The sequence below is a fragment of the Photobacterium sp. 2_MG-2023 genome, assembly GCF_030547675.1.
Taxonomy (GTDB): Bacteria; Pseudomonadota; Gammaproteobacteria; order Enterobacterales; family Vibrionaceae; genus Photobacterium; species Photobacterium arenosum.
The window spans coordinates 1-40,944 of sequence record NZ_JAUOQQ010000034.1 but is presented as its reverse complement, the minus strand read 5'-3'; the positions used below and the strand labels follow the sequence as shown (position 1 = coordinate 40,944).

Annotated in this window: 30 protein-coding genes; 16 read left to right on the top strand and 14 right to left on the bottom strand. The window is 48.1% G+C overall.

Annotation, left to right across the window (positions count from 1 at the left end; translation table 11 throughout):
• Positions 1-267 precede the first annotated feature (267 nt).
• The 7 genes from Q4491_RS20115 (at position 268) to Q4491_RS20085 (ending at position 10,988) form a co-directional block, all read left to right on the top strand.
• Complete coding sequence (locus Q4491_RS20115) at positions 268-600, top strand: hypothetical protein (protein ID WP_303460357.1); 333 nt, start codon at positions 268-270, stop codon at positions 598-600.
• Positions 601-608: 8 nt separating this feature from the next.
• A complete protein-coding gene (locus tag Q4491_RS20110) occupies positions 609-977 on the top strand; it encodes a hypothetical protein (protein ID WP_218384062.1) in 369 nt (122 codons plus the stop codon).
• Between the two features lie 553 nt (positions 978-1,530).
• On the top strand, positions 1,531-2,151 hold the full coding sequence (locus tag Q4491_RS20105; RefSeq protein WP_255557887.1) for a DUF1449 domain-containing protein: 621 nt from the start codon (positions 1,531-1,533) through the stop codon (positions 2,149-2,151).
• Between the two features lie 16 nt (positions 2,152-2,167).
• On the top strand, positions 2,168-4,255 hold the full coding sequence (locus Q4491_RS20100; protein WP_192014901.1) for a peptidase: 2,088 nt from the start codon (positions 2,168-2,170) through the stop codon (positions 4,253-4,255).
• Positions 4,256-4,315: 60 nt separating this feature from the next.
• Positions 4,316-9,187, top strand: a complete 4,872-nt coding sequence (locus Q4491_RS20095; protein ID WP_303460351.1) for a DNA repair ATPase — start codon at positions 4,316-4,318, stop codon at positions 9,185-9,187.
• A complete protein-coding gene (locus Q4491_RS20090; RefSeq protein WP_303460347.1) occupies positions 9,184-9,888 on the top strand; it encodes a phospholipase D-like domain-containing protein in 705 nt (234 codons plus the stop codon). The genes Q4491_RS20095 and Q4491_RS20090 overlap by 4 nt, the downstream gene beginning before the upstream one ends.
• Before the next feature lie 11 nt (positions 9,889-9,899).
• On the top strand, positions 9,900-10,988 hold the full coding sequence (locus Q4491_RS20085) for a toxic anion resistance protein (protein ID WP_303460344.1): 1,089 nt from the start codon (positions 9,900-9,902) through the stop codon (positions 10,986-10,988).
• Between the two features lie 60 nt (positions 10,989-11,048).
• On the opposite strand, the gene Q4491_RS20080 is transcribed toward Q4491_RS20085, so the two are convergent.
• Positions 11,049-11,462 (bottom strand): hypothetical protein, encoded by a 414-nt coding sequence (locus Q4491_RS20080; protein ID WP_303460342.1) that lies wholly within the window; start codon positions 11,460-11,462, stop codon positions 11,049-11,051.
• A gap of 461 nt (positions 11,463-11,923) precedes the next feature.
• Here Q4491_RS20080 and Q4491_RS20075 point away from each other — a divergent pair, with 461 nt between their 5' ends.
• Both Q4491_RS20075 and Q4491_RS20070 read left to right on the top strand, forming a co-directional pair.
• Positions 11,924-13,183 (top strand): SGNH/GDSL hydrolase family protein, encoded by a 1,260-nt coding sequence (locus Q4491_RS20075; protein ID WP_303460339.1) that lies wholly within the window; start codon positions 11,924-11,926, stop codon positions 13,181-13,183.
• Between the two features lie 459 nt (positions 13,184-13,642).
• The gene (locus Q4491_RS20070; protein WP_303460336.1) at positions 13,643-14,365 is read left to right on the top strand and encodes a hypothetical protein; all 723 of its coding nucleotides are present in this window, start codon (positions 13,643-13,645) and stop codon (positions 14,363-14,365) included.
• A gap of 291 nt (positions 14,366-14,656) precedes the next feature.
• On the opposite strand, the gene Q4491_RS20065 is transcribed toward Q4491_RS20070, so the two are convergent.
• The 5 genes from Q4491_RS20065 to dctP form a co-directional block, all read right to left on the bottom strand.
• Positions 14,657-15,670, bottom strand: coding sequence for a LacI family DNA-binding transcriptional regulator (locus Q4491_RS20065; protein WP_303460333.1), 1,014 nt, complete (start codon positions 15,668-15,670; stop codon positions 14,657-14,659).
• Positions 15,671-15,766: 96 nt separating this feature from the next.
• Complete coding sequence (locus Q4491_RS20060; protein WP_303460329.1) at positions 15,767-17,203, bottom strand: 6-phospho-beta-glucosidase; 1,437 nt, start codon at positions 17,201-17,203, stop codon at positions 15,767-15,769.
• Between the two features lie 353 nt (positions 17,204-17,556).
• Entirely contained in the window at positions 17,557-18,843 is a 1,287-nt protein-coding gene (locus Q4491_RS20055) for a TRAP transporter large permease (protein ID WP_192014911.1), read from the bottom strand.
• A 26-nt stretch (positions 18,844-18,869) separates the two neighbouring features.
• Complete coding sequence (locus Q4491_RS20050; protein WP_303460324.1) at positions 18,870-19,445, bottom strand: TRAP transporter small permease; 576 nt, start codon at positions 19,443-19,445, stop codon at positions 18,870-18,872.
• A 57-nt stretch (positions 19,446-19,502) separates the two neighbouring features.
• On the bottom strand, positions 19,503-20,525 hold the full coding sequence (gene dctP, locus Q4491_RS20045) for a TRAP transporter substrate-binding protein DctP (RefSeq protein ID WP_192014913.1): 1,023 nt from the start codon (positions 20,523-20,525) through the stop codon (positions 19,503-19,505).
• 921 nt (positions 20,526-21,446) lie between these two features.
• On the opposite strand from dctP, the gene yghU reads away from it, so the two are divergent.
• Positions 21,447-22,304, top strand: coding sequence for a glutathione-dependent disulfide-bond oxidoreductase (gene yghU, locus Q4491_RS20040; protein ID WP_192014914.1), 858 nt, complete (start codon positions 21,447-21,449; stop codon positions 22,302-22,304).
• 175 nt (positions 22,305-22,479) lie between these two features.
• Here yghU and Q4491_RS20035 read toward each other — a convergent pair whose 3' ends face one another.
• Positions 22,480-23,409 carry an AraC family transcriptional regulator gene (locus tag Q4491_RS20035; protein ID WP_218384045.1) on the bottom strand — a complete coding sequence of 310 codons (930 nt, stop codon included), beginning with the start codon at positions 23,407-23,409 and terminating at the stop codon, positions 22,480-22,482.
• 353 nt (positions 23,410-23,762) lie between these two features.
• Between Q4491_RS20035 and Q4491_RS20030 the strand changes: the two genes are divergently transcribed.
• Genes Q4491_RS20030 through Q4491_RS20020 form a run of 3 tightly spaced genes read left to right on the top strand, consistent with a single transcriptional unit; the run spans position 23,763 to position 28,489 of the window.
• Complete coding sequence (locus Q4491_RS20030) at positions 23,763-25,019, top strand: efflux RND transporter periplasmic adaptor subunit (RefSeq protein WP_303460320.1); 1,257 nt, start codon at positions 23,763-23,765, stop codon at positions 25,017-25,019.
• Between the two features lie 12 nt (positions 25,020-25,031).
• A complete protein-coding gene (locus tag Q4491_RS20025) occupies positions 25,032-28,211 on the top strand; it encodes an efflux RND transporter permease subunit (RefSeq protein ID WP_303460317.1) in 3,180 nt (1,059 codons plus the stop codon).
• Entirely contained in the window at positions 28,208-28,489 is a 282-nt protein-coding gene (locus tag Q4491_RS20020; RefSeq protein ID WP_237794257.1) for a hypothetical protein, read from the top strand. Before Q4491_RS20025 ends, Q4491_RS20020 begins: the two co-directional genes overlap by 4 nt.
• A 15-nt stretch (positions 28,490-28,504) precedes the next feature.
• Here Q4491_RS20020 and Q4491_RS20015 read toward each other — a convergent pair whose 3' ends face one another.
• Entirely contained in the window at positions 28,505-28,897 is a 393-nt protein-coding gene (locus Q4491_RS20015; RefSeq protein WP_368393636.1) for a helix-turn-helix domain-containing protein, read from the bottom strand.
• A gap of 183 nt (positions 28,898-29,080) precedes the next feature.
• Positions 29,081-29,977, bottom strand: a complete 897-nt coding sequence (locus tag Q4491_RS20010) for a LysR family transcriptional regulator (protein WP_303460313.1) — start codon at positions 29,975-29,977, stop codon at positions 29,081-29,083.
• Positions 29,978-30,070: 93 nt separating this feature from the next.
• Between Q4491_RS20010 and Q4491_RS20005 the strand changes: the two genes are divergently transcribed.
• A complete protein-coding gene (locus Q4491_RS20005; RefSeq protein ID WP_303460309.1) occupies positions 30,071-30,991 on the top strand; it encodes a DMT family transporter in 921 nt (306 codons plus the stop codon).
• A gap of 48 nt (positions 30,992-31,039) precedes the next feature.
• On the opposite strand, the gene Q4491_RS20000 is transcribed toward Q4491_RS20005, so the two are convergent.
• The 5 genes from Q4491_RS20000 to Q4491_RS19980 form a co-directional block, all read right to left on the bottom strand.
• A complete protein-coding gene (locus Q4491_RS20000) occupies positions 31,040-32,023 on the bottom strand; it encodes an LLM class flavin-dependent oxidoreductase (RefSeq protein WP_237794253.1) in 984 nt (327 codons plus the stop codon).
• 180 nt (positions 32,024-32,203) lie between these two features.
• A complete protein-coding gene (locus tag Q4491_RS19995) occupies positions 32,204-33,361 on the bottom strand; it encodes an MFS transporter (RefSeq protein ID WP_303460305.1) in 1,158 nt (385 codons plus the stop codon).
• 55 nt (positions 33,362-33,416) lie between these two features.
• Complete coding sequence (locus Q4491_RS19990) at positions 33,417-36,242, bottom strand: aldehyde dehydrogenase family protein (protein ID WP_303460302.1); 2,826 nt, start codon at positions 36,240-36,242, stop codon at positions 33,417-33,419.
• A 598-nt stretch (positions 36,243-36,840) separates the two neighbouring features.
• Positions 36,841-38,721 carry a monovalent cation:proton antiporter-2 (CPA2) family protein gene (locus tag Q4491_RS19985; RefSeq protein WP_303460299.1) on the bottom strand — a complete coding sequence of 627 codons (1,881 nt, stop codon included), beginning with the start codon at positions 38,719-38,721 and terminating at the stop codon, positions 36,841-36,843.
• A 337-nt stretch (positions 38,722-39,058) separates the two neighbouring features.
• Positions 39,059-39,733, bottom strand: a complete 675-nt coding sequence (locus tag Q4491_RS19980) for a phage integrase N-terminal SAM-like domain-containing protein (RefSeq protein WP_303460297.1) — start codon at positions 39,731-39,733, stop codon at positions 39,059-39,061.
• A gap of 327 nt (positions 39,734-40,060) precedes the next feature.
• Here Q4491_RS19980 and Q4491_RS19975 point away from each other — a divergent pair, with 327 nt between their 5' ends.
• Together Q4491_RS19975 and Q4491_RS19970 are read left to right on the top strand one after the other, a co-directional pair.
• A complete protein-coding gene (locus tag Q4491_RS19975; RefSeq protein WP_303460294.1) occupies positions 40,061-40,363 on the top strand; it encodes a hypothetical protein in 303 nt (100 codons plus the stop codon).
• Positions 40,364-40,535: 172 nt separating this feature from the next.
• The gene (locus Q4491_RS19970; RefSeq protein WP_303460292.1) at positions 40,536-40,865 is read left to right on the top strand and encodes a hypothetical protein; all 330 of its coding nucleotides are present in this window, start codon (positions 40,536-40,538) and stop codon (positions 40,863-40,865) included.
• The last annotated feature ends 79 nt before the right edge of the window (positions 40,866-40,944 follow it).

The window sequence follows — 40,944 nt, the reverse complement described above, 5'->3', positions numbered from 1 at the left end:
TTTCTTGTCCATATTGTCTATCCTTAAGCCTTTAAGGCTGAAGCTTAGACAATTACACAGAATTCAGGACAGTCTCAATTTATTGCTCACGATCAATTGATGTAATAATATATACGATATTATTTATTTTTAACTCGAAATAGCCTTAAATCACTTGGTGCAAAAAATCATTAGCCCCCTAAAGTTTCTCCATATCTTACTAATCAGCTATGTTTGACTCCTGTTACCGAAACCCCGATGTTAATTCTTGATAAGTGATTGGCTATTATGATTAAAGTGTCACTAAACCCTTTACTGATAGCCTTGCGCCTCAAGCAAATCGAGAATTTGGTAAGAAAGAACGGCAGAAACGATGCGTCGGATGCATTCAGACATTGCTTCTGGTCTGCCCTTATGGCTCGCGATCTGGGATATATGAATGCGCAGCGATTCACAAATGCTCATGAATCCAGCCCGGATAACCCCTTTATGGAGAAGAAAATGGATCTTCATAACAACGATGTCGGGCTGCGTATCGGAGCAAGAGGTGGAAGTGATAGCTATCTTTCCAATGCATGTATGGCTGCTCTTCAAGGTGGCGAACTGATGATTATTCAATAGGTAGTTATATGTGGAAAAAAATTTACCTTCTAACGGCAGCACTGGTTCTTTCAGCATGCTCTGAGCAGCAAAGTAATGACGCATTTTTAACCTTAGGTGATCAAGCGTTCAGCCAGAGTGCCTGGAGCGAAGCAGATGAATCAACCAGAGGGACGATGGTTTATTCTTTTCTCAAAGAATATAGCGTTACCGGAATGAAAAGCGAAACCTTGATTGATTTGCTTGGTGAGCCAACCGGGTATCATGAGTACGATCATGATCTGGCTTATTTCATTGGCGGAAATGTTCACAGCCAGTATGGTGAAGGATACTTACTCGTATTTTTCATCAAAAATGGTCTAGTTGATGAGTATCGAACCTTTCCTACGATTGACTAGTGTGCTGACTTCAGCCTTCGATTTTTGCTGAAATGACCGCCTTTTCGCCCTGTTGCTATAATCCTGGTCCGACATAACATAGAGCGGTGCACTAAGAAAATAACAAATTTATCAGTTTCATGATTTTCATATATACCCCTCAGTTTTAAATTACACCTCCAGTTGCAGCGCAGTTTTACAGCAACGAGATTTGAGGAAAGATATTTTTTCTGACGGAAAAGTGAATTTCATATTCGGGTTCAAACAGGGAAAGTTTGATACGGATCTGAAGGAATAACAAGCCTGTCAGAATCACAGTTTAGAACGTGAAATTCACAGCCAAAAAAGTGAGAAATAAGCCTGTTTTCTGACAATGCCCGATGGCGTTGTGAATTATTCATATTCACGACTTCATGTTTCAATTTATCCTTTTTGGGAAAACTCGTTGTCGGCAAAGAAAGGGGATGATAAATTCCAGAAACCTTGTTTAACGTTTCCTTATATACGGTCGCAAGATGTGACTGGTTTCCTGAAATAAATTTAAATTGATAACTCTATAAATTAGTTGGTATGCATGACCATTCAAGAAATGATCTCGATATTGCTCTCTTTTCCAACGAATGTCTTTTTCGTTCCTTTTGTCATCTTTTTGGTCATCATGCTGGTGGATCTGGTATTCAACATTGTTGAAAGTGTCGCACCGGATGTTGATCTGTTTGATGCAGAGAATATTCCGGGTGCGGGTTTGATTCTGCCGCCGATTCTGTCGAAAGTGCCATTAATGGTGGCCTTGTGTGTCAGTTTCTTTGTCGGAACCATTGTCTCTTTTTATCTGGTGCAAGCGCTGAATGCAGTCTCAGAAGCCGGTTGGATGATGGTTGTCGAAGTCGTGTCAATTCCATTTACGGCTTATCTGGCTCTTTTCATTGCCGCCTGGTTGCTCAAACCTTTGGCACCATTGTTTGATAAAAAGAAAAGCTTTGCCAAGGTTGATTTTATTGGCCTGAAAGGCCGGGTTCACAGCAGTTTGGTGAACCAGAACCGGGGTGAAGTTGTCGTGCAGCATAACGGCAGTGAATTCTTACTTGATGTCCGGGTGATCGAGCCGGAGATATCAATGGAATATGGCGATGAAGTGATCATCGTTTCTCAAGATAAAACAACAAATCATTATATAGTAGCGAAAAATAGCTAAGCATAAGGAGTTGGCTATGCAAATCTCTCCAAGCGTTATCTTTATTAGTGCTGGAGTCGGTATATTTTTACTGATTTTAATTTTTCTCACATCCAGATATAAAAAGGTTCGAGGGGAAGGTGATGCACTGATCGTCAATGGTCTGCATGCCACCCGTGCTTCTCTGACCGGTACCTTTGTCTGGCCGGTCATTAACCAGCACGAATATATGGATATCACGCGTAAGAAGATTTCTGTGATTCGCAGCGGTCGTAAAGATCAGGAAGGCGAAGAGTACGAAGGTCTGCACTGCCGCGATAATATCCGTGCCGACCTGAAAGTGGATTTCTATATCGGTGTTAACCACGAAGAAGAAGATATCGTTCGTGTTGCGAAACTGTTTACTGCTCATGAAGCATCGAATATTGAACGTCTGAAAGAACATTTCCAGCCCAAGTTTTCTGAAGCATTGAAAACGGCCGTCAAACAGTTTGAATTTGAAGAACTGCTGACTAATCGCCGTACTTTCCGTGATGCTGTGGTTGAAGTGATCGGCAGCGAAATGGATGGCTTTAAAATCTATGACGTTGTAATTGATAAAATTGACCAGACGTCTTTGGACGCGCACAGCCCGGACAACATCCTGGACGTTGAAGGTATTCGCAAGATTTCCATGATCACCGCGCATAAGAATACCGAAACCAATGCGATTCGTCAGGACGAGCGCACAACCATCAAGAAGAAAAATGTTGAAGCGGAAGCCAACCGTTTGCAACTGGATAAGCAGGAGCAGGAAAGCATTGCTCGTGCGAAACGTGAAATTGATATTATCAAAGCGCAGGAAGAAGCTTTGTCTTCCGAGAAGCGTGAAGAATATGAACGCGTGACGCAACTGGCGAAACTGGAAACTGAAGAAGAAGTTGCCAAGAAACGCGAAAGTGTTCAGATGGAAGTCGAAATGACGCGCATTACCAATCAGCGTCAGGTGGCAATCCAGCAGGAAGAGCTGAACCGTTCCGTTGAAACCGAGAAAGTCCGTACTGCAACGGAAGTGGCAGAGAAAGAAATGCACAAAGAGACCACAGTGGAAGAATCGCTCAAAGCTGTGGCGGAAATGCGTTCTCAACGTGTTGAAATTGAACGTAAGATTGCTCGCGAAGAGGAAGAAACGGAGAACCTGCGTGTTCACGAACAAGTGAACCGTCAGAAACGTGTCACTCTGACGGAAGCTGAAGCGATTGCAGAAGCGAAACAGCTGGAGCTGCTGGTTGCTGCCCGTGCGGAGAAAGACGCTGCCCGCGAGAAAGCGGAACGTCTGCTGATTGAAAATGACGCTGCGCTGAAGGTTAAGACTCGTGATGCTGAAAACGCACTGGCTGTGAAGACTCGTGAAGCAGAAGCTGACCAGATCGTAGCGACCAAGCGTGCTGAAGCTGAATTTATCGCGAAAGAGCGTGAAGCCGCAGCGAAAGAGCGTATGGCTAAAGCTGAGAAAGAAGTGATCAGCTCAACGGGTCTGGCCGAAATTGAAGTGGAACGCGAGCGTGCGCTGGCGATTCGTGAAGTGGGTGAAGCGGAAGCTTTCGCACTGCAGAGTGCGGGTGAAGCGGAAGCGCAGGCACTGCGTGCGAAAGGTCTGGCGGAAGCCGAAGCGCAGACTGCTCGTTTCGAAGCGGCTCAACAGTACGATGAGCACACACGTGAGCATGATAAGTGGGTGATGAAGCTGCAACAGGATAAAGAGCTGGAAATCGCCCGTATCGACGCGCAGAAATCTGTGGTGGGCGAGAACGCGAAAGCGCTGGCCCAGGCTCTGTCTCAGGCGGACATCAAGCTGTTCGGTGGCGAAGGCATGGAGCAAATCCGTCGTACCATTATGGATGCCGCTTCAATGGATGCGAAGTTTGCCGAGTCTAAAGTACTGAATCCACTGGTTTCTGAATATGTTGAAGGTCTGCGCAGCATGCCTCAGGACATCAAAGACATCCTGGAAAACACAGATCTGAAAAGCAGTGATCTGAGTAACGTGGCGCTGGCCGGTCTGCTGAATTCACAGGGCGGTGCGTCAGAATTACTGAAGAAAATTCAAAGTACACTGAGCTCTCACTCAGAAGACAAACTGTAATTTACGTCAATCATCCCACGCTTCCCGCCTCTTAGGAGGCGGGATTTATTAGGTAATTGCATGTCCGAAACAACTCAACAAGCGGTGAGCGAGGGTGGGGCGTACGAAATACTGAAATCCCGTCTATTTCAGCAAGGTAAACAGCTCAAGTCCCTGTCTCAAGCCTTTAATCAGAATCGTCAGACAATCTTTGGCGGTAGCGAAAGTCAACTGGTCGGTAAAGCCAATGTCCAGACACAAGCCCGCTCCATTCCCATCGATATGGCGCAGGTCAATCAGCAACTTCTCTTCGGTTATCAGGTACATGTCGGCCTGAAATCCTCTCCGTCCCTGGAGGATGTCTTTGGTTTATATCAATTACACGAGCAGGACGGCACGTTCCGCATCGAACCTTTGCCGCTGGAAAACAGTTTTCTGACGGATGCCCGTTTTCTGCACGAATTTACCGAACTTTTTACTTACTACAGCGATGCCCGCCTGACACAGATTTCTCGTCAGGAAAGCATTCTGTACATTGCCTTCCAGATCGGGATGCGTCCTGAAGACCGCAAAGTCTTCCGTTTCCAGCTCAATGCAAACTCTGTTGAATATATTGATTCGCTGGGTAACAAACAGCTGGAAAACGTTCAGCAGCATGACTTTGAGTGGATTGCCACAACCCGTGACGATCAGGTTGCCGGAGCTCATCCGCATGTGTCGATCCGCGACAAATTGTTTGTCGAATGCATTGGCGGCGATCTGACCATCAAGGTGGAAGACAACACGGATGACGGTAAAGGGATCTACAGCGAATCGGTGGACGATCCGCACCAGAGTGTTGCCGATGCTTTCATTGAATATGCCTTTATTGGTGAGCTGATCGCGTTAAAAATCAAACCGTACCGTGAAAAGCACTCGCGCTATTTTATTTATAACCCGATCAACCAGTCAGTTGCCCGGGCTGATGCGTTAGGGCTGAGTGCCAAAGCACTGCCGGAAGATCATGGTGTGCTTTATTCTCACGGCTTTGTGCTGGCAAACGGCGAAAGCAAGCAGTTTGACATGCCGTGGCAGCACCTGAAGTTCTTCCAGAAAATTGCCTCACCCAACGGTGAAGATATCCTGTATTTCTTTTTCAACATGCTCGAAGGCCATTACGTTGGCTTCACCTATAACATGATTGAGAAGAAGTTTGCGGCACCTATGGAGAGCCACGGATTCAGCCTCTATCCCGATGGCCGGATGCTGGTATTCCAGTTGTCTGAAAATGCGGAAGCGTCAACCATTCACCCGCTGCGAATCTGGGATACGCCGTTTTCTACCCCGGAACACTATGCCGCGCAGAATGCCAGTGCTGACAACACCAGCCCGCTGTTTAACCTGGGTAATGCCGAACTGGTTCGTGCGCTGTCGTCCGTGTTGTCTATCTGCCAGCTGGCGCAGTCAGAAGAAGTCACTCAGGCTGCTTTTGAAGTGCTGCTGAAAGAATGTCAGACCACGCTGGATCACTATCACTGGCTCAACCATCATTATGCGCTGGGCATGGGGGAAGTGATTAACAGTCTGATGGACACGGCAAACAAGATCATTGATGAGTTTGCCAAAGTTCTTCAGATGCAGCGTCACGCTGAAGAGAGCCTGGCTGAGCATCAGCAGGTCGTGACGAACCTGATTGCGAAGATCAAACTGGCCCCCAAAGAGCAGGCAAATGTCCTGCTGTCCCTGCTGTCAGAGCTGAAAGCGCAGGTGGGTGCCACCATGGCGCTGCGTCAGCAGCATTATATGGATACCGGCAGTGTTGATGCCTTACTTGATAGCCTGCAGCAGCACCGTGAGCAGTTGAACCAGCAGCTGCTGGCATTGTTACAGGAAGAAAAGGCGTATCAGCCGTTTAAGCAACAGATTCACGAGATAGAAACTTCGCTGGCGGATGTCAGCAAGACCGCAGACATTCAGGCGCTTCAGCAGCAGGCGGACACACTGCGTGCAGACTTGCAGCTGGTGTCTGAAGAAGTCACGGACATTGAAACCGATGATCCGACCCAGTCGACCCGGATTCTGGACTTAACCACCGAAGTCTCGTCGTTGCTGAATGCGGTCTCGGCCAGGCTGAGAAATAAATCGCAGAGTCTGCAAAGTAACGAAGCTCAGGCTGAGTTCAGTGCCCAGTTCAAACTATTGGGCCAGTCGGTCAGCAGTGCGATGGAGCAGGCGACCACGCCGGATGAGTGCGACACCCAACTGGCGAAGCTGGTGGGTCAGCTGGACAAACTGGAGTCCCGTTTTGCAGATTTCGACCAGTTTCTGGTGGAGATTTACGCCAAGCGCGATGAGATTCAGTCGACGCTGGACAATCACAAGCAACAGCTGATTGCAGCGCAGCAGCGCCGGGTACAGAACCTGATGCAGGCTGCCAATGTCACCATGGGCAGCGTCGAAAAACGGGTATCCCGCTTTGATGATGTGAAAGCGCTGAACAGTTATTTCGCCACCGACGCCATGGTGCTCAAACTGCATCAGCTGTCGCAGTCGATTCGTGATCTGGGCGACAGCGTCAAGGCAGACAGTCTGGATGCTAAGCTCAAATCGCTGCAAGACCAGTCGCTGCGTTCGCTTCGTGATAATCAGGATATCTTCGAAGATGGCGGCAAAGTACTGCGACTGGGTCGTCACAAGTTCAGTGTCAACCAACAGGCGCTTGATCTGAGCCTGGTGGAGCATAACAAACAGCTTTGTACGCATATTTCCGGTACCGATTTTTATCAGCCTATTGCAGATGAAAATTTCCTGTCTCTGCAGCAAATCGCGCGCCTTGATGTGTCGTCTGAAAGTGAGGCGGTTTATCGCGGTGAATACCTAGCATACCTGATGCTGCACAGTGCCATGAACAAAGCTGATGATCTGTCGCTTGCTCAGCTTTATCAGGCTGGCCGTGACAAATCCTTGTTGCCGCTGGTTCAGCGTTTTTCTGCGCCGCGCTACAAAGAAGGGTATGTCAAAGGGATCCACGATCACGATGCGGCTCTGATATTGCAGGATGTGCTGCCGACCTTTGAACAGGCCGGATTGCTGCGATTCAGCCAGCGTGCGCGGGCCAATGCGTTATTGTGGCTGATGATGCAGGAGGAAACGGAACTGCATCGCTGGCAGGAAAAAGCGAAAAATGCACAGCTGCTGAAAGAGCACCTGAATTCTGCGGATGCATTCTTGTCGCTGCAGCACACTCTGGCCGAGTCGGTGCAGGGTCAGGCTGCTATGGAAAGCAGCGATTACCTGATTCGGTTACTGGCGGGTACGGATGTGCGGATTGAAGTCAGTCAGGATGGCTTTGAACTGAGTGAAGATTACCTGCAATTTCGTCGCAGTCTGGGCTGGAACGGCGAGCAACTGGCGCTGGATGTCGCCTTTGCCGATCACCAGCAATGGCTGAGTGCTTACACCGCCCAGAAGCAATATGGTCAGGCGTTTGTGGTCGAAGCCGCTGCGATTGCGGTATGTAAAACCCATTCAGACCGCTTGCTGAGTCCTGTGGACTTCTCTCTGGCTTGTCCTGTACAGGGACTGCTGGGCGAGCACGATCGGGTTGAAGGCGGCACATTAACCCTGGTCCTGGATGATTTCATCCAGCGCTGTGAACATCACCGCAGCGAAGTGGTTCCTCAGTTTGAGGCTTATCTGAGTCAGCGGACGGCATTACTGAATCAGGCAAAAGATCAATTCAGGCTGAGCGAGTTCAAACCGCGGCCGCTGACCTCTTTCGTCCGTAACAAGCTGATCAGCGACAGCTACCTGCACCTGATTGGCGACAACTTTGCCAAGCAGATGGGCACAGTCGGCGACAAGAAGCGGACGGACCTGATGGGGATGCTGCTGCTGATTTCTCCGCCTGGCTACGGTAAAACAACCCTGATCGAATATGTGGCGCATAAGCTGGGACTGGTCTTCATGAAGGTCAACGGCCCGTCGATTGGCCATCAGGTCACCTCGCTGGATCCGGCCGATGCGCCGGATCAGAACTCAGCGCGTGAAATCGAGAAGATCAATCTGGCCTTCGAAATGGGCAACAACGTGTTGTTGTATCTGGATGATATTCAGCACACCAGCCCGGAACTGCTGCAGAAATTCATCTCACTCTGTGATGGTACCCGACGGATTGAAGGAACCTGGCAGGGGAAAACCAAAACCTATGATATGCGCGGCAAGAAGTTCGCTGTGGTCATGGCCGGGAACCCGTATACCGAAACCGGTGAAGCGTTCCGGATTCCGGACATGCTGGCCAACCGGGCCGATATCTATAACCTGGGTGACATGCTGTCGGATCAGCAATATGCGTTTGAGCTGAGCTTTATTGAGAACTCACTCACCTCTAATCCGGTTCTGGCGCCACTGGCAACCCGCGATCTGAACGATCTGTATCATTTTGTCAAAATGGCACAAGGGGATGGCGTTGCGCTGAGCGATATGTCGCACTCGTATTCATCAACTGAAGCCAACGAAATTGTGGCGACGCTGCAGAAACTGATGCTGGTTCAGCAGACGGTTCTGAAGGTGAATCAGCAGTACATTCTGTCGGCAGCAACGGCAGACGATTACCGTGTTGAGCCGCCGTTTAAGTTGCAGGGTTCTTACCGGAACATGAATAAGCTGGCTGAGAAAATCGCTTCGGTGATGACGGATGATGAGCTCAATACCTTGCTTCAGGATCACTATCAGGGCGAAGCGCAGACGCTGGCCAATGGCACAGAAGAAAACCTGCTCAAGCTGGCAGAACTGCGCGGCAACATGAGCGCTGAACAGCAAGCCCGCTGGGAAGACATCAAACAGGCCTATCAGCGCAAGCAAATGATGGGTGATGAAAGTGACCGTGCCGGACAAGTCGTTCAGCAATTAGCGATGCTGAATCAGCATGTTGCGCGGTTCGCTCAACCTGTAAAACCGGAGGATTTGCAATGAATCAGCAACAGTGGCTCGACTGGCTGAAAGCGTCGCTTGAAGATGGCCGGCTGGACGACAGCGAGCGGCGTGAATTACAGGTTTCACTGGTGGAAGTGGGTTTATCGGATGATGAGCGTTCTTTTTTGCGCAACCAGAGCTTCAAACTGGCGCAACAAGCCATACAGCAAGGGGCAGAGCCCCTTGCTGTACTTCGCTGGCTGGAACGGGTAGTGAAAGTGCTTGATAACACCCGCAGCTCTGCCATTGCAGAAGTCGCGACCAGTTGGTTTTCACCGGGGCGTGCCTGTGCGGGCGGCATCATTGAGCAACTGCGACAGGTGCGCAGTAAAGTGGATATTTGTGTCTTTACGATTGCGGATGATGAACTGACCAAACACATTCTGGCAGCGCATGAACGCGGCGTGCAAGTGCGGGTGATTACCGATAACGACAAGCTCAATGACGCTGGCAGTGATATTGATTATCTGGCACGTAAAGGCGTCGCCGTGAAAATTGATACCACGGCTTATCATATGCATCATAAGTTTGCCGTGTTTGATGGCACCCGGCTCATCAACGGCAGTTTCAACTGGACACGCAGCGCGTCCAGATACAATCAGGAAGACATTACGCTGACGGATGACCGCCGTTTTCTGACAGCGTTCGAGCAACAGTTTGAAGAGCTGTGGCAGCGTTTTCCTTGTCATCAGCCGAGTTAAGGAGAGCAAACATGAATGACATTGTGAACCCGGAGCCGCAGCCTGTCCGCTCAGCCAATCCAGCCGACTTGCTGGAGTTGGAAGTGACACCTGAAATCGTTGCCTTGTCTGACAGCTTTGATCCTTTCGACGCTGTTGCAACCATCACTTTTGGTAAAGAAGCGCTGGAAAAAATCACCGCGTTTTCCGATAACGTGCTTGAACAAGTTCGGGTCCGTGATACCGGGGATGCCGGAGAAATCCTGCAATCTATGGTGGAGTCGATGGACAGCGCCGCGTTTGACCGCCTCAAAGGCAATAGCTTTCTGGCGAACCTGCCGCTGATTGGCGAACTGTTTGATTCCTTCAAGAAGTTCTCCCGCAGCTTTGATTCGGTCAAGCAGCAGCTTGAGCAGCTGTCGCAGCAGCTGGAAGCGCAGGAAGTGAAACTGGCGCACGATATCACGCAATTGGATGGCCTGTACGATAACAACCTCGAGTTGCTCAAAGGTCTGGAACACTTCATTGCCGCGGGTAAATACAAACTTAGTCAGTTGAACGTGGATATATTACCAGCCTTGCACGCGGCCTCTGTTCAATCCGGCGATGCGCTGGAAGCGCAGAAATACCGTGATGCCAGTCAGGCCGTCGCGCGACTGGAAAAACGGGTTCATAACCTGGAGCTCACCCGGCTTGCTGCCGTACAGACGGCACCACAGATTCGTTTGTCGCAGGAAGGCAATAAAATGTTGATGGAAGATATCCAGGATATTGTTCATAACACCTTTCCTTTGTGGAAGCGCCAGTTCCTGATTGCGATTTCCAACTACGAAAAGGAAAAAGCGTTGAGAGTCACCCGCACTGTGAAGGATTACACCAACAAACAGTACGTGAAAAACGCTGAACACCTGAAAGTGCTGGAAGAGCAAATTGCTGAAAACTATCAGCGCGGTATCCTGGATCTCGAATCCCTGCAGGCGGTTAACCAATTGACGATAGAAACGCTGAACAACACGTTATCCCGCGTCAAAGAAGGCCGTCAGCAACGCGAACAGGCCGAAAAAGTCATTGCGAAAGCCGAGCAAGAGCTGAAAGTGGCTTTGCAGCAAACGCTTGAATGATGATGTTGGGCTGCACAATAGGTGCGCATTAATCTGAGCGGCAGTGAAAACTGCCGTTTTTTATGGTTGTGTTTTTTGATAATTGTCAGGTTGCTGTATTTTACTCAGTGTTGGATGGAGTGATTTATAACGATATAGAGCCACATTCATCGGAATATAGGTCAGGATAAGAAATGAGATCAACGCCATGGCTCTTGCCTCTATCGCTTCCAGATCAATAATCATCAAGGTAACGAGACAGGGCCATACCATGAAGAACGGTGAGAAATACCGCCAAAATTGTGCTGAAAAATATTGAATACGGTATACATAACCCTGTAAGCCAATCACAGCGAATAATAAAAAAACACAGTCGATGATACTCAGAAATGTCATTTCATCCTGATAGGTAAGACGAATCGCCATGATGAGGTTATAAATACTCAGCCAGAAATAAATTTTCCACAAACGCATGATTTTTAAAATTTTTACCATTTTTAAGTCTTTATATCATATACATTTCAAAGTCATAAATCGAACTATGAAAGAGTGTGGTTGTGGTTCAGTATATATCTTCACCAAACTGAAAGATTGAAGCTTTGAATAAAAATTTCTATTGAATTAAAAACATAATAAATTGGTATTCTTGATGAGGTTCCTGAAATTGAGCCATGAAAGTAAGAACATAGAGCCAATGAATTTTATATAGCATCTGCCCATTCTGCAGTGAGAGAAATATCAACCGGGAAGGCGAATTTCGTGTGCCTGTGTAGGGCTGACGATAATATGGGCAGAGTTATGTATGGCTGCCAGATTCGAACCGTTTTAATCGCTTACAAATTCACCTCGGTTTGAACCGGGTCCCATTTTATTGCTCGTAGTTTCAGTGCAACTTTGACAGATTCCGATACCGTCAACTATAGGTCATACCTCTTACCAATAACGTATGGCTCATTATGAAAAAATTATTACTCCTCATGCTGTTACCCTTTACCGCTGCTGCGCAAAGTGGAGAAGCGCCTGCCTCACACCATCTTTATGCTCAGCCTTTGTCGACGGCGCAGATTGAGCAGGTTCAGGGCAGCAACACTTATACTTATGTCCGTTGCTGGTATCGTCCGGCGCAGACTCACGATGATCCTGCCACAAGCTGGGAGTGGGCGTTAGATGAAAAGGGCGAGTATTACCAGCTCAAGGGTTACTGGTGGTCATCCTTGTCGTTTAAGAACATGTTCTATACCCATACCCCGCAGTCTGAGATCAAAGCGCGCTGTGCGGAAACCCTGGGGGTCAGTCATGAAACGGCTGACATGACCTATTTTGCTGCCGATAACAGCCTGTCTTATAACCATTCTATCTGGACCAACGATCTGGGTATCTCGATGGGCATCAACAAAGTGGTCGCGTTTGGTGATAGTTTGTCGGATACCGGCAACCTGTTCAATGCATCGCAGTGGATGTTCCCGAACCGCAATTCCTGGTTCCTCGGCCATTTTTCTAACGGCTTTGTCTGGACGGAATATCTGGCAGAAAGCCTGAATCTGCCGCTGTACAACTGGGCAGTGGGCGGTGCAGCCGGTTCTAATCAGTATGTCGCGCTTACGGGAGTCACTGAGCAGGTGAGCTCGTATCTGACGTACATGCAGCTTGCTCAGAATTACCATCCGGCCAATACCCTGTTTACGCTGGAGTTCGGGCTGAATGATTTCATGAATTACGACCGCACGGTGGAAGAGGCCAAAGCAGATTACAGCACGGCTATGCAACGTTTAACGGCATCTGGTGCGAGCAATATTCTGTTGATGACCTTACCGGATGCCACCCGTGCGCCGCAGTTTAAGTACGCGACGCAGGAAGAGATCGACAAGGTGCAGGCGAAAATTCTGGCCTTTAACGCTTTCATAAAGGCCGAGGCAAAACGTTATCAGGACCAAGGCGTAAAGGTGGTGTTGTTTGATGCGCACCAACTGTTTGACCAGATCACTACAAATCCTGCATCACACGGTTTTGCCAATGCCAAAGATGCCTGTCTGGATATCAATCGCAATTCCGCGGCGGACTATCTGTACAGCCACAGCTTTACCGATGAATGTGCGTATCATGGTTCGGATAAGTATGTGTTCTGGGGAGTGACGCATCCCACTACGGCAACCCATAAATACATTGCTAATGCCATGTACCTGCCGGTGATTTCCGCGTTTAATATCCAGCCTTAACGACTACTGGATCTTGGCAAGCAGGGCATTTGCCCTGCTTTTTCAGTGAAACGAAAGTGTCAGTGAAAACGAAAGCGGGACAGCAGAATTGCTGGATCTGAGTGCGTTCTATGCTTGCCATTTTCAATGGAAAGCCATAGAAGGGTTTCAAATCGCCTATGGGAACAAGTCAAACCCAGTCGGCTCTCACGAGCGTATTTGTTTATCGGACGCATCTGAGGCAGTTAAAAGAAGATGTCGCATCTGAATATCGTTCGTATTGAGGAATATGAATCAATGAATGGCTTCATCCAGTCGCCTTCATTTTGATTAAGCTTCCTGAAAGTGGTTTTCTGAGTGGGTTATTTCAAGTCATTATTCAGCGTACCAAGTGTCACGGTGAAGCGCTGGAAAAGTTGAATCGCATCGGCAGTGCAGCGAAAGTGACGCTGTCTTTTGAATTGTGGGGTTGGTATAGCAATGCAAAAAAATAAATACGACGATATCGTCACCTGTAACTTGAGTGTCTGGCACAGGCCAGTTGGTTTGGTCTTTTTCCTGGCATCTGTTGTATTGATTGTGCTGTTTCCTTATTTTCCGGTTCAGTACCTGACCGCTTTACTGAGCCTTTGGTCCGTATTACGAAAGAAAGAAATGGTATGGCGAAAAAGGGAGCGTCAGTGGTCTTTTCGAGTTCGGCGATTTTTTCTGTGGCGCCAGACCAGCCACCCGATGACAGATCGCGATGCAGTGATTTTGTATTACGAAAAGCCTGTTGAGGAAGAAAGAGATGGCACGATCATGACTCAATACGGCTGGTTTGAACTTGAGTTCGAACCACAAGCCAGTCGGTTTGATCTGGATAGTCAGTCTGAATATCAAACTGGCGCTCAATATCGATTAAAAAAATTCGATCAGGATGCCAAAGCGCCTGAATTAACGGAGATGATGAAACAAATTATTGAGGTCTACCGTGCCAGCAATCTGGATGTCCGAATCGTCTTCGGATTGGAAGATTTGGATGAGGAAAGATACAGGGCTATCCAAACTGCGCTTGGCATTGATCCATCACGTGCCTCTTTTGAAGGTGCATTGCCTGCTACAGATAAGCGCCCCGATTATTATGAAATAAAGCGATACACACTGACGTCCAGTCAAATGAGAGATGAAACGGCATCGGCAGAACAGCGCAATGATGTTTGACGTATGGCAGACGAGATGAAAATAACAAAAAACACAGACGATAGTGTCATCTGCAACTTAAAGGTCTGGCATAAGCCGTTTGGCTGGTTTTGGACGGTTGTGTTCGCCGGTGATTTCCACGTTTAACATTCAGCCTTAACTCGATACTGGGCCCCAGCAAGCAGGATATCTGCCCTGCTTGGTTACAGAATCAGCTTGGTTACAGAATCAGCTTGGCTACAGAATCAGCTTGGCTACAGAATTTGCTTTGCTAAAGAAAGACGGTTAAACCAGATGTCGCACTCAGTACGATTAGCTCGCCGACGTCAGGGCTTGCGTTGATTCACGCAGTACCAGTTCTCCGCTATAGGTCTGGTGCCGCGTTTGGGCGTGCTCTTTATTGGCTAGGGATACCGCCAGTGTCATGGCATCCTGAGTGAGCTGAACAATCGGCAAGGAGACGGTGGTCAGGCTGGGAATGGCGTAAGCGGCTGCAGGTTCGTTATCAATACCCATCACAGAGACATCCTGTGGTACGCGCTGGCCGTGATCATACAAAGCTCGAATGGCGCCGATTGCCATGTCATCGTTACAGGCAAAAATGGCACTGACGCTCTGCTGGCTGCTGAGGAGCTGTTCCACGGCCTGATAACCGCTTGCCAGAGTATTTGTCCCTTCATGAACCCAGCCGGGCTGTATGGTTATCTGCTGTTGCTCCAGCATTTGCTGATACACCGCATAGCGGATCTGACCGGTTTCGCTCGCCAGTGGGGAAGTAATGCAAGCAATGTGGCGATGACCGAGAGACAGCAAATGTTGCATCGCAATTTCTGCCAGCTGGCGTTGATCCAAACCAAAACTGTGCAGGGTGTTATCTTCAAGCTGACGGTTCAGGATGATCAAAGGTGGCAGTACGCTCTGCTGCAGAGCAGCCAGATCTGCGATGCTGAGATGGCGGCTGTAGAGCAATATCGCGTCGCAGCGCTGGTTGGCTAAGGTGGCAACGGCTTCCCGCTCACCGCTGGCGGTGTTGCGGCTGTTAACCACCAGCAGCTTTTTACTGGCCTGCTGAGTGCTTTGCTCGGCATGGTGCAAAATGCTGCCAAAATAGCTGCTCTGAAAGTGGGGCAGGATAAGGCCGATGGTATTGGAGGTATTGGTTGCCAGCGCCTGTGCCATTGCGTTGGGCTGATAGCCGAGAGCTTGCATGGCAGAAAGCACAGCATCGCGGGTGGCGGCTTTTACCTGCCCGGTGCCGTTTAAAACACGTGACACTGTGGCTTTGGAATAGCCTGTTGCTTTACACACATCGTTTATGGTTGCCATTGCCTGTCCTCTTTATCATCCGGCCACGGGCAGTAAGCCGCGGCCGGATGGCGAGTGTAGCGAACTTTAGCTGTTGTTAGAATGCTTTATCCGTCGTTACAGGCTTTCACCCTTGGTGGCGATGACGTTTTGATACCAGAAGAAACTCTTTTTCTTCGACCGTGCCATGGTGCCACTGCCGTCATCGTGTTTATCGACATAAATGAAGCCGTAGCGTTTCCGGTATTCCCCGGTAGTGAAAGACACGCAGTCGATGCAGCCCCACGGGGTGTATCCCATGACATCAACGCCCTCAATTGTTATAGCTTCTTTAACCGCCCGGATATGCGCACTCAGGTAGTCAATCCGGTAGTCGTCATTGATCGAACCATCATCTTCGACCTGATCAATGGCGCCAAAACCGTTTTCGACGATGAAGATAGGTTTCTGGTAGCGTTCATACAGATCAGACAGCGCGACGCGCAGGCCATCGGGATCAATCTGCCAGCCCCAGTCAGAGGCTGGAAGGTAAGGGTTCAGCTTACTGTCTTCAAACAGGGAAGTGGTTTCGCCGTCTGGGTCTTTCTTCGCCGACACTATGTTGGTCATGTAATAGCTGATGGCCAGATAGTCAGCGCAACCTTCACGCAAAATGGCCTCATCACCGGGCTGCATTTCAACCGCGATGCCATTGCGTTCCCACTCTTTGCGCAGGTAGCTGGGATAATAGCCCCGTACCTGAACGTCACTGAACAGGTATTTCTGACGCATCAGCTCTTGCGCCAGCAGCACGTCATCAGGATGACAGGTGGCCGGATAGAGCGGCATCATGTGAATCATGCTGCCGATTTTGAAATCCGGGTTGATGGCATGGCCCAGTTTTACCACTTTTGCACTGGCCAGAAACTGGTGGTGTAGCACCTGATACATCACTTGTTCCGGATTGCCATGATCGCTGTAGATCATGCCTGAGTTGCAGTAACCCCAGATAGGCAGTTTCCAGTTGCGCTGGTTATTGATTTCGTTGAAGGTGATCCAGTATTTCACCTTGTGTTTATAACGCTCCATCACGACCTGGCTGAAGGCCACGAAGAAGTCCGCAACCTTACGGTTCAGCCAGCTGCCGTAGTGTTTCACCAGGTGGTTCGGCATCTCAAAGTGAGAAAGGGTGATCACAGGTTCGATGCCGTGTTTGAGCAACTCATCAAACATATCGTCATAGAACTGCAGCCCGGCTTCATTGGGCTCTTTTTCATCGCCATTGGGAAAAATGCGTGTCCAGGCAATGGAAGTCCGGAAGCATTTGAAGCCCATTTCGGCAAACAGCGCGATGTCTTCTTTGTACCTGTGATAGAAATCAACCGCTTCATGGTTGGGATAGAAGTGATCCGCTTCTACCGACTCGGTGATCACTCGCGGCACTTCATGGGCGCCTTTGGTCAGCACATCCACCACGCTGACGCCTTTGCCTCCCTGATCCCAGCCCCCTTCGACCTGATGGGCAGCCACTGCGCCGCCCCAGAGAAAATCAGTCGGAAAGCCTTGTTGTGACATCTGTAACCCCCTTGTGCTGGCAAAACGATCTCATGAACAATATTGGATCCTGAGTGCAGTGTAGATCATACAATCTTAAAATGTAACCGGTTTCTGTAACCGGTTTCTTTTCTTTGGCGGGTTTGGCTGTTTGGCAGAAACCAGGGAAGCATTACGCTTGCTGGCCAGTAGATGGCATTTGGTTAGTGCTTGGGCGCTGGAGAAAAGGCTCAGAAGAGCAGGCAGTATGCCAGCCTGAGTACGTGAATACATTCGTACGTGAATAGATTGGCTGACATACTGTCTGTGCTTAAAGCGGGAACCATTTTTTTGCTCTGTACCTGAGCAGAGCGCGGACTTTACCCTGCTGGTGGCTAGTCTGCGAACGCAACGTCACGCAGGAATAAAGCAATTTCAGGGAAGATCACGAGCAGGGTGGCTGAAAGCAGCAAGATGGCAATAAAGGGGCCAGTTCCTCGCACCACTTCCCAATAGGGTTTTTTAAATATCGCAATGGCAGTAAAGATGTCACAGCCAAACGGCGGTGTGGCGGAGCCGATCGCCACCTGCAAGGTAATAATGATCCCGACATGAACCGGATCGAGATTGGTGGCTTCGATGGCTGGCGCAAAAATTGGCGTCAGCACCAGAATCACTACAATCGGGTCGACGAACATGCAAGCGATGAAGAAAGCCACAGAGATGGATGCCAGCACCCCGAGCGGGCCCATTTCATCAATGCCGACCGCTTCCAGGATCATTTGCGGAATCTGCGCGAAGGATATGATCCAGGAAAAGCCGTTCCCTACACCGACCAGAATGAAAACAACCGCGGTAATCAAACCGGTGGATTTGGCAATGGCGTAAATATCTTTGCTGCCCAGTGAGCGAAAAACAATGAATTCCAGAAACACGGCGTAAAGCACGCACACGGCTGCGGCTTCCGTCGGGCTGAAGATGCCGCCGTAAATCCCGCCTACTATGATCACCGGAAACATCAGCGGCCAGATGGCGCTTTTAGCGGCATCAAAGCGCTCAGACCAGCTGGCGCGTTCTTCTGTCGGTACCTTATTGATGGTGGCGTAAGCCAGACAATACAGAGAAAAGAACAGCAGAATCATCAGACCGGGGCCGACGCCAGCAATGAAAAGCTCAGCGATAGAGGTTTCCGAAATGACACCATAGATGATCATCCCGATACTGGGCGGGATCAAAAAGGCGATATCACTGGCATTGATAATCAGGGCCAGCGAGAAAGAATCGCTGTAACCGGCTTTGAGCAACTTGGGGCGCAGCGTGGAACCCACGGCGACAACGGTAGCCTGAGTAGAGCCCGAAACCGCGCCAAACAGGGTGCAGGAAGCGGCGGTACTGATGGCAAGCCCCCCCCGGATATGACCGATAAAAGTCATCACCATATTGATCAGGCGATCAGCAGAGTGGCCGCGGGTCATAATATCAGCGGCCAGAATAAACATAGGGACGGCTATCAGAGAGGCCGGCCGGATCCCACCCAGCACCTGCTGGATAAAAGTATCCATTTGTCCCATACCGCCAAACATCATGTAGAAACCGGTCAGGGCGGCGGTAATCAGAGGGATCATCATAGGGAAGCCGATCAACAGCATCACTATCATGATCAGCATTAAGGTCATTGCCATGGTGAATACCTTCTGAACTTCATTTTTTATGCTTTATTTTTGGTTTCTGTGTACTCGTCAAGCACACCGGTGGACAGGTAGATTTCCGGGCTGGTCGCATTTTTATAGGCGGTCAGCAAGTACTGCACACCAGTGACGGCAAACCCCAGGGGAACCCAGATATATATCCACCAAATTTCAAAGCCTAATGCTGGCAAAATACGGCCACGTTCAAAAACAGACAGCACATACTGGTAGGAAAAATAAGCCAGCAGGAACATGATCGCGGCAGTGATGACTGAAATCAGGATCATGACGATTTTCCGGCCTTTGAAAGGCAGCATGTCATACAACGCAGACATACGGATGTGGCGGCCATGGCGGGCAGCATAGCCGATGCCGGCAAAAGTAATCAGAATAATAAGTATGCGATTGATTTCGCCGGAGAAAAACAGGCCCTGGCTAAAGCCGAACCGCGCTACTACGTTTACGCAGGTGTTCAGGGCCATGAGCAGCACACCAGTAGCAAGCATGAAGGATTCAATTTTACTGATCAGTGTATCGACTTTGCCGAGCACACCGGGCAATTCCGAGTGGTATTCCAATGATTCGGAATCGGACATAACAACTTCCTCAAACAGTAAGGTACCGCCTGTCAGGCGGTACCTCGTACGACTTTATTATTGTTGAGCAGCTTTTAAGTCAGCTTTGAACTGATCCAGCAGTTTCTGACCGTCCGACCCTGTCATTTCAATAAAGGTTTTTTCTACCTGGGGTGCACGCTCTTTGAATTTTGCAATTTGCTCGGCAGATAAGCGCGTTACCGTGACATCGTCACTGGATTGCTTGATTTTAGCGAGGGATTTCTCAGCCAGACCCGTAATGTGTTTCATGGTCTCGCTGAACGCGTATTCCGCCGCTTGCCTTACCATTTCCTGGTCTTCGTCTGACAGACCATCAAAGAACTTCTTGTTGGCCATTGAAGCTGTGGTGAACCAGCCATGGTGCGTAAAGATCAGGTTTGGCGAGACTTCGTACAAACCGCCGGACTCAATCCAGAAGATAGGGTTTTCCTGGCCCTGAATCATATTGGTCTGCAGGGCACCGTATACTTCACCCCAGGGCAGCGGGGTCGGGGTAGCGCCAAAGGCTTCATAGGTGGAGGACAGCAGAGGGTTAGTCATGACTCGGATTTTTTTGCCTTTTAACTCTTCCGGAGAGGTAATAGGTTCATCAACCGTCATCACCATTTCGCCTTCAGGGTACATCTTGAGCAGCTCTAAGCCTTGTTCTTCATACAGTGCAGGGAAGTTGTTGTTCACTGCTTTACTGGTTTTGAAGAAATTGATTACCGCCTTCATGTCTGTTGGCATCAGGTAAGGGATGAAGAAAATTTGTGCCTCAGGAATGAGCGAGCCGGTAAAGCCGGGTGACTGGTTAACAAACTGCAGAATTCCTGCCTGGGTTTGCTCCATAATATCGTCTGATTCGCCCAGCTCACCAAAGCGGTATATTTTCAGATTATGGTCAGAGTGCTCTTCAATATAATCTTTAAATTTGTGGGCATAAACGTCTTGTACATCGCCTTCATATTCTTCGTGAGCGTAACGCCAGGTATCTGCATTAGCCAGAGTGGAAAATCCTAAAGTTGCAGCAACACAAGACATTGCAGCAATTTGCTTGATATGACGGTGAATAAACATCACGTCCCTCCTTGTTGGAATGCGTTAAAGCCATTTCAGACAACAATAATTAATCCGTGATGTTTTAATGCACGGTTAATTGCGGTTTTTATCCGGTTGAATAGTGGCAATTTTCAGTGTCAGTCCTTTAATACCCTGACAATATTATTGTTTTTATTAAAGTAATTCGTCGATGGAATGTCTTCTGATGTGACTTGAGTCACGATTATTTGTCAGGGTTTTTAATGTGATAAATAATATCCATACAAAGGTTGACATTGTTTTTGTTGGCTTTGTTTAAGAGAGTGGTAACAATGATTTGTTTTTAATTGAACGATTAATTAAATTAATTTTTCTCATCTGAAGCATGGAACGAACAGCCATTATTAATTTAATGTTTATTACTGATTGTTGCGGTTGTTTTTTATGATTATGTGGCTATTTTTAGCCACTGGCGTTTTAACGCTTTGGTTTATTGTTCACAGAGGGTAAACACAAGTCAAGAGTAGTCATAGCAGGAAATGGGGGTAATAAGTAAAGCAGCTTATTTATAATAAGGTGCCTGATGCTAAGTAAAAGTGTGTGTGTTTTTGTGCCTTGATGCAGAGATATATCTGAAAAGGACAAATAATGAAGAATACACCCTGATGGTTTCACAGGTTTTGCAATATTCTGATTGTGCATCGGTCTTTCTTTGTTAATGCGCAGGGTTTGTGAAAGAGTCAAAGCGCCTGGACGGGCTGAATTATGCAGCCAAGTGTGTATTGCTCTGACGGGACAGGCAAAAGCGTCTCAGGCTGCCTTGTCATTCAGGCCTATATAATTTGTGAAACTTGTTAATAGTAAAGGGTTCTAACTCACAAGCGTTTGAGGCCGTGATTTGGCAGAGAATGGCCCAATATGTATCAGTCAGGGTCGAATTTATTCAATGAGGTAAACAGAATGGCAAATGAATACGTACCACCGAAAGTCTGGACTATGGATGCTGAAAACGGCGGTGAGTGGGCAAGTATCAACCGTCCCGACTCCGGTGCCAGACATCAGCAGGCATTGCCTGTGGGTGCCCATCCATTACAGCTTTATTCTCTGGCCACGCCAAATGGCCAGAAGATTACTATTATGCTTGAAGAGCTGCTGGCGCTGGGTGTTACCGATGCCGAGTATGATGCGTACCTGATTAACATAGGCGATGGCGATCAGTTCTCCTCGGGCTTTGTGGCGGTTAATCCGAATTCAAAAATTCCGGCGCTGGTGGATCAATCCGGCCCCGCACCTGTCAATGTGTTTGAGTCGGGTTCTATTCTGGTCTATCTGGCGGAAAAATTCGGCTACTTTTTACCGGTCGACATTGCCGAGCGTACCCGAGTACTGAACTGGCTGTTCTGGCTGCAAGGCTCTGCGCCTTATCTGGGCGGCGGCTTCGGGCATTTTTATGCCTATGCGCCGGAGAAGTTCGAATACCCGATCAATCGCTTCACCATGGAAGCCAAACGCCAGCTGGATGTGCTGGATAAGCAACTGGCAAACCATACCTTTATTGCCGGTGAAGAATACAGCATTGCTGATATGGCGATCTGGCCCTGGTACGGCAATCTGGTACTGGGCTATGCCTATGATGCGGCAGAGTTTCTGGATGCCGGCAGTTATCAGCATGTGCAGCGGTGGGCGAAAGCGATTCTTGAACGTCCGGCGGTACAGCGCGGTCGTATTGTGAACAGAACGTCCGGTGAAGAATGGGAAGTGCTCCCTGAGCGACACAGCGCCGCAGATATTGATGCTGTGCTCAAACTGAAGCCCTGATTTATTCAGCACTCGTTTTTCAGTAGTTGTAAGCAACAGGCTTAGAAGTGGCAGCGTCGTCTGCCACTTTTTATTGTCATCCCTAAACCACTGCCTATGGCGGTGAGGATTACTTCAAAGGATCACTGCAATCTCATTACTGCGCTTTTACTCAGTGGGTTGGTAAAGCTCTGAACTACATTTGAACCCTGTCATCGACCATTGGCTTGTGGCCTCTCAGGCGGCTGATGTCTGTCATCGGTGGGATGCCAAACAGCCGGCTGTATTCGCGGTTGAAATGGGAAGGGCTTTCATAGCCGACTCTGTAGCTGGCGGCGGAGGCGTCTATGCCGTCCTGTAGCATGATCCGGCGCGCTTCATTGAGCCGGAGTTGTTTCTGAAACTGCAACGGCGTCATGGATGTCACGGCTTTGAAGGCATTGAACAGCGAAGACTGACTCATATGAACCATATCGGCCAGCTCCTGTACCCGGATTGGCTCTTTAAAGCGCTGCTGGATCAGCTCGACGACTTTACTGATGCGGTTGGCCTGGGTATCCCGTAACAAAAACTGGCGAAGCTGAACCCCTACCGGGCTTTTCAGCAGTCTGAACATGAGTTCCCGTTTAAGCAGCGGCAACATAACGGGGACATCTTCCGGATGGTCGAGTAAGGCCAGAAAACGTTTGAACACCGACAGTATATCGTCATCAGATGCCACGGTTCTGATGCAGTAAGGACACTTGGTAATGGCTTCGGGTGGCTCGTTCATGGTGATCAGTAAATCTGTCAGTTCCTTGAGATCCAGCGAAATACTGATACCGATGTAAGGCTGCTCTTCTGAAGCGCGAAGGATCTCGCCGACAACAGGCATCATTACAGGCACCAGTAATAAATCGCCTTCTTTCAGTAACAATTCACGCGCCCCGGCCGTAATGCGCTTTTCGCCCTGCAGCAGCAAACACAGCATAGGGCTGTAGATGGTGGGTGAGCAGGAGGTATTTTCCGTGCTGTGCACCAGCTTAATCTCCGGCAACGCCGTTTCGGTCAGTCCCGGCCCGTCAATATGCCGATTCACCAGGTTGATTAATTCTTGTTGGGTACCCGTCATAGTGTCACTCACCATTTTCTCATCCACATACGACTATAGAGTATAAGGCAAGCGTACTGCTACTGTTTTATCTCATAATGACAATTAGAGGATTAGGCAAGGATTGTGTAGGAAAAGGCAAGATATCAGCTGTGGCGCGTTTCTGTCTTTTACAGACTCAAGAGTCTGTAATCTTTATCGCTACTGGTGTGATTACTTGCTGAATTGATTTGTTTGTAGAAATAGGCAATCTTCTCCGAGCTTTCGACAATATCAATACGCTGAATGGAACATAGAATGACAAGGTGAAATCCGATCCCTCTTTAGTGGTTCGGATAAGACATTGCATTTATCGAATTTCACGTATCAAAGTCAGAGAGGATTGCCTGATGACCCTATTCACCCCATTCAGAAACGTGTTCAGGAAACAGCTTCTTGGTGGCATGTCTGTCTTTCTGGTGTCCGCCTCCGGGACAGCTATCGGCAATGAATCTCCGGCATCACCGCCGCTGCCTGCCATCAGTGTGGCGACGGTGCTCAGTGAACGTATCACTGAGTGGGATGAATACACAGGCCGTTTGCAGGCACCCGAGACAGTGGTGCTCAAACCCCGCGTTTCCGGTTACGTGACTGAAGTGGCTTACCGCGAAGGCGATCTGGTTCATCAGGGTGATGTGCTGTTCAGTATTGACGATCGCCTGTTTCGCGCCGAAGTTGAACGCTTGGAGGCGCAGCAGGCCAGTTTGCAGAGTCAGTTAAAACTGGCCGAGAGTGAGTTTGTCCGCGCCAAACGACTGAACGCCACCAAAGCCATTTCTGCCGATGTCTATGACAACCGTCAGGCGGCATTACAGCAGGCCAGGGCCGAGCTGGATGCGCTGAAAGCCTCGCTCAAGCACGCGCGCTTGCAGTTGTCATTCACCCAGGTGGTGTCGCCGATTGACGGCAGAGTCTCACACGCGCAGGTCACGCAGGGCAATTATGTCACCAGTGGCCAGAGCGAGCTGACGACCATAGTGTCGACCGAACGGATGTACGCCTGGTTTGATGTCGATGAGCAAACCTACCTCAATTATGCCCGCAACCATCTGGTGCGTGTGTCGGAAACCCGTGATTCCAGTCCTGTGATGATGGCACTGTCTGGCGATGCCGGATTTTCATATCAGGGCCATATCGATTTTATCAATAACAGTGTCAATCAGCAGACCGGCTCGATTCGGATGCGGGCCACCTTTGAGAATAAAGCCCAGATGCTGATGCCCGGCCTGTTTGCCCGCTTACGGTTGATCGCCAGCAAACCTTATGACGCGATTCTGATTGATGAAAAAGCCGTCGGCACCGATCTCAACCGGAAGTATGTCCTTAAGCTTGATGACGCCAATGTGGTGACTTACCAGCCAGTGACCCTGGGTGAGAAAGTCGCCGGTTTGCGTGTGGTGCAATCCGGCCTGACGACAGAGGACAGAATTGTGGTCAGCGGGCTGCAGAAGATCCGGCCGAGTATGCAGGTTGCGCCGAAAGTTGTGGAAATGGCCACGACAGAGCAACTGGCCGATATTCACCGCTATCAGCAGTGGCACACAGAAGACAACAGTGTGGAAGGAAGCGGTGTGCTGACCGCCCGCCAATCAACCGACGCACAGTAATCAGGACAGACTATGTTTTCACAATTTTTTATCCGCAGACCGGTATTTGCTTCTGTGTTGTCGCTGCTGTTTGTCATTGTCGGCAGTATTGCGGTCTGGCAGTTGCCGGTGACTGAATATCCGGAAGTGGTGCCGCCGACAGTGGTGGTCACGGCCAATTATCCCGGTGCTAATCCGGGCGTGATTGCCCAGACAGTGGCTTCGCCGCTGGAGCAGGAAATCAATGGTGTGGAGAACATGCTGTACATGTCTTCGCAGTCCACCGCAGACGGCATGATGACACTGACCATCACTTTTGCCATCGGCACAGATGTAGATCTCGCCGTCTCGCAGGTACAAAGCCGGGTTGACCGGGCGCTGCCGCGTCTGCCACAGCAGGTGCAGCGGCTGGGCGTGGTGACGGAAAAATCTTCGCCGAACCTGACCATGGTGGTGCATCTGTTCTCGCCTGACGACCGCTATGACATGCTGTATCTGTCCAACTTTGCCAATCTCAAGGTCAAAGATGAGCTGGCGAAAGTCAGCGGTGTCGGTTCAGTACGCTCCTTTGGTGCCGGCAACTTCAGCATGCGGGTCTGGCTGGATCCCAATCAGGTCGCCGCGTTGAACCTCACGCCGTCCGATATTGCCGAGGCGATCCGCCAGCAGAACCAGCAGGCTGTGGCAGGCAGTCTGGGTACCCAGCCGGCAAGCCATTCGGATTATCAGTTACTGATCAATGTCAAAGGGCGTCTGTCGACGGTTGAGGAATTTGAAAACATCATCATCCGTGTCGGGGAGCAGGGTGAAATCAGCCGCCTGAAAGATGTGGCGCGGATTGAGCTGGGTGCAGATTCCTACGCGCTGCGCTCCACGCTCGATAATCAGGATGCCGCCGCCATCGGTATTTTCCAGGCCGCGGGTTCGAATGCGATTCAAATCTCCAATGATGTGCGCGATACCATGGCGCGTCTGGCGGAAGATTTCCCGGAAGGCGTATCTTACGAAATCGCCTATGACCCGACTGTCTTTGTGCGCGGATCAATTGAAGCGGTCATTCAGACCCTGCTGGAAGCCGTGCTGCTGGTGGTTGCCGTGGTGGTGCTGTTCCTGCAAACCTGGCGGGCGTCAATTATTCCACTGGTGGCGGTGCCTGTCTCGCTGATCGGCACTTTCGCCTTTATGCTTCTGATGGGATTCTCCCTCAATGCGCTGTCGCTCTTTGGCCTGGTGCTGGCAATCGGCATCGTAGTGGACGATGCCATCGTGGTGGTGGAAAACGTCGAGCGGAACATCAGTGAAGGATTGTCCCCGGTTGATGCGACGGTGAAAGCCATGCGCGAAGTGACCGGGCCGATTGTCGCGACTACACTGGTGCTGGCGGCGGTGTTTATTCCGACGGCCTTTATGACCGGACTGACCGGCCAGTTTTACAAGCAGTTTGCACTCACCATTACCATTTCTACTTTTATCTCAGCGATCAATTCGCTGACCCTGAGCCCGGCGTTATCCGCGCTGTTGCTCAAAGGCCATGATGCGCCGAAAGACTGGCTGACCAGAGGTATGGACCGGCTGTTCGGCCGCTGGCTGTTCAATCCGTTTAACCGTTTTTTCAGTGCCTTGTCGGGCGGTTATGGCGTGGTAGTGCGCAAAGTCATCCGGGCCGGTGCCATTGCATCGGTGGCTTATGTTGCCTTGCTGGGTTTCACTGGCTATCAGTTTGCCACCACGCCAACCGGCTATATTCCGGCGCAGGACAAGCAGTACCTGATTGCCTTTGCGCAATTGCCGAATGCCGCGTCGCTGGATCGCACCGATGCGGTGCTGGAAAAGATGTCCGATCTGGCGCTGGCGCAGGCTGGTGTCACCAAGACTCTGGGTTTCCCCGGACTGAGCATCAATGGTTTTACCAATGCGTCCAACAGCGGCATCGTGTTTGTGACGCTGGATGATTTCGACAAACGTCAGGATCCGGCAGCCAGTGCCAACGCGATTGCTGCCCGGCTGAATCAGCAGTATGCCGGCATTGAAGAGGCGTTCGTTGCTGTCTTCCCGCCGCCACCTGTGATGGGCCTTGGCACTATCGGCGGATTCCGGCTGCAGATTGAAGACAGAAACGGGCTGGGTTTTGAGGCCTTGCATCAGGCAACTATGACGGTGATGCAAAAGGCAGCCGCAACCCCTGAGCTGGCCGGGGTCTTTTCCGGCTATCAGGTCAACGTACCGCAACTGGATATCGAGGTCGACCGCACTAAGGCCATGCAGCAGGGCGTGAACCTGGATGTGCTTTTCCAGACGCTGCAAGGGTATCTCAGCTCAACGTACGTCAATGATCTGAACCTGTTTGGCCGTACTTATCAGGTTAATATGCAGGCGGATCAGGCATATCGTCAGGATGCCGCGCAGGTGGGCCAGATCAAAGTCCGCAATGCGCAGGGGGACATGGTGCCGATTGACTCTTTCATCCATGTGAAAGACAGCGCCGGACCGGATCGCGTGATGCACTACAACGGCTTTATGACGGCGGAAATCAACGGCGGACCGGCTCCCGGCTACAGCTCCGGGGAAGCGCAGGCGGCCATTGAGAAAATACTGGCTGACACCCTGCCGCGGGGCATGAGCTATGAGTGGACCGAGCTGACCTATCAGCAGATGATCACCGGGGATTCAAACCTGTATGTGTATCCCTTGGTGATCCTGCTGGTGTTCATGGTCCTGGCCGCTCAGTATGAAAGTGTCCGCCTGCCGCTGGCGATCATTCTGATTATTCCGCTCACCCTGCTTTCTGCGCTCAGTGGCGTGGTGCTCTACGGCGGGGATAACAATATCCTGACCCAGATCGGCTTTATCGTACTGGTCGGGCTGGCAACCAAGAATGCGATTCTGATCGTGGAGTTCGCCAAAGAGCTGCAGGATCGAGGCTATTCGGTGAAAGACGCGATTCTGGAAGCCAGCCGGTTGCGACTGCGTCCGATTCTGATGACGTCTATTGCATTTATTATGGGTGTGGCGCCATTGGTGTATTCCACCGGCGCGGGTGCCGAGATGCGTCAGGCCATGGGCGTGGCGGTCTTCTCGGGCATGATAGGTGTGACTGTGTTTGGTCTGTTGCTGACACCGCTGTTTTATTACCTGCTGGCAAAACGCGGACAGCAGAAAGCACAGGCGACAACAGAGCCCCCCACGTTGGAAAGCGTTCAAGAGGCATCATGAGTGATATCTGGCAGGACACATGCGTCGGCATACTGCTGTACAGTGCAGTCAGCTTCTCTCCTGTGCTTAACAGCTCACTGTCACCCGAGAGGCTGTTTCAGGCCTCTCGGGAGGCTTCGCAATACAATGGGGAGGCCTGGCAGCATCTGTTGAATCCGGCCGTTTTGACCAGCTTGCCTGAGCAGACGGCCGGTTTGACAGAGACTGTGATTATGGGCCTTTGCCGGGGTGAGCAGGGCGGGCAGATCATCTGGCAGATCGAGCCGTCTGAGCTCTGACTTTTTGCCGGAGGCTCAGTGTCCGCCCCGAATATAGTGCAACGGGGTTTGGCCGGTTTGCTGTTTAAAAAACGTGATAAAGGCACTGTCGCTGGAAAATTCAAGCCGGTACGCTGCATCATTAACCTGAAGCCCGGCAGATAACAGCTCGATGGCTTTCAGTAACCGCCATTGCTGGCGCCAGTTCTGATAAGGCATCCCGGTTTCCCGGATAAACAGCCGGCTGATGGTTTTACTGCTGGCGCCAACCTGTTCACTTAACACTTTCAGTGACGGGGCATTTTGCTGATCCAGGTGCAGTGCATTGAGCCATGCAGACAGGCGTCTGTCTGATGGCAGAGGCAGGGATAAACAGGCTTCACGCGCATCATGCAGTTCCTCAAAAAATAGCGCGTGTGTCAGTTGCATGCTGTCACCGGGCTTGTCTGTCGCAGGTATGACAGCAGAGTTCAGTGGGTTTCATATCATCATTGCCGTTTTGATGGCTTTGCTGAGCCTGTCAGTGAAAGCCACCTCTATGCTTGAACAGGTTCTCAGGCGCTAACTTTTTGTTGCGTAAGCAGGGACCGTGTTGCGAGAGCAGGTAACGGATCATGCCATTGCTTCAAACCGCGCTATGACGAATTCAACAAACAGCCGTACCCGCATTGGCAGATGATCGCGGTCGCGATAGAGCATAAACAGGGTGCGGGGTTTGCTGCACCAGTCCGGGAGGACTCTGTTGAGTTCGCCATTTGCGATCATAGGAAGGGCAAAATAGTCAGGAATATAACCGATGCCCAGGCCAGACTGGATGGCATGGGTCAGCAAGCGGATTTCATCGACTTCCAGACGCAGGCCCTTGACGGGTTGGTGATCATATTCCGTGCCTGTTTCTGAATGCACCAGTTGCCAGAGCGACATGGGATGACAGAGGATCGACGGATGGTCGCTCAGCATCTCCGGGTGAGTGATGGACTGCACCGGATACCCGGGATGAGCACAGACAATGAAGTGAATATCTTTGAGCGGACGGGCTATCCAGTTTTCTACCGCAGGGGTGCCGACACGAAAAACCACATCCATCGCCTGTGCTTCAATATCAATCAGGCTGTTGGAAAACTGCAGATCTAACTGAATGTCAGGGTACTGCAGCAGGAAGTCGAAGAAGATATCGCGCAGAAACTGGGAGCCTGCATTGATAGGCGCACTGATACGAATTTTGCCTTTCGGCTCATGCTTGTCTCGGTGCAGATCTTCCCCGATGTCACTGAGCTCATCAAACAGTGTGCTGGAACGTTCAAAATATTGCTGACCGGTATGGGTGAGTGACACCCTGTGGGCATCCCGGTTTAGCAATCGCAACTGCAGGTCTGTTTCTAACTGACGAATCCGTCGGCTGAGTGTCGACAGTGGCATACTTAAATGTTCAGCGGCTATTTTAAAGCTGCCCAGCCGGGCGACCGCACAAAAACAGCACAGATCGTCGAGAGAGTAGTTAGATTTCATATTTGGGATTTACCATGCTGATAATGCCTGTTTATTCAGATCATGAAACCAATAGACTAGCGGTTATCATGTGACAAGTCATCTGGAGTGACTATGAATGCTTCATCAACAACGAAAGCCGTTGTTCTGCTCATTATATGTACCTTCTTTTGGGGCAGCTGCTTTCCAATTGGTAAACATGCACTTAACGAAGTGCATGCACTCACGCTGGTGTTCTGGCGTTTTGTGATCGCGGCAATTTGTCTTGCGATCTATCTGAAACTGATTGGATCAGAACGTTTTGTGTTAACGGTGAAGCAATGGTGCTGGGTGATTGGGGTCAGTGCAGTGGGTGTCGGTGGCCTGAACCTGGGCCTGTTCACCGGGCTGGAGCACACGGAGGCTACCAACGGTTCGCTGATTATGGCCCTCAGTCCTCTGATGACGGCGCTGATAGCCTGTGTAGCAAGGCGGACTTTACCTACCTTGCCGCAATGCTTCAGCCTTGTTGTCAGCTTGTCTGGCGTGCTGATGGTGATCACTAATGGCCATCTGGAAGCACTACTGAACATGGCGTTTAATCAGGGCGATAAGATGATTTTCTCCGGCATGCTGGCATGGAGCTTTTACACCTACTGCAGCCAGGGAATCAGCCGCTGGATACCTGTGATCCCCTATACGCTTGTCGGCATGGTCAGCGGGGCGGCTGTGATTGGCCTGATGTGTCTGGCGACACCCGAGGTGAAACCCTTTGCCGAGTTGCTGGGCAGCTCGTCAGTCGGACTGATTGAAGTGACGTACATCGGTTTGTTCGGTACTGTGGCGGGCTATCTGCTGTGGCTGAACGGTGTCCGGGAGCTGGGGTCGCCTACGGCGGCACTGTTCTTTAATTTTGTGCCTGTCTTTGCCGTGCTCACTGCGTACTTGATGGGGCAGGCCGTGACGCAGCTGCAACTGGTCGGGATTGCGATTGTGATTCTGGGGTTACTGGTGCCAAGGCTGTCGGTATTCAGGAAAGCGACGCAGGCGGTATAAACTCATGTCGGCTTCAAGAGCCGGGAGTGTCACCACTCCCGGCCATTATTACAGCCCCGCCAGCAACTCGTAGGAACGCAGCTTTTTCTCATGGTCGAAGATCAGGGCGTTAGCCATGATTTCATCGGCTTGTGTACGTTCTGTCAATTCGATCAAGCGGGTCCGGACTGTGTCCTGATCACCGTGAATGGATTCCCGCAGCTGTTTTTCGATCTGGTACTTCTCATGAGGCAGCCAAACTGACTCCATACTCCAGACCGGTGGCGGGATTTTGCCCTGAACGCCGCGGGTCATATTAAGAAACTTCTGTTTTTCCGTGGTACCCAGATACTGCGCTTCGTCATCAGTATCCGCCACTATGATATTCACGCCTATCATCACATACGGCTTATCCAACTGCTCTGAAGGCTGGAAATGCTCACGGTAGATCTGTATTGCGTTCATCATGGCATCCGGCGCGAAGTGAGAGGCAAAAGCAAACGGCAGACCTTTAATACCGGCCAGTCGGGCACTGTAAGTGCTGGAACCTAACAGCCAGATGGGGACTGAAGAGTCCGAACCAGGATACGCTTTGACCGGCTGATTGGGTGACACCGGCCCCATGAAAAACTGCAGCTCTTCCAGCAGTTCATCAAAGTTGGGGTCCATGCGCTCCGGATCGCGGCGCAGCGCATGCATGGTGGGATAGTCGGTGCCCGGCGCTCGGCCCAGACCGAGATCGATGCGATTGGGATACAGCGCTTCCAAGGTGCCGAACTGCTCGGCAATCACTAATGGCGCATGATTGGGCAGCATCACCCCGCCCGAACCCAGCCGGATGGAAGAGGTGTGCGCTCCTATATGGCTGAGCAGCACAGAGGTGGCAGCACTGGCAATATCGGGCATGTTGTGGTGTTCTGCCAGCCAGAACCGCTTGTAACCCCATTTTTCAGCGTGTTGCGCCAGCGATACAGAGCGCGCATAAGTGGACGAAAAATCGGCCCCTTCAGCAACAGGGGCTAGATCTAAAATTGAGCGAGGCGGTAGCGTCATGAACCCTTCTTTCATATCAACAATGAACGATTGCCTGACTATGCCTGTTTATTACAGTCTGGTAAACAGACAGAAAACTGCTTTGTGAGTGAATATGTTTTAGCTAAGAAAACTTAAAATATAAGCATATCAAACGCTTAATTGATATTTATCAACTGATAATGCACATATTCATTAACATCAATGTGATTTTCCTAATTTCATAACGTAAGGTTTATATAATGTAAAAATTAAAAATATTGCAGTTGTCAGTGAGAGTGAAAGAATAATCCCGTTTTGAGAGAAAATTTTCATAAAAGTACCACTGATGATGGGGCCAAAAGTACTTCCTACACCCCATAGAATCCCAAATAGTGAGTTAGTTAATATGAGCTTGCTACCGCTAAATATTTCGCTAGCCCTTACTAAGGCTATGGTATAAATACCACCTGCAGTACCACCCAGTATTATCATGTGAATCCAAATTAACGGTGTGTTTATTGTGTACGGAATAAATAGGATTAATATTAAAGATGCGAAACCACATAACTTATGTATTTTTTTACTTCCAAACTTATCAGATAACCATCCGATTGGAATTTGCAGTAAAGCATCACCAACAAAAATTAAAGTTATTAACAATGCAGCAGATGATTCAAGATGACCGTTTTTAACTGAATATATCGGAAATAGAGATAGGATAGAACTATCAAAGAATGAAAAACAAAAAACAGCCATAAACAAAGCGGGTGTTATTTTTAAAATATTAAATGATGACCGAATATGGATAATATTTCTGCTAGTGAGTGCTATACTTGAAATAACTATGAAAATTGAAGATATAATCAATAGTGTGGATATAATGCTTCTTGGGATTAAATCATTAAAACCAAAAAATGATATCAATAAAGGACCACAGAGTTGGCTTCCAGTATAGCATGTGGTGTAAAAACCGATAAATCTACCTTTGTGTGTGCTAGGGCTACTTTCAGCAACCCAAGTTTCTCCTAGTATAACGATTACTCCACAGCACATCCCCATAATCAAACTGAATAAAAAAACAATTTTTAGATCAGTTCGCAAAATAGATATATTAATTGTTATCAGTATCAATAACAAAGATATTGTCATTGCTATCTTAATAGGGAAGCGGTGATTAATACGAGGTGTTATTAATGACGATAAAAACATTCCAAGAGCCGGAGCAGAAGACATTAACCCGATTAGGTCAATGTCTCCTCCAGCATTGTTTAGCCGCAAAGCTTGAAAGGGAATGAAATAACCGAGTAATGAGCCAATAAGTGAAGAACTCAATACTACAGCGAAAATAGAGAGGTAAAAACTTGAACTTTGGCTCATATAGTATCCGGTTTTTTATATGTTAAATATAAAACTTTTTGTGTTGGTTAATGATTTAGGTGTTTAGCACCAAGTGATTGTAAATGTCTCTTTGCGGCAATGTATTACCTTTGATGACTTCTCCATTAAAGTAAATGCATGAAGCTGCTATGCCTTGGCCGCCGTACGGCGTTGTTCCACGCTCGACGAGGTGTAAATCTGTATTGATTAATATACTATCTTTTAAATGGATGTTTTCATTAATTTCATTGTTGATATAGTCGCTGGATCCAAAAAGAGAAATATACATTGCATTTTTAGAATATTGTGGTTGAGAGAAATAACTTTCAAGTTCTTCATCACATCTATATTCTTGAAGGAAGAATATGGGGGCAAAAAACTCTTTGTAATTACCACCAAGAGATAGTGGTTTTTCAAAAATAGTTGGTCTTATTAAACCATTTATTATGTTTATCTCTCCACCATACGTACAATATTCACGATATTGTTTGAAAATAGTCGCTAGTTTAATTGAGTGGTCAACATCACTATTGGGGCCAACAATATTATCAGGGTCATCATAAAGGCCAACTTTATTTTTAATTTTTTCTAATTCATTCACTAATTTTTGTCTGAATATACTGTATGAATCTTGATGAATTAGTATTGAATTTGGTCCCGCACAGTCTTGACCTTGATTATATAATACGACGCGCATCGCACTTTCAACTGCTTGATCTATATTTGCATCTTTACTTATAACTAATGGATTGTGCCCAGCACCGTTTAAAATAAATAGCGTTTTTTTTCTGAAATGTTTCCTAACTTTCAATGCATTTTCTGGAGTTCCGGTAAATATGACAGCATCCGTTACTTGAATACGTTTACTTATAAAACTTTCTTTATCTTCAAAAGAGATGGATAAGCTATTTGAAAAATATGTAAAGTCTATAGCTTTAATTAACTTTTGATAGTGTGAATGCATTGCTGTGGGGGGGCGAATGCAGGTATCTTTGGACATAAGTGAAGGGATGAAACCAAAACACACTGTCGCATAAATAGGTTGATTTAATGGTAAGAAAGAAGTAACACCTTGAACCTTAAGCTTAAAATATTCTTGGTTCTCTTGAATGTTTAAAAGGAGATCAAGTGATCTTGAAATTTCATCATCTGTGACATTCCTGCATTGATAACTTGAAACTGATTGAATTATCTCATCGCGTTTGTTCTTTAATGCCAGTGCTAGCTTCAAACACTTTTCCTTTACTAAATCAAAGGAGATAGCTTCTAAATAATTTGGCCTAATGTATTCAGTCGTATAAGTGAGCTTGCTGGCAATTTTTGTTTCTTCATCACTGCTAGCCTTGTCCAGGTCTAGCTCTTTTATAAAAGTAGTCTCTGACATTTCAACAGAATCCTTTAATCTTCTAATAAACTCGTTGTAACCTGAAATCTCTAGCCAGGTAGAAAGTCTTGACCCGTAATTATTGTTAAATAATGATTTGTAAATTATCTCCCATGGATGTTCTTTGGAATGTTTATCAAATGTGTTCTTATAACAATCATGGACAGTAAGGTAGAGATTTATATCTTGAGTTTTTTCAGCACTAATTTCTTCTAAGCAAAATGATAATAATCCAACGAATTTTTTCTCTTTCTCAGAAAGTTTTAATTTAGGTGATTTCGACGTAGATTTTGTTTCAAGGAAATAATTGTATGAATATTTAATGGCCTCATTACTCATGGAAAATGAGTATCGCCTTAAAAATTCAATAGCTGACTGTAAATTGTGAGGCTGCGAAGCACTAAGTATTCTTTGTGCTTTGGTATAAGAAACAGACAACTCATTCTTGGTGAGAGCTAGATCATTTAATCTGGGTGACAAGTTTACATGAAATTTAGAATTACGTTTTGGTTTTTTTTCAAGATAATTAATTAATGCCTTGTCGGTTAGCAAATCCATTGATTTCTCTAAAGAGAATCCATTACCTTTAGATTTTGAAATCTTCTTGTAATTATCGTCTAAAAATAAACCATATTTATACAGTCTTGGTGCTTCTCTTTCAAGAGAAGTGGCTATTTTTATAGCGATATTTGCAGAGCTAGTGAGATCTTCACCATGCATTTCAAATCTAATATCTCGAGCCAGAAGGCGCATAGCCCAGTCAGCTTTCCACTGTAATTTACAATTACCATCAAGTACAGATGTCGTAATTGGCTCATTGAGAATTTCCGTCGAGTAGAAATCTTTTAACTCTATTCCGTATTCACTACCCGGTTTATTAATTATTTCATCGGCAGGTATTATGTAAGTAATTTCCCCTGTATCAGAATCTATATCAATTAAATTAATATGTTCTATAACTCTGCCACTTGTAGGCGATATAGGCATGAATATACTATAGGTCCTATTTCTTAATGGGCCTACTGATTCTTTGCAGATGTTATTCACTACCTCATAGTTGTGGAGGAAGTTTAAAATTTCCGCATTGTATTCACCTGACTGATAACTTATGGAGTTTTGTACTAAATTACAGTCAATGTTGTATCGATTTATATGTTCTACAAGCTTATCTTCAACCATTTCTGAGAAGCTATTTTTCATTTGAAATGGATCTGGGACTTGGTTGATTGATTTTCCTAAGAATTCTTTTAATAAACCCTGATTTGGAAGATTTAACGGAATTTTTCGAAAGGGGTCTAAGTCATCTGAGATCAAGTGGAAATGCACTTTTCTCCCTAGTTTTTCTAGGGATTTTTTCAGGAAGTTTGTTCTTATTATTTCACATAAAGTACCAATATGAGGAAGTCCGGTAGGACCGAATCCTGCGCTTATATTGATTTCTTTATCAGATGGAACGTTACTATGAATCTTCTGAGCTTCAATTTCATACCATTTCAAACTGACTACCTCGACAATAAAGTGCTGATTTAGTTGCTATTGATGAAGCGTAAAATATGGAATAAAAAGCATTAATATTATCTGGTTTGTGACCTTGATAATTTTCGCGAGAGTAACAGTAACTATGGGAATGTAAAATGGCATTTGTTTTCTGTATGAATTTCATCGCAACACTGGCTATGTTTCATTCATATGACGTACATTTTTCTTCGAGTTAAAACTCATTTATTAATTGTTATTGAGTTATCCAGTAATAAAAAACTTTATTGTTTTAATTGTTACTAATGGTTATTTTTTCGAGAGAAGAGTGTAAAAGGAGAATAATATTTATAGGGAAAGTGAATATTATTCCATTTTGGAATCTATGGTCTAATGAAAAATACCGCTATGTCGCTCCTTCTGCCCACGGACATGTCCTGTAACCGGCCCATGACTACACTGAAACTCATGGAAAATAACTGACTTTCTGAACGCTAAGCGACGCATTGCGCGAAATTGGTAAGCTCAATTGAAACGGGCTTGGATTCAGATGTGCGACGACACGGGCAATAGTGCCATGGCACACCTGAGAATCTTTACGTGTCATAATAAGCGCGACTCATGCTTTGTGGTTTTCTTCAGTATCATGATTTGAGCGCTCAAATGCCATTTCTTCGTGGATTCTGTCTTCAAACTGCCTGAAGAGTTTGAGGTAGTTATTATCAAACCGCTCGCCTTCGTTCGACTCGCCCAGCCAGGCCTGATAGAGACCGGCAGACAGCTCATCATCCACGCGTTTGTACGCGGATTTCTGTTGCTGTGCCAGGCGAGGCGGGAGACCCAATTCCCGCAGGGCGGCGGCCCCAATTTCCAGTGCTGAATGGTAGGTTTCAGATTCAATCACATCAGCACCTGCCTGACGGAGCCGGTAACTGTGGCCACGGTCGTAGGCGCGGGCCAGGATTTTGACGTTAGGGTAAGTGTGCTTGATATGTTTGACCAGCATAATGCTGCTTTCCGGGGTGTCCATCGCAACCACCACCATGGCGGCCTGCTCTATTCCTGCTGTGTGCAGCAGGTCCGGGCGGGTGGCATCACCAAAATAGGCCTTGGTATTGATGCGTCGCATGGTATCTATGATGGTCGACTGGTGATCCAGCACCACGGTTTTGATGCCGTTGGCGATCAGCAGGCGGTTAACGATTTGCCCGAAGCGGCCGATTCCGGCAATGATCACTGTGCCCTGTTCATCAATGGTATCGGCTTCGCGCTCATTGGAGGAATGCTCAAAGCGCGGCAATATGACTTTGTCGTAGAAAATGAACAGTCCGGGGGTGAACATCATCGACAGCGCAACCACCAAAGACAAGGTTTGTGCCAGAGCCGGGGGCAGCACATGATTCTGGACGGTGAAACTGATGAGGACGAACCCGAACTCACCGGCCTGGGCCAGACTCAGGGCAAACAGCCAGCGGTTACTGTTGCGGATCCGGAAAATCAACGCCAGCAGGAAAAGCACCAGCGCTTTTACCAGCATGATGCCCAGTGTCAGACCAATCACAGTAAAGAATTCACTGAACAGAATGTTGAAATTGATCCCGGCACCAACCGTGATAAAGAACAGGCCCAGCAGCAGTCCCTTAAAAGGATCGATGTTGGATTCCAGTTCATGGCGAAATTCACTGTTTGCCAGCACTACGCCTGCAAGAAAAGTTCCCAGTGCCGGCGATAAACCCACCAGACTCATCAGGATAGAGACACCCAGCACCAGCATCAGAGCGGTGGCGGTAAAAATTTCCCGTAAACCTGATGCGGCGACAAAGCGGAACAAAGGGCGGCTGAGGTAGTGGCCGCCAACCACCACAAAGGCGATGGAGGCGGTGATCACCAGACCATAAGCCCAACCGGGCAATCCCGCTACCAGGTTGAGTTCTTCATGGTGTTCGGCCGCCGCCGCTGTCACTGATTGTGCCTGCGCAATCAACTCGGGCAATGCCAGCAGCGGTAGCAGCGCCAGCATGGGGATGACGGCTATGTCCTGAAACAGCAACACAGAAAATGCATTTTTACCGCCTTCGGTCCGGCCGAGTCCTTTTTCATTGAAGGTTTGCAGTACAATGGCGGTCGAGGACATCGCCAGAATCAGGCCAATTGCCAGTGCCAGCGTCCAGGGCAATTCGAAAAGCAGTCCCGCGCCAGTAAAAGCCAAGGCTGTCAGACCAATTTGCAACCCGCCCAGTCCGACGAGCCGGTGCCGCATGGCCCAGAGCGATTTTGGCTCCAGTTCAAGGCCAACCAGAAACAGCATGATGACCACACCAAATTCGGCAAAGTGTTGAATAGAGGTGGTTTCTTCACCCACTAAGCCGATGACTGGCCCGATAACCACCCCGGCAATCAGATAACCAAGCACGGAACCGAGGCCAAAGCGCTGCGCCAGCGGCACGGCAATCACGGCTGCAATCAGATAGATAAAGGCATAGATGAGATATTCCGTCATGGTTACTTCCTTTTGACCGACGTGGTGGGCGAATTTTGAGCACAGTCTGATAGTTATATGTCAGTGAGAGGTATTTTCAAAGGTGAGTTTTGGAATAGGGGAGGGTGTGTACCGGGATATCAGTAGAGTTGAAGGTATGTCGCGCTTGAGTTCGGTGTTTCTTTCGGCATGGTGTGACGCGCGCCAGACACTCTTTGTCGGGCCAAAGAGTGCCCAGAAAGCCCTTTTTGTTCTTTGGCGTGGTCCGGGCCGGTTGTAGGCGCTCCCGGCGCCGACAACCTGAAAATTCGTCCTGAATTTTTCCCTGGGTTGGTGCTTACCAGCATATGTGCTAACGCTAATAGCAAGTGTAATTTGGGGTTTGGAGGGTATGTCGTGCATTGGGGTACTTACGTTCTAATGCATTTGGCAGAGATGGGCCTATCCCTTGTTGGTTGTCATCCTGTTGAATCTTAATAGCTTTTTTAATATATGTAGTGAGCTTTTCTGCGCATCTATGGCTGAGGATGGTTTGTCTATCTTTATGTCCTTTACCGTCTCTAACAGTCAGCGAAGCTCTATCAATATCAATGTCTTGGACGCGTAATCGGAGACATTCTGAAACTCTCAGTCCACTACCATAGAGCATCTCAATGATTAGCCTGTCTCGGCCATGAAGTTGATTTAATATCGATGAGATCTCCAATGGAGATAACACTGTCGGTAAATGTCGCTGTTTAGTGGCATAGCAAAAACCTAAATCCCCAAGCTCATGGTGCAAATGCTTCTGATACAGATAGGCTAATGCGTTCAGTGCAATTTTTTGTGTGTTGATAGCCACATTTCGTCGATTGGCAAGAAAGGTTAAAAATTGTGCAATTTCTTTCGTTCCCATTGTTTCAGGGTGACGTTTGTCGTGAAAGTTAATGAATGCCTTGATCCAATACAGATAGGTTTTTTCCGTTCTAATACTGTAACCACGCATACGCATTTCTTCTTGAAGACCGCTTAGAAATGGGCTTTTTACACTCATGATAACCCCCACCTTAAGGTGCTGTGTTTTTATACAGTGTTATTTAAGATTGCCGGATATCAAGGAAAATAGTGAAAAATTTTTGCGCGTTTGTACACGTACTAATTCATATAATTCATTTTTATCAATCGGTTATGTATTTACGAATTGAGATAATAGGTTTGGAAAAACGCGCATGCGCGTTTTTCCAGATGGTGTATTTGGTAGAAAGCTGATAAGTTCTTAACATACAGATAGTTAACTGTGCGCGTTTTCACTGGTCTAACGAGCAAAACGCGCATGCGCGCTAATAAAATGTTAGTTCTTAATAACTTTGAGGAGAATTCGATGAAGATTAAGTATGGGATCGACTATCAGTATCTTCCAAGCGGTTCGGACCGCCCGTTGGATGACGGTGAAATAGTAGGTATTCAAGCCAATAGCGAGTCAGGACAGGTAATATTGCCCAACGTGGGAGACTACGTGCACATTGACAATTCTTCTGACGGAGGTCAGCGCAGTAAGTTCTCAGGGAAGGTTAAGTCGAGGTTGTTCAACTACGTTCGCATTAGCGACGATGAGGTGTTCTGCGGAGTTAACATCGTTGTCGAAGAGACAGACGACGACTGGGGCAAGCTTATCAAGGAGTAGAACTAACAATCGCAGGCACAGCGACGGCTTTTCCATTGCGGCTTCGCCTCCATTCCAAAGCCGCGCGTGCTGCGGGCGTTAGCTTACAATGCGACTTCTATCACAGAAAACGGATGGTAAATCTCGAATAATCATAATGTTAGTTATCAAGGCTAAACGATAGAGGTAAAACGTGGCTAGGAAAAAACAGTTAAAGGTAAATGGGAATTCAATAGAAAAGTTTTCGGTTGATCATGTACAGGTCAAACACTCGTTTCTGGATGAAATAGTAGATAGAGTTAGTTTAAAAGTTGAAGCTGAAGGTCAGTATTACGAATATGAGTTTTCATCAGATACCCGCCATCCCGATTTGCAGAAAATTTCGTATCATTTACGCTCTTCGATTGAGACTGCTCAACGAGAGTATCTAAATGTAGATATTTCTGAGTACTCTGATAGAAACTACCTATTATTCAATGTCCAGAAAATAGGTCAAGAACAGTACACTGGTGTTCGTAAGTAAGCTAACAAATAAGGATACGTGTCGCGCAGCCGACACTTCTATCCGGGTGTTGAACAAGCCCGGACAGCCTTAATAAGCA

Excerpts from the sequence above, each read along its gene's own strand:
- Q4491_RS20115 (WP_303460357.1), top strand. The coding sequence starts at position 268 with ATGATTAAAGTGTCACTAAACCCTTTACTGATAGCCTTGCGCCTCAAG.
- Q4491_RS20110 (WP_218384062.1), top strand. The coding sequence starts at position 609 with ATGTGGAAAAAAATTTACCTTCTAACGGCAGCACTGGTTCTTTCAGCA.
- Q4491_RS20105 (WP_255557887.1), top strand. The coding sequence starts at position 1,531 with ATGACCATTCAAGAAATGATCTCGATATTGCTCTCTTTTCCAACGAAT.
- Q4491_RS20100 (WP_192014901.1), top strand. The coding sequence starts at position 2,168 with ATGCAAATCTCTCCAAGCGTTATCTTTATTAGTGCTGGAGTCGGTATA.
- Q4491_RS20095 (WP_303460351.1), top strand. The coding sequence starts at position 4,316 with ATGTCCGAAACAACTCAACAAGCGGTGAGCGAGGGTGGGGCGTACGAA.
- Q4491_RS20090 (WP_303460347.1), top strand. The coding sequence starts at position 9,184 with ATGAATCAGCAACAGTGGCTCGACTGGCTGAAAGCGTCGCTTGAAGAT.
- Q4491_RS20085 (WP_303460344.1), top strand. The coding sequence starts at position 9,900 with ATGAATGACATTGTGAACCCGGAGCCGCAGCCTGTCCGCTCAGCCAAT.
- Q4491_RS20080 (WP_303460342.1), bottom strand. The coding sequence starts at position 11,462 with ATGGTAAAAATTTTAAAAATCATGCGTTTGTGGAAAATTTATTTCTGG.
- Q4491_RS20075 (WP_303460339.1), top strand. The coding sequence starts at position 11,924 with ATGAAAAAATTATTACTCCTCATGCTGTTACCCTTTACCGCTGCTGCG.
- Q4491_RS20070 (WP_303460336.1), top strand. The coding sequence starts at position 13,643 with ATGCAAAAAAATAAATACGACGATATCGTCACCTGTAACTTGAGTGTC.
- Q4491_RS20065 (WP_303460333.1), bottom strand. The coding sequence starts at position 15,670 with ATGGCAACCATAAACGATGTGTGTAAAGCAACAGGCTATTCCAAAGCC.
- Q4491_RS20060 (WP_303460329.1), bottom strand. The coding sequence starts at position 17,203 with ATGTCACAACAAGGCTTTCCGACTGATTTTCTCTGGGGCGGCGCAGTG.
- Q4491_RS20055 (WP_192014911.1), bottom strand. The coding sequence starts at position 18,843 with ATGGCAATGACCTTAATGCTGATCATGATAGTGATGCTGTTGATCGGC.
- Q4491_RS20050 (WP_303460324.1), bottom strand. The coding sequence starts at position 19,445 with ATGTCCGATTCCGAATCATTGGAATACCACTCGGAATTGCCCGGTGTG.
- dctP (WP_192014913.1), bottom strand. The coding sequence starts at position 20,525 with ATGTTTATTCACCGTCATATCAAGCAAATTGCTGCAATGTCTTGTGTT.
- yghU (WP_192014914.1), top strand. The coding sequence starts at position 21,447 with ATGGCAAATGAATACGTACCACCGAAAGTCTGGACTATGGATGCTGAA.
- Q4491_RS20035 (WP_218384045.1), bottom strand. The coding sequence starts at position 23,409 with ATGGTGAGTGACACTATGACGGGTACCCAACAAGAATTAATCAACCTG.
- Q4491_RS20030 (WP_303460320.1), top strand. The coding sequence starts at position 23,763 with ATGACCCTATTCACCCCATTCAGAAACGTGTTCAGGAAACAGCTTCTT.
- Q4491_RS20025 (WP_303460317.1), top strand. The coding sequence starts at position 25,032 with ATGTTTTCACAATTTTTTATCCGCAGACCGGTATTTGCTTCTGTGTTG.
- Q4491_RS20020 (WP_237794257.1), top strand. The coding sequence starts at position 28,208 with ATGAGTGATATCTGGCAGGACACATGCGTCGGCATACTGCTGTACAGT.
- Q4491_RS20015 (WP_368393636.1), bottom strand. The coding sequence starts at position 28,897 with ATGCAACTGACACACGCGCTATTTTTTGAGGAACTGCATGATGCGCGT.
- Q4491_RS20010 (WP_303460313.1), bottom strand. The coding sequence starts at position 29,977 with ATGAAATCTAACTACTCTCTCGACGATCTGTGCTGTTTTTGTGCGGTC.
- Q4491_RS20005 (WP_303460309.1), top strand. The coding sequence starts at position 30,071 with ATGAATGCTTCATCAACAACGAAAGCCGTTGTTCTGCTCATTATATGT.
- Q4491_RS20000 (WP_237794253.1), bottom strand. The coding sequence starts at position 32,023 with ATGACGCTACCGCCTCGCTCAATTTTAGATCTAGCCCCTGTTGCTGAA.
- Q4491_RS19995 (WP_303460305.1), bottom strand. The coding sequence starts at position 33,361 with ATGAGCCAAAGTTCAAGTTTTTACCTCTCTATTTTCGCTGTAGTATTG.
- Q4491_RS19985 (WP_303460299.1), bottom strand. The coding sequence starts at position 38,721 with ATGACGGAATATCTCATCTATGCCTTTATCTATCTGATTGCAGCCGTG.
- Q4491_RS19980 (WP_303460297.1), bottom strand. The coding sequence starts at position 39,733 with ATGAGTGTAAAAAGCCCATTTCTAAGCGGTCTTCAAGAAGAAATGCGT.
- Q4491_RS19975 (WP_303460294.1), top strand. The coding sequence starts at position 40,061 with ATGAAGATTAAGTATGGGATCGACTATCAGTATCTTCCAAGCGGTTCG.